Raw genomic sequence first — 57671 nt, 5'->3', positions numbered from 1 at the left:
CACCAGCATATTTTGCCCTAAAGCAAGTTCGCCTAAATCGGTAGAAGGGCCATCCGCTAATACGTCGCCTTTTGCAATCACGTCCCCAGGTTTGACTAAGGGGCGTTGATTAATGCAGGTGTTTTGGTTGGAACGGACGTATTTCGTTAAGTTGTAAATATCGACCCCAGCTTCACCGGGTTCTGTTTCGTTATCATTCACTCGAACAACAACCCGTGCCGCGTCAACAGAGTCGACAATTCCGCCACGTTCTGCGGCAACGGCAACGCCTGAGTCGATGGCTACTGTGCGTTCAATCCCTGTACCGACTAAGGGTTTTTCTGCCCGTAAGGTTGGCACGGCTTGACGTTGCATGTTAGAACCCATGAGCGCACGGTTTGCGTCATCGTGTTCTAAGAAGGGAATTAACGCGGCTGCAACAGAGACGATTTGCATGGGGGACACGTCCATGTATTGCACGCTGTCTTTTAGAACAAGTGTGAATTCATTTTTATGACGGGCGGTTACATGCTCTTCTGTAAAGCGTCCTTCTGCGTCTAAGGTTGCATTTGCCTGTGCAATGACGAAGTTGCCTTCTTCAATGGCGGATAAATAATCAACTTTATTCGTGACTTTGCCATCTTCAACGCGACGATAAGGGGTTTCTAAGAATCCATATTCATTGGTACGTGCAAAAACAGACAGGGAGTTAATCAAACCAATGTTCGGTCCTTCAGGGGTTTCAATCGGACATACGCGCCCATAGTGGGTTGGATGTACGTCACGGACTTCAAAGCCTGCCCGTTCACGGGTTAAGCCCCCCGGCCCTAAGGCGGAAACACGGCGTTTATGCGTGACTTCGGATAAGGGGTTGTTTTGATCCATGAATTGGGAGAGTTGGCTAGAGCCAAAGAATTCCCGAATAGCAGCAGACACAGGTTTGGCGTTAATTAACTCTTGCGGCATCATATTTTCTGATTCCGCTAAGGATAAGCGTTCTTTAACCGCACGTTCAACCCGTACTAAACCTATACGGAATTGATTTTCTGCCATTTCCCCAACACTACGAATCCGACGATTGCCTAAATGGTCAATGTCATCCACGGTGCCGTTACCGTTTCGAATATCAATCAGCGTGCGCAAAACTGCTAAGATATCATCGGTAGATAACACGCCAGGTCCAGTTAATTCGTCACGTCCAACCCGACGGTTAAACTTCATCCGCCCAACGGCAGATAAATCATAACGGTCTTCGGAGAAGAAGAGACTTTGAAATAAAGTTTCTGCCGATTCTGCCGTCGGCGGTTCACCTGGGCGCATCATTCGATAAATTTCGTAATGCGCTTCTAATGGGGTTGTCGTTGTGTCTAACCGTAAAGTATCAGAGAGGTAAGGCCCTCTATCTAAATCATTAATATAGAGCGTTTTAAATTGTTGAATGCGATTTTCACGCAATAAACGAATGACATCGGCAGTGATTTCTTCGTTTGCACGAATGACCAGTTTTCCTTCACTGTCATTAATATCGTGTGCAATGACTTTCCCGAATAAGTAATCATCAGGAACAGGCAAGGAGGTAATATTCGCTTTTTCGAATTGTTTTATATGTTTCGCGGTGATACGTCGCCCTGTTTCGACAATTAACTGTCCTTCCGCGTCGCGAATATCAAAGCTGGCTAATTCACCCCGTAAGCGGTCAGCAACAAGGGCAAAAGAAAATTGGTCTGTTTGTGCACTATAAGTAAAGGCATTAGTATCAAAGAACATTTCCAGCATTTGCTGGTTGTTATAACCCAATGCACGTAACAAGATACTGACAGGTAACTTACGTCGTCTGTCAATCCGTACGAAAATGCAATCTTTATGGTCAAATTCAAAATCTAACCATGAGCCACGGTAGGGAATCACACGGGCTGCATAGAGGAATTTACCCGAGGAATGGGTTTTCCCTTTATCATGGTCAAAAAAGACCCCTGGTGAACGGTGTAACTGTGACACAATCACGCGCTCAGTGCCATTAATGACGAACGTGCCATTATTGGTCATGAGGGGGAGTTCACCCATATAAACTTCTTGTTCTTTAATGTCTTTAATGCTGCGGGTTTTGGTATCTTTCGCTTCCTTATCGTATAACACTAAGCGCACTTTAACCCGTAAAGACGCAGCAAAGGTCATACCCCGTACTTGACATTCTTTAACGTCAAAAACAGGTTTACCTAAACGATAACTCACGTATTCTAATGCTGCATTGCCTGAGTAGCTGACAATCGGAAACACCGACTTAAACGCCGCGTGTAATCCGACATTGGTTCTTTGCTCGGTGGCAATGTCTTTTTGCAGGAAAGTGCGGTAGGATTCAAGCTGGATAGCGAGCAGATAAGGAATATCCAGTATCTTTGGCAGTTTACCGAAGCTCTTGCGGATGCGCTTTTTCTCAGTGAAAGAGTAAGTCATGGGGACTCCCGGTTGACCATAGCATGATGTGATGATGCAATCATGACATCAATAGGATAGGCTAGCACTAACAGAAAAAGGCCGGCAACATAAGTGTCACCAGCCGTTTATTTTACCACGGCGTAACAAGTTGTCTGTACGCCTTCACAAGCGAAAACTGCCAATCAATCTTACTTGATATCGACAGCTGCGCCAGCTTCTTCAAGTTCTTTCTTAATTTTGGCGGCTTCATCTTTAGAGACCGCTTCTTTAACAGTTGCAGGAACTGCTTCAACGAGGTCTTTTGCTTCTTTCAGACCTAAACCAGTAATACCACGGATGGTTTTAATCACGCCGACTTTATTGCTACCAAAGCTGGTCATGATAACGTTGAATTCGGTTTGTTCTTCAGCAACAGGGGCGGCAGCGGCAGCGGTAGGGGCAGCAACAGCAACTGCAGCAGCAGCGGAAACGCCGAATTTTTCTTCCATTGCTTTAATTAAATCAACAACTTCCATCACGGTCATGTTGGAAATAGTTTCTAAAATATCTTCTTTAGATACGGCCATTGTAAACTCCTAAAATCAAGCGATAAAGAGGCTTGATATTGAAAATAAAGTAAATTGATAAACTTAAGCGGCTTCTTTGCTGTCGCGAATTGCTGCCACTGTGCGAACCAGTTTGGCATGGGGTTCTGCCAAGGTACGGACAAATTTGGTAATCGGGGCTTGTATGACAGACATCAGGCTGGCAATCGCTTCTTCGCGTGTTGGGAGTTTAGCGACTTTGTCTAAGTCTTCTGCTCCAAACAATTGCCCACCAATGGCAACTCCTTTCACCACCATTTTTTGGTTGGTTTTCAGGAAGTCTCTAAATACTCTCGCAGGTGCACCAGGGTCTTCCCCAGAAAGGGCAAGAATAACAGGCCCTTTTAAGACTTCTTGAATACATTTCAAGGAAGTCCCTTCAACAGCGCGACGTGCTAACGTATTTTTGATAACTCGCACATAAACATTGGCTTGGCGAGCATCAACACGTAATTTAGTGAGTTCAGCGACAGTCATACCACGATATTCAGCGACAACGGCAGAATGTGCTTTAACAGCAACTTCAGACACTTCTGCAATAATGGCTTGCTTATCTTCAAGCTTAAGCGGCATTTGCTTAATCTCCTGGTTTGGTTTTATCGTCAGCTTTTACACTGAACATACCAGCAAAAACCTGTATGGATTTTGCCGTCTGCGTAGGGTTATTAAGTCATTTCTGACACCTACGGTCTTTGACGGCTACTGATTAAGAGTTATTCAGCAGCCGAAAGCCTGTTACTTATTGAACGGTGTTCACTAAGCTATTTTGATCCACAAGTAAACCTGGACCCATGGTGGTAGAAACAGTAATCCGTTTCATGTAAACACCTTTAGCCGTGCTGGGTTTAATCTTGTTTAAATCATTTAACAATGCTTGTAAGTTTTCTTTTAAGGCATTGGCATCAAAAGAGACTTTTCCAATGGTGCAGTGGATAATCCCTGCTTTATCAGTACGATAACGAACTTGACCTGCTTTTGCATTTTTCACTGCGCCTGCGACATCAGGAGTCACAGTGCCTACTTTAGGGTTAGGCATTAAACCACGAGGGCCTAAAATTTGACCTAATTGTCCTACGATACGCATAGCATCAGGTGAGGCAATGACGACATCAAAGTCCATAAAGCCTTCTTTAATCCGTGCCGCTAAATCATCAAAGCCGACAATGTCAGCCCCTGCCGCACGGGCAGCATCAGCGGCCGCACCTTGTGTAAATACAGCAACACGGACAGTGTTACCTGTTCCATGTGGTAATACGGTAGAGCTACGGACTACTTGATCTGACTTACGAGGATCAACCCCTAAATTCACACTAACATCGACAGATTCAACGAATTTAGCAGGGGGTAAAGATTTTAACAGTTCAAGTGCATCCAATATGGGATATTGCTTACCAACTTGCAATTTTTCTTGGATTGCTTTTTGTCGTTTAGATAACTTTGCCATCTTTATACCCCTTCCGTCTCGATGCCCATACTGCGAGCACTACCTGCAATTGTCCGTACTGCTGCATCTAAATCTGCCGCAGTTAAGTCGGGCATTTTTAGTTTGGCAATGTCTTCTAACTGTTGACGTGAAACTTTACCGACCTTATTGGTGTGAGGGGTTTTGCTACCACTCTTGATACCTGCAGCTTTTTTCAATAATACGGACGCAGGTGGCGTTTTTAAAATGAATGTAAAAGAACGGTCACTATAAGCCGTAATCACAACAGGGGTTGGCATACCAGGCTCTAAATGCTGGGTTTGTGCATTGAACTCTTTACAGAACGCCATGATGTTTAAACCATGTTGACCTAACGCGGGGCCAACAGGGGGACTTGGATTAGCCTGACCTGCTTTTACTTGCAGTTTAATATAGGCTTGAACTTTCTTTGCCATTACGAAACTCCTTGGGTGATAACGCTATAGGAATAGCTCCCCAATTTTTTAGCGATTGATATAAAATATAAACTTAAAGCAACTCTATAAATTTGCTTTAAATACTAAATTTCTTTTTCGACTTGATTAAATTCTAATTCTACAGGGGTAGAACGACCGAAAATGAGTACAGCAACTCGTAACCGATTTTTTTCGTAGTTGACTTCTTCAACGACACCATTGAAATCATTGAAAGGACCATCGATCACTCGAACTACTTCGCCCGTTTCAAAAAGGACTTTCGGACGGGGCTTTTCAGCACCCTCTAAAACTCTCTGTAGGATAACGGCAACTTCTTTTTCTTTTAAAGGGGCAGGATGTTCTTGCGTTCCGCCAATAAAACCCACAACACGCGCTGTATCTTTAACGATATGCCATAATTCATTGCGCAATTCTTTGCGTTGAATAACATCTTCAACATCATCCCGTTCCATATCCATTTGCACTAATACATAGCCAGGATATAGTTTGCGCTCTACAGTACGTTTTTGTCCTTCACGGATTTCAGTAACCGACTCGCTAGGAACTAGAATATTGAGTTTATTGTTTTCATCACGCCCAAAACACTTTTTGAGTTCAGGGTGCGCACGCTCTACCCGTTCTTCTAAAGAACGTTTTGCCGCTTTCTCAAAGTTAGAATGCGCATGCACTACATACCAACGCATCGCCATGCGTTAGCCCCCCTGTCCTGTTAATAGACGAACAATCCAAAATAAAGTTGCATCTAGTATCCAGACAAATAGGGCAACAACAACAACCATGAGTAGCACAATGCCTGTCGTTTGTACCGTTTCTTGATTACTAGGCCAAACAACTTTACGGACTTCGATATGCGCTTCACGCAAAAAGCCCCAAACGAATCGACCTTTTTCCGTTTTAGAGGCTATAAATATCGCACCACCTACAGCTGCAAGGACTAAGGCAACGCGAACCGCAAATAATTTGCCTTCTAACAAGTGGAACACCACGACACTTGCAAATAATAAAGCGATAGCTATACCCCATTTAACAAGATCAGACTTGTCAGATGCGGGTGTATCCATATCTGTATTCATGTGCATCCTAAATACATTGATTGGGAATAATGGCAGGCCAGGAGGGTCTCGAACCCCCAACCTGCGGTTTTGGAGACCGCCGCTCTGCCAATTGAGCTACTGGCCTAAATTTGGCAAGCACAGCCATTAGATGGCTGTGCCAAAAGAGAAGTATTTACTCAATAACCTTAGTAACAACACCAGCACCAACGGTGCGACCACCTTCACGAATTGCAAAGCGTAAACCTTCGGTCATTGCAATCGGGTTAATCAATTTCACAGTTAACTTCACGTTATCACCAGGCATCACCATTTCTACGCCTGCGGGTAAGTCACATGCGCCTGTTACGTCGGTGGTACGGAAGTAGAATTGCGGACGGTAGCCGTTGAAAAACGGCGTATGACGACCACCTTCTTCTTTGCTTAATACGTAAACTTCTGTTTCAAAACGGGTATGTGGGGTGATTGTGCCAGGTTTCGCTAACACTTGACCGCGTTCTACGTCATCCCGTTTCGTTCCCCGTAATAACACGCCAACGTTGTCCCCTGCGACACCTTCGTCTAACAGTTTGCGGAACATTTCAACCCCTGTGCAGGTGGTTTTGGTGGTCGGACGAATACCAACAATTTCTACTTCTTCGCCAACTTTTACTTTGCCTTGTTCTACACGTCCCGTCACGACTGTTCCGCGACCAGAGATGGAGAATACGTCTTCAATCGGCATTAAGAAGGGTTTGTCGGTTTCACGAACAGGTTCAGGAATGTATCTGTCCATTTCTGCAACCAGTTTGTAAATGGCATTTACACCAATATCACTGCTATCACCTTCTAAGGCTTTTAAGGCAGAGCCGATAACAACGGGGGTGTCGTCACCAGGGAATTGATACTTGTCTAATAATTCACGGACTTCCATCTCGACGAGTTCTAATAACTCGGCGTCGTCAACCATGTCAGCTTTGTTCATGAACACAACAATGTAAGGCACGCCAACTTGACGGGCTAACAGGATGTGTTCGCGCGTTTGAGGCATAGGGCCATCAGCAGCGGAAACCACGAGAATCGCGCCGTCCATTTGGGCAGCCCCTGTAATCATGTTTTTGACGTAGTCAGCATGACCTGGGCAGTCAACGTGGGCGTAGTGACGGGTTTCTGATTGGTATTCAACGTGGGCAGTTGCGATGGTAATCCCACGAGCGCGTTCTTCAGGCGCTTTGTCAATTTGGTCGTAGGCTTTGAATTCGCCACCGAATTTTTCTGCCATACATTTGGTTAATGCCGCTGTCAGGGTCGTTTTGCCATGGTCAACGTGGCCGATTGTACCTACGTTTACGTGCGGCTTAGTGCGTTCAAATTTTGCCTTGGACATCGGTTCTATTCCTTCATTAACAAAGCTGATGTTGTAAGCGTATGAAATAATGGAGCCCATAACCGGACTTGAACCGGTGACCTCTTCCTTACCAAGGAAGTGCTCTACCGACTGAGCTATATGGGCTAATATCTTGTGTTTGGAGCGGGTGATGGGAATCGAACCCACGCTATCAGCTTGGAAGGCTGAAGTTCTACCATTGAACTACACCCGCTTTACTTAATACATGGGACTACGTGACTACCTAAAGACCTACACCGTATTAAATTCTGGATTGGTGGAGAGGGAAGGATTCGAACCTTCGAAGGCTGAGCCGGCAGATTTACAGTCTGCTCCCTTTGACCGCTCGGGAACCTCTCCACTGTTAAAGAACGCTCATTCTAAATGAGGTTTTTTTTAATTGCAAGTATTTTTTGTCACTTTGAAGTCTTAAATTTATGGGTGACGATATCCGCCGACATGCAGACGCGCATTTTATGCTAATAACCAGTCTTGAATCAACTGGATTTGTTCTGTATTCATCAAGGCCGGAGCATGACCTGCATCGGCGATTGTATAAACTTCTGTTTGTGGGTGAATCTCTTGCATTTTTTGTATGGTTTCAACAGATAATAAGTCTGATTGTTGACCATGAATAATGAGAACAGGACAAGTAATTTTTTGCCAATACTCCCATAATTCAACAGCTTCTATGGGTTTATCGGCTGGATGTAATGCTTGGATAATGTTTGCGTCATAGCAAAAACGATACCCTGTGGGGGTATCTGGGCAAGCACTGTTTTCCGTGAGTTTTCGCCATTGTTGTGCTGTTAATTGTCCAAAAGGGGCATGAACGGCACGAATATAAGTTTCAAATGCGTCAAGCGTATCAAAGTGAGTAGGACGAATTTGTAAGTATTGAACAATCCGTTCTAAGGCTTCTTTTGGGATAAACGCGCCAATGTCGTTGAGAATAAGACGTTGAATAGGGGTTTCTGGAATACCTGCTACAAACATGCCGATAAGTCCGCCCATCGATGTGCCTAACCAATCAACGCGAGGAATATTTAATGTTTTTAGCAAACATAACATGTCGGCGACATATTGCGGATAGTGATAATGTTCAGGGGGAAGCCATTCACTTTCCCCTCTTCCTGCAACATCAGGACATAACACACGATAGTGTTCTGCCAACTGGCTTGCTATATCGTCAAAATCGCGTCCATTCCGTGTCAAACCATGTACACATACTAATACATTCGGATTGTCAATATCTCCCCATTCATGATAAGCCAAACGGTGTGCCCCATCAGGATGAGGACAAGTCACAAATTTAGTTTGCATTCCATTACCTTCCTTTGTCGTTTAAAACTCATTTGAATCGTCTAAAAGACCCTGTAATTCATATAATACTTCTAAGGCTTGTTTTGGCGTTAAATTATCTGGATTAATCGTGCGCAATTTTGCAACAACAGGCGATGTCATTATGGCAGGTGTTGTGGCTATAGGTGCAAGATTTAGCTCAATTTGTTGTGCGCCTGCATGATATTGTTGTGATTCTAAATGTTTTAAACGGACACGTGCTTGTTTAACCACATTTTTCGGAACACCTGCTAATAAGGCGACTTGTAAGCCATAACTTTTATTTGCAGGTCCTTCTTTAACACGATGCATAAAAATCAATTTATCTTCTTGCTCTATCGCATCTAAATGTACATTAACAACGGCGCGACAAGTTTCGGGTAAGCGGGTTAATTCAAAATAATGCGTTGCAAATAAGGTATATGCGCCGACTTGTTTGGCTAAATATTCCGCACATGCCCATGCTAAAGATAATCCATCAAAAGTACTCGTTCCGCGTCCAATTTCATCCATTAAAACCAAACTATTACGGGTTGCATTATGCAAAATATTGGCGGTTTCTGTCATTTCTACCATGAAGGTAGAACGCCCTCCCGCTAAATCATCACTCGCCCCAATACGGGTAAAAATACCATCAATTGGCCCAATGATTGCCTCTTGTGCAGGTACAAAACTGCCGATATACGCGAGTAACACAATTAATGCTGTTTGTCGCATTAAGACAGATTTTCCTCCCATATTCGGGCCTGTAATGATTAACATACGGCGGTGACTGTCTAATATCACATCATTTGGCATAAATGGCGTTTCTAAAACCACTTCTACAACAGGATGTCGTCCTTCAACAATATGAATACCTTCTTGATTGCTAAACATTGGTGGATAATACTTTAACGTCTCCGCCCGTTCAGCAAAGTTATTTAAAACATCAATTTCTGCTAAAGCAGCAACACAAGATTGTAACGGTACTAAGGCTTGCAATAAGGTTTCTAACAACTCCTCATACAAATACTTTTCCCGATTTAATGCCCGCTCTCGTGCACTTAATACTTTATCCTCAAAATGTTTTAACTCCTCCGTGATATAACGCTCAACCCCTTTCAACGTTTGACGGCGGGTGTAATGTGTGGGCACTTTTTCCGAATGAGTACGACTTAACTCAATGTAATAACCATGAACACGGTTATAACCAACTTTTAAATTACTCAAACCCGTTTGTTGCCGTTCCCGCGCTTCTAAATCTAACAAAAACTGTTGACTGTTATCACTTAAATTGCGTAACTCATCTAATTCAGCATCAAACCCCTGTGCAATTACGCCCCCATCACGAATTAATAACGGTGGCGTTTCCACCAATGCCCGACACAATAAATCTTGCAATTCGGGAAATGTGCCTATCTGCTGTGCTAAAGATTGCAAATGGGGATGAATTAACTCACTCAATAACAACTGTAAATCTGGTAATAAGTTCAAAGCATTACGCAACTGCATTAAATCTCTTGGACGTGCAGACTTTAAGGCAACCCGCGCTAAAATCCGCTCCACATCCCCAATACCGCGTAAACACTGATATAACTTATCAATACCCTGCTGTTGCAACAATGTACCAATACTCTGATGACGACCTTGCAACACACTAATATCCCGTAAGGGACGATGTAACCAACGACGCAACAAACGGCTACCCATTGGCGTTGCACACTGGTCTAAAATCTGAACTAAGGTATAGTCCTGCTTACCCACAGCTAAACGGCTGTCTAGTTCTAAATTACGTCGTGTCGCCGCATCCAATAAAATACTATCTTCCCGTCGTTCCCACGTTAGCCCCTGAATATGTGGTAAAGTCGTTTTTTGCGTATCCCGCGCATACTGCAACAAACACCCCGCCGCCCCAAGTGCAATCGTTAATTGCTCACAGCCAAATCCTGCTAAATCCTTCGTGCCAAACTGTTGCAACAACAAACGACGCGCAACGGTTACATCAAAATACCATGCAGGTTGTTTACGGGTTGGCAACTTTGGAAACTGTAACAGACTCGTATCGCTCAACAATAATTCTGCGGGAGCTAAACGTTCCAGCTCACTAATTAACGCATCTCCATCGCTCACTTCTAAAACTGCTAAACGCCCGCTTGACAAATCCAGCGTTGCGATACCAACCCGTTGCTCTCCCTGATGCACCGCAACTAACAAATTATCTTGTCGCTCCTGCAATAACGCTTCATCCGTCAACGTGCCAGGGGTAATAATCCGCGTTACCTGCCGTTCTACAGGACCTTTACTCGTTGCAGGGTCGCCCACCTGCTCACAAATAACCGCAGACTCCCCTATGCGGACTAATTTCGCTAAATAATTTTCAATCGCATGATAAGGCACGCCCGCCATCGGAATATCCTGCCCTGCCGTCTTACCCCGTGCGGTTAAGGCGATATCTAATAATCGAGCTGCTTTTTTTGCATCCTCGAAAAACAACTCATAAAAATCACCCATGCGATAAAACAATAAAATATCAGGATATTCAGCCTTAATGCGCAAATACTGCTGCATCATTGGTGTATGGTCTGCAAACTCACTCATAATTTTTAATCTGTTGAAATAATTTTAAATAAATGCCCAACACACTTAAAAACATAAAATTGACTATCCAGCCAAAAAACGCGCGTGTCATGAATTTCGACAAATTGATGCTTTTTTCACTGCATTGTCATCTTTATTCCAAGCTATTTTCTAAAAATAACCGCTTATCCATTGCTTATTTCCCTTAATGAAATAATACATTTCCTATGCCCAAACCACGCTTAACATAAGGACAATTGCTTATAGTGTTTTACAAAAATTCAGCTATTAACTCTCTGTAAAACACCAATAATTAGCACTTAAATAAATCATTTTTACAAGTGCGTACGAAATTTGCATTTACTTGTAGAAACAACTTTTTTATTGTTAAATGTATGCATGTGTTGTATATAAGCTATTATGTGTCTTTAATGATACAAATAGTGGTTAAGTACTGGAGAAATAGAATGATGCCTGACGAATCCGACCCCGACCCAACAACTTTGTTGGACGCTGTCAACGCCATAGCCAAGATGGCAGGCGAACAAATTATGACAGTTTACGAAAAAACTGATTTTAATGTTGTACAAAAAGCTGACAAATCCCCCCTAACAGAAGCAGACATGGCGGCACACAATGCCATTCTTAAAGGATTGCAAGAGCTAACGCCTGATATTCCTGTTTTATCAGAAGAATCTGCTCGTATTCCTTTTCAAGAACGTGAAAAATGGCAAACTTACTGGCTTGTTGACCCATTAGACGGCACGCGCGAATTTATTAAACGCAATGGCGAATTTACCGTAAATATTGCCCTGATTCACAAACACCTCCCCATGCTTGGGGTTGTGTATGTGCCTGTTACAAAAGTGCTCTATTACGCTATTCATCAACTGGGTGCTTACAAACAACTCCCAGACCAAGCCCCAGAACGTATTTTTGCACGTCGTCGTGCAGGTCGTCTTACCGTTGCTGGTAGTCGCTCACACGGAGACGAAAACTTTCAACGTTTTGTCAAAACATTGGGTGAGGTAGATGTTTTAAGTATTGGTAGTTCTTTAAAATCTTGTTTAATTGCAGAAGGCAAAGTCGACGTTTATCCCCGCTTTGGACCAACATCAGAATGGGATACTGCCGCAGCACAATGTATTGTAGAACAAGCTGGTGGACATTTAACCGACGTGTATTTACAACCCCTGCGCTACAACACAAAAGAATCTTTGCTTAATCCGAATTTTCTTGTATTTGGTGATGCCAATCATTCATGGTCACACTATCTTGCACAAGCCGTATAATAGAATAGCCATTATCGCCACAGTGTGATGAAAGCTGCTAATTGATACTTTTAAAATTTAACTACAACAAACTATTAGCTTCAATTATCACCTTTCAACAAGTGTGAACTTTCTTAAAAACCTTCAAGCGATTAAACCACCTTGAAGGTTTTTTTATGTCTGCAATGAGACCTTTAAACAATGTCAACAACTGATAAAACAGCGATTGATACCATCATCGACTATCATAACCGCACAAAACACCAAACTGACCGCTATGCGGCAGGTCCTGACTTTATGGACTGGATACACCAGCCCAACCCCTTCCGTACCTTTAGCAATGCCCCCCGCATAGAATTACCTCTCTGTGCCGACCAATTAACCACACTTTATACAGAACTTTATGACGCTGACCACATTACCGTTAAACCATTGAATAAGGAAAGTATTGCTACCTTGCTTGAGCTTTCACTGGGCTTATCCGCATGGAAACAATATGGTAATGACCAATGGTCACTCCGTTGTAACCCTTCTAGTGGTAATTTACACCCCACAGAAGGCTACTTATTATTGCCCACGCTCAAAGACCTATCCGCAGGTGTCTATCACTACCATAGTTATGACCACAGCCTAGAACAACGTGCGGAAGTTGTGCAAGCGCAACATGTGGAATTTCAGCAACTGTTGCCGACAAATAGTTTTCTACTGGGATTGAGTTCTATTACATGGCGTGAAGCATGGAAATATGGCGAGCGTGCTTTCCGTTATTGTCAACATGACATCGGGCACGCACTTGGTGCGATTACCTATGCTGCACAAAGTCTGGGCTGGTCAACCCATGTATTAACCCAATGGTCAGATGAAGAAATTGCGCAGTTATTTGGATTAAATCAAGAGAGTAGTTTTAATCAAGCAGAAAAAGAAGTTCCCGAAGTCGTGTTATGTATCACTGCCGCTAACAGCGTGTCAAATTTGCAACAAATTGATGCAAAACCACTACAGTTTTTATTAAAAAATCAAATATGGCTGGGTCAAGCTAATATTTTATCAAAGAAAAAACAATTTCAATGGGACATCATAGATGTTGCGGTAAAAGCAACAGAAAAGCCCTACACAACAGAAATAATCCCCCCTACCCCTTTAAATATCCCCAGACCGCCCCTAGAATGTTGCAGTGCAACAGCGAGTCAACTCATCCGTCAACGCCGCAGTGCACAACAATTTGATGCAACAGGGACGATGAGTAAAGATACATTTTTCCGCATACTAGACAGTGTATTACCCAGAAATAACCAGTTTCCTTTTAACGTTTTACCACAAACACCAGCCATTAATCTGGCACTGTTCGTGCATAAAGTAGAAGAACTGAATAGTGGGTTATATATCCTTATAAGACAAAAGGATAAGTTAGAAACCTTACGTACTTGCTTACGTGCAGAGTTTCAATGGGAAAAGCCTGAAAACTGTCCCGCCGACTTACCGTTATACCGATTAGTCAGTGCAAACGCCCGCAAATTTGCCCGCTCACTCTCTTGTCATCAAGATATCGCTGCCGATAGCACTTTTAGTCTTGGTATGATTGCTGAGTTTTCAAGCCGTTTAGCACAAGGTGCGTGGCAATACCGTCGCTTATTTTGGGAAGCGGGATTGATTGGACAAGTTTTATATTTAGAGGCAGAAGCAACAGGTTATCGGGGGACAGGCATCGGCTGTTATTTTGATGATGCCATGCACAACATGCTGGGATTAAATGACTTGAATTATCAAAGTCTTTACCATTTTACAATTGGTAAACCTTTAGAAGACACTCGTTTAAATACCTTACAACCCTATGCCCACTTAAAAAATCGCGTTGCACCAAGCGCGTAATGTGTTGAGTTCAAGGAATAAGTACGTAGATACATGCTCACACAAGGAATAAATACCCGAGGAGTTTGGAAAAGGATTTTTTATATTTTAATGTTTTTTTAGGGTTATTTATGATGAACATTCGTTATTCTACTATCGTGAACAGTCAACCATTATCTCGACTACGTAACTTGACCGAGAAAATCTGTCATAGCTACTCCTTACCTGAGCGCGGAAAACAAACCTTTTGGGTTATCCACCGTAGCAGCCTGCAAGAAGCCTTATTAATTCGCTATAAAGGGCAAGTTTACGCCTATCTAAATCGTTGTTTATACGAAGGCGAACCTTTAGACAGTGAAGATGGTGAAGTCTTTGACGCTTCAGGGAACTTTTTATGCTCCAGCCATAATGGAATTTGCTACGACCCGCGCACAGGTGAATGCTTTAGCCCGATTGCTTTAGGGGAAAAGTTAATAGCACTCAGCGTTTATGAATTTAACGGCATGGTCTTTTTGAAAGACAAGCAAGCGACCTTAGCCAATAAAAACCTACTGCAATTCCCAATTGGTAAAAATACAGATACACAATTATTCATCCAAAATGAATATTCCTGTATTTACCATCCAGAAAACTAAATTAGCTTAGTTTTTTGAGTAAAATCTTGTAAATACAAGCGGTTGTTAATGCAATAACCTCTTTAATATTGCATATTAGTCATATCACTGTAAAAAACCGCTTGTTTATACAACAAATCTTATAAAAAAACGTTTTAATCTTGTTTTATAAGGTTTTACGTAGATTTAAACCCTGACTGATTCTGTGTTACCATTTTGAACTAAATTCATTTCAAATTGTTTCACAACATCCCCCTTTATTCCCATGAATGCTGTCAATCCTGCGCTGCGTCGTCACTACTTAACCGCCATGGGCATACAGCAATGGGTAAGGCGTAGTTTACCTGTCGAAGAAACCAGCGACGTATTACCCCAAACACCCCATATACAAGAAAATCCTACGCTATCAAATAATAAACAACCTAACATCCATTCTCCGTTACAAACCCTACGCCAAGGTTTACAACCGCAACAACACACGACTGTTACAACTGCACCGCGCCATACTGAACAAGCAGAAAATGGTGATAGTCTGAATTTTATCGACCAAGCGGCGCGACTGATTACCCAACTTGATTGGACAACATTAGAAACACGTGTTAGTACCTGTACTGCCTGTCGTTTACATCAAGGCAGAACCCAAACTGTTTTCGGCGCGGGCAATCTCCAAGCCGATTGGTTACTAATCGGTGAAGCACCAGGAGCAGATGAAGATATACAAGGTCAACCTTTTGTCGGTAAAGCAGGACAATTACTCACACAAATATTAAATGCCTTACAACTACCCCGTTCAACGGTTTACATTGCCAACGTATTAAAATGTCGTCCGCCTGACAATCGCAACCCTGCACCTGATGAACTCGCCTGTTGTACTCCCTTCTTAGACCGTCAAATTGCACTGTTACAGCCCAAAATTATCATTGCTTTAGGCGCGTTTGCTGCGCAACATTTATTAAATACACGAAAATCAATTGGTGAATTGCGTGGCAAACAACACCATTATGCAAATACCAATATTCCCCTCATCGCAACCTATCATCCTGCATACTTACTGCGTAGCCCCTCACAAAAAGCGAAAGTGTGGCAAGATTTTCAACTGGCTTGCCAACTATTTACCCATCCAACATAAACTTAAATACTTATGAGTGCTGTTTTAAAACCTTTAGCCTTTACTATCCGTCCCATGCAACAAACCGACATCACCAATATCATGATGATAGAAATAGTTGCGTTTAGTCATCCATGGACAGAAGGCATTTTCCGCGACTGCTTGCGGGTTGGTTATCCTGCATGGGTTTTAGAACAAAACGGCATATTATTAGGCTACCTCCTCATTTCCATCGTCCTAGACGAGGCGCATATCCTCAATATCTGCGTGCATCCCGACCATCAACGCTGTGGATATGGGCAACGACTATTAGAATATCTTTTTGAAACTTCAGTAAAAAGAAATATAAAAAACATCTTTTTAGAAGTACGAGCATCTAACACTGCCGCGCATCGGCTTTATACCTTAATGGGATTTACGCAAATCGGTATCCGCAAAGATTATTACCCAACCCATCAAGCGAATATAAAAGAACATGCTTTAGTATTAACTAAGGTATTATGAGGCTGAATTTATGAAATTTCCCTATGGTATCAGTGATTTTAAACTGCTTATCAGTGAAGGTTATTATTATTGTGACCGTACTGATCGCATTCCCTTAATAGAAGAAGCAGGCAAACAATTAATTTTTCTGCGCCCGCGCCGTTTTGGTAAAAGTTTACTGCTCAATATGTTAGCGAACTATTATGATATCGCTAAAACAGAACAATTTACGCAATTATTTGGACATTTGAAAATTGGAGAAAATCCAACAGTAAAACATAATCAATATGTTGTAATGACGTGGGATTTTTCCGCCGTTCTACCAATGGGAAATACAATAGAACTTAAGCAAGCACTTTATAATTATTTAAATGTGCAAATGCTCGCCACGTACCACACTTATCAAGCCTATTTCTCTGAACCCTTATTAGTGCAAGAAGACGCATTAATGACGTGGCATCACCTGTTAAGCCTTATTCGCCAAACCCCCTACAAACTCTATTTATTCATTGATGAATATGACAATTTTGCCAATGAAGTCATGGCAACGAAAATAAATGAGAATCAACGTTATGCAGAACTAGTTTATGGTGAAGGCTTATTAAAAAGCGTTTTTAAAAATATCAAAATCGCGGCAACAGGTAACGGTTTAGAACGGGTTTTCATCACAGGCGTTTCCCCTATCGTTTTGGCAGATATGAGCAGTGGTTACAACGTAGTTACCAGCATTTATCGGCTACCTGAATTCAATGATTTATGTGGATTTCATGCAGAAGAGATTCAAACTGTTTTAAGCAAAATTGCAGAAAAATGTGCCTTTTCTGCGAAACAACAGCAAACAGCTTTTGAAGTAATGAAGCAGTTTTATAATGGCTATAGTTTTTCATTAAAAACAGATTCTTTAGTTTACAACCCTACGTTAGCATTATATTTTTTACGTCATTTAGCGCAATACTGCGAATATCCTGATGAGTTGCTCGACCACAATTTAGCAATGGATAGAAACCGCTTAAACTATATTGCCCAATTACCGCATGGAAGCGCGGTGATTGAGAATGCTTTAGATGAGGCAAATACGTTTTCTGTGCCGAAAATTCATGACCGTTTTGGCTTAGAAGATATGCTGAATCATGTGCAAGGAGAAAATGAACTTGCTTCATTATTGTATTATTTAGGTGTTTTAACCTTAGATGGTACAACACCATTCAGGGATACAAAATTGCGTATTCCTAACCTAGTGATTAAAAGCCTGTATGTTGAAAAATTAAGACAATTACTTTTGCCAACCGTGCAAGACCAAGATTATCGAAAAATTCTACAACCTTTTATTGCAACAGGAAATTTACAAGAGTTATGTGATTTTATTGCCAGCCGTTTCCAAGTATTCAGTAACCGTGATTATCGTTGGTCGGGCGAAATGGCGTTAAAAACCGCATTTTTAATGTTTTTATTCGACGACCGTCTTTATATCATGGATTCCGAACCCGAATTAAATCGCGGTTACGCTGATTTAGTGATGATAGTCCGCCCTGATGCGCGACAATATCAAATCCTCGACCACTTGCTCGAATTCAAATTTCTGTCTTTAAAAACGTTGGGATTAGACGCAACGCAAATTAACGCATTATCAGAAACTGAATTACATGCCCTGCCTGCAGTACAAACCGCCTTTACACAAGCGACACAACAGTTAAATAGTTATCGTCCGCCCTTACTTGCCCATTATGGCGATGCACTACGCTTAAAAATGACGGCTGTCGTAGCTTTAGGATTTGAACGCATTGTTTGGCAAGGGATTGAAGTGAATGAAACACTTATCAGTTAATCATTTTAAGGTCATGGGCTTTACCCTCTTAGAATTATTACTGGTTCTATTATTAATTGGCTTATTAGCGGGGATGACCTTACCGCGCTTAAGCAATTTATACGATACTTTTCGCGCAGCTTCCGAACGAGAAGATATTTTAATTCAACTGGGGGGGTTAGGTTATAAAGCCTATCAACAAGGTAAAGTGTTTACCTTGACAACATTCCCCGCAACAGCAGAAGAAAAACCCGTTGAATTACCGCTGAATTTGCCGACAGGTTGGCGTGTTGTTGCTGAAAGTCCCATTATTTTTCGAGAAAATGGGGCTTGTAACGGTGGAAAATTAACCTTGTTTTATCAAGAAAATCTTTCTTATAAACTTGAATTACGCCCGCCTTTTTGCCAAGCGCATTTATGATAAAGCAACGCGGATTTACCCTATTAGAAGCCATTGTTGCCCTCGTCTTAATTGCAACGACGGGTTTAGCCTTGTTTAGCTGGATTAACACCAATTTATTCAGTTTATACCGTGTGCAACAAGTCCAACAGCAACATGAAGCCGTGCGTAATGCTTTAGCATTGATTAGCACAATTAATCCGTTAGTCCGTCCAGAAGGGCGCGAACCGTTAGGACAATACCAAGTCGCATGGACATCTAACGCGATAGAGCCGCCCCGCGATGGGATTAATCGCGTTGGTAGCATAGGCTTATATCAAGTAGCTTTGTTTGAGATGACCGTACAAATTTATCAAGCGGAAGAACTACTCACGACCTTTAATTGTCGACAAATCGGTGCAATACAAGTGCGCGACCCTGCGACAGACTTATAGTAAAATCCGCATAGATTGTCTTAAGTTTTTCTCCCTATTCCTGTTTAAATTGCCGATTTTAAAGAGCTGATTGCTATGTCATTGCGTAAAGGACAACCCGTTACCGCCGAAATTTTACAATATGCGCTTGTTGTACAAGAGAAATTAGGAGAAGGCGGACAAGGCGAAGTTTACCGCGTTACTCATCAAGACCAACAAGCCTATGCCTTAAAATGGTATAACGTCGAGCAATCTACGCCTGAGCAACAAAAATCGATTCGTGATTTAGTCACCCATGGTGTGCCACGCGGTGCGGCGGGTAAACGCTTTATTTGGCCTTTAGACATCGTAACCACGGCAAATAGTGCACAATTTGGCTACTTAATGCCCTTAATCGATACGCAACGCTTTGGCGAATTAGGCGAAATCCAAGCCCATCGCAAACCCGCACCCAGTTTTGCAACCCTCTGTGAAATCTCTTACCAAATTGCCAATAGTTACCGTACTTTACATTTAGAAGGTTATTGTTATCGTGATATTTCAGCGGGCAACATCATGTTTGACACACAAACAGGAGAAACCCTCATTTGTGATAACGACAACGTCGGCATTAATAACAGTAAGGAAGGAGCGCAGATTTGGGGCACAATGGAATATATGGCTCCCGAAGTGATACGCGGGCAGGCAAAACCCTCGATTGAAACCGACCAATATTCGCTAGCCATCTTACTTTTTAATTTATGGGTTTGGCATCATCCCATGCATGGCGAAATGGAATATCAAATTTATGTCTGGGATTTACCTGCAAAAAAACGCATTTATGGCGAAAATCCTGTTTTTATTTTTGACCCACACAATCGCAGTAACCAACTCCCAGCCGATGCGGAATACAACACCGCCCGCAAACGTTGGCAATATTGCCCGCCAAGTTTACAAGCCCTATTTATCCGCGCATTTACAGAAGGGCTACATTATCCTGCTAAACGAGTTACCGAAGGCGAATGGCAAGATTTATTTTTAGAATTAAAAGACAACGTTCTTGCTTGTCCAAAATGTCACGCAGAAAATTTATGGTCAGCACAACAAAATCAAGTCCGTTGTTGGCACTGTCAAACCATTATCGCCATTCCGCCCAAGCTCCAAATTACCCATACCAAAGGCAAACATATCTTATTACTGCACAAAGGCACGCAATTATTACAGCGTCACATTCAACCCAGCAGTGATAAAACCTCGCAAGTGATTGGCGAAGTCGTACAAAATCCAAATAATCCAACAGTGTGGGGAATTCGTAATTTAACAGGCTATAACTGGACAGCGACGTTACCTAATGGGCAGATTAAAACCGTAGAACCCCAACGCGCCGCACCTTTAAGTTTAGGCTTACGTTTAGACCTATTTGCAGGCAACGCATGGGCGGAAATTATTAATTAATCTATCTTTAATGGTTATGAAATGATGCTGACGAGAGGTTGTCATCATGCGCGTTTTTCTCACAGGGGCAAGTGGTTTTATAGGACAACAGTTAGTCATTGCATTATTAAACGCACGCCATCAAGTCATTGCCTGCACCCGACACCCCGCTCGTTGGCAAGCCCAATACCCACAAGTACAGTGGATTGCTTGTGATTACACGCAAGACCATCAGCCCGATATCTGGCTTTCCCGTTTAACCAATGTCGATATTGTTATTAATGCTGTCGGTATTATTCAAGAAACTGCACAACAATCGTTTGAGGCATTACATACTCGCGCCCCTATTGCGTTGTTTCAAGCAGCAGAACAGTTAGGCATTCGGCGAGTCTTACAAATTTCAGCGTTAGGCGCGGAGGCTGAGACTTATACGGCGTATCAACGCAGTAAACAGTTAGCAGATAATGCGTTATGGCAATTAGACCTAGACCCGATTATTGTTTACCCTTCCATTGTCGTTGGACGTGGTGGCGGAAGTACAAGTTTATTCAGTGCATTAGCTGCATTGCCGATAATTCCGTTAATTGGCGATGGACAGCAACGGTTGCAACCGATTCATATTACTGATTTTACTGTGTGCATCTTGCGTTTAATCGATAACTGGTCAGGTCGACAACGGTTGGCTTTTGTGGGTTGTGAAGAAGTCCGTTTTAGTGACTTGTTACAGTTGTTACGGCAATGGTTACAACTTCCCCCCGCGCTAAGTCTTGCTTTACCGCTTGCGTTAATCACACCACTGGCAAAACTAAATAATCACTTAAAAATTGGCGCATTAAACAGGGATACATTAGCCATGTTGCAACGTGGTAATTATGCGGATGTACAGCCCTTAATCAACGCAACCGCTTATACCCCTTGCCCCTTAATGCAGGCTTTAGCCACACAACCCGCTGTGACTGGCGACCGTTGGCAAGCGCGATTGTGGTTTTTGCGTCCTTTATTGCGGTTGAGTATTGCTTTTTTATGGATATGGACGGGCATTGTCTCTGCCTTTTTATATCCAACGTTAGAGAGTTATGCCTTATTAGCGGCAACGGGGGTGACGGGCGCGTTGCTCGCACCGTTGGCGTTATATGGTTCGGCATTATTAGATTTTGTGCTTGGTTTAGCGACATTATTTGCGTATCGCTTGCGTTGGGTGGTTTTTGTGCAATGTGGCTTAATGTTGGGCTATACGATTTTAATCAGTTATGGTTTAAGTGAATTATGGTTGCATCCTTTTGGCGCGATTAGTAAAAACTTACCGTTATTGGTCGCAACCTTGATACTGTTAGTTTTAGAGGAACGCTAAAACCGTGAACACGTATTTATTATTAAAAACCCTGCATATTCTCAGTGCGACTTTATTATTTGGTACAGGGTTGGGGAGTGCTTATTATTTATGGCGGGCGCATTTAAGCCGTCATGTCGCAACCATTGCTTTAACGGCTCGTCATGTCGTTTTTGCGGATTGGGTATTTACAACAACGACGATTATTGCACAACCGTTAACGGGTTTTTTAATGGTGTGGTATGCGGGCTATTCTTTAACTTATTTGTGGATTTGGTTGACGTTGGTGTTATATGCGGTTGCGGGGGTTTGTTGGTTGCCTGTGGTGTGGATACAAATTCGTGTGCAACGTTTGGTAACAATTGCGTGGCAGAATGAAACAGAATTACCGCGAGAATATTATCGTTTAATGATGTGGTGGTTCTGTTTAGGTATTCCCGCCTTTTTCAGTATGGTTATTGTTTTTTTTCTGATGGTGTTTAAGCCAACTTGATTATGTGCGATATGCCGTTTTCTATGCTTATCTGGACGATAAAAATGTGTAGCGATAATGCATTATGTATCAGTTGATTTTTAAACGGTATTCGTTAAAAACTTTAATCATGTTACCAACGACCGCGCTTGTATTGATTGCGGTAGGACTTGCGGGTTATCTCTCTTTTCAAAGTGGACAAGTGGCGATTAGTAGCGTTGTAGCGCAATTGCGTGATGAACTAAACGCCCGTATTCAGCAACATTTAGATAGTTATCTCGCAATGCCTCCGCATTTAAATCATCAAACAGCGCAGGCTTTTAAAATGGGTTTACTCAGTACAGATAAACCATTTGCACTCACCCAGCATTTTGCAACACAAATACAGGAAAAACAGGGAATTCCCTATATTTATTTTGGAAAAAATAACGGACAGTTTTTTGGGATTAATACAGATACAACCCCATTAAGCTATGAATTAGCTTCTGATAGTTATCCCTTTACCGTTGAAAGCTACAATAGCGACGACGCATTAAACCCGATTTTATCCCCTAAAAAACAGATATTAGTCGATTTTGATAGTCGTCAACGTCCTTGGTATCAAGCTGCTGTACGAGCAAATAAACCCGTTTGGAGTGAGATTTACTCATTTTTACCTAAACAAGAATTAGGCATTACACACAGTCAATCAATTTTCTCTAATACAGGCGAGTTTTTAGGCGTTGCGGGGGTTGATTTAACCCTATCGCAAATTAGCCAATTTTTACGCACCTTGGATTTATATACGCATGGGGAAATGTTTATTATTGAACCCAATGGCGCAATCATCGCTAGCACGACGCAGGCATTAACGAATGCTAAAACAGGGGAAGAACGGTTATTTCTCGGACAAAGCGATAACGCTTTATTACGCCATATTGCCGAGCAATTAGCGCAAGACAATATCCTGTTATCCGCGCTTAAAACGAGTACACAATTAGATATTAACTTAGGGCAAGAAAAATACTTTTTGCAATTATCCCCGCTAGAAAATCCGAATTTACCCCGTTGGATTATTGGTGTTGTGTTGCCCGAAGATATATTTATGGCGACGATACATCGCAATACTTATTTAACTTTGTGGATATGGGGTTTTGCCTTGATTTTAAGTCTAATTTTAACGGGTGTGTTTTCTCGTCGAATTATCAAACCAATAGACTATTTAAAATCCGCTGTGCAAGCCTTAGCCAATGGCAACTGGTCGCAACCACTGCCTGCTTTACGACGACAGGATGAAATTGGCGATTTAGCCCGCTCTTTTCACTCTATGGCGGAGCAATTGAAAAATGTGTTTGATACCTTAGAAACACGGGTTGCTGAACGAACACTAGAACTTGCACAAGCAAATCAAGAAATTAACTTATTAAATCAGCAGTTAAAAGCAGAAAACATGCGTATGAGTACAGAACTCGCCATTACGCGCGAAATTCAGCATATGGTGTTACCGCGTTTAGAAGAATTAGAGCAGGTTGCAGAATTAGAAATTGCGGTATTTATGGAAGCTGCGACAGAAGTCGGTGGTGATTATTACGATGTATTGCAACATCAGAATTATGTAAAAATCGGGATTGGCGATGTCACTGGGCACGGTTTAGAAAGCGGAGTATTGATGCTCATGGTACAAACTGCCATTCGTACCTTGCAAATGAGTAATATTAATGACCCTAAATTGTTTTTAAGCATTTTAAATCAAGTGATTTACCGTAACGTGCAACGGATGAATTCTGATAAAAATTTGACCTTATCTGTATTGGATTATGCTGATGGTAAAGTCTTACTTAGTGGGCAACACGAAATTGTGTTATGGGTTAAGGATAACGGCGAAATCGAGCGTATCGATACCTTTGAATTAGGATTTATCTTAGGCATAGAGCCTGATATTGGGGCGTGGGTAAATCAGCGAGAAATCGATTTAAAAGCGGGGGAAGGGTTAGTTTTATATACCGATGGCATCACAGAAGCCCGCAATTTAGAAAAACAACTTTATGGTATCGAACGTTTATGTCGTTTGATTACGCAATATTGGACAACGAGCAGGCATGTTGAGCAGATTAAACAGGCTATTATTGATGATTTATATCAATATTTAGAGGGACAACCTTTAAAAGATGATGTGACATTAATCATTTTGAAACGCTGCGCAATGTCTGATTAAAAATGAGGCTGCCCTGAATAAAAAATCCTGCTAGGTTTTTAAAATCTAACCTGAGTTCGGCGATTTTCTTTTAAAAAGACAACAGCTAGTCTGAATCAGGATTCACAGAATTCACAGAATTTTCAGAATTAAAAAGCGTTATTCACCTTAACTTTTTGGTTTAAGGGGTTAAATCCTGTCAATCCTGAAAATCCTGATTCAGACAATTCATTATTTTAAAATCAATTTATTATCGTGCTTAGGTAACTTACTGCACCAGTGTCCGCCCGCCATCCACGGCGATAATTTGCCCCGTGATATAACCCGCATCGCGAATTAAAAATAAAATCGTTTTTGCAATGTCTAAAGGTTCGCCATGTCGTTTTAGGGCTAAGGCTGACACAAGCCGTTGCTTGGTGACTTCATCCATGTCTTTTTCAGGCCATAAAATTGCCCCTGGTGCGACACCGTTGACGCGAATCGACGCGCCTAATTCTTTGGCAAGGGATTTGGTCAGCATGATTAAACCTGCTTTAGCTGTGCTATAAACAGGATGATTTTTTAACGGGCGTTCTGCGTGGATATCGACCATATTTACAATGCAACCGTTGACAGCGGATAAATAGGGCGTGGCAGCTTGTGCTAGAAAAAACGGGGCTTTTAAATTGCTGTTAAATAAATCATCCCACTGGGCTTCTGTGGTTTGTCCAATGGGGGTGGGGTAAAAGCTGGAGGCATTGTTAATTAATACGTCTAAACGTCCGAAATACTCGGCGGCTTGTTGCACCATACGGGTTAATTTGGCAACATGCGCTAAATCGGCTTGTAGTAATAGCACTGAATCCGCCCGAATGGCGTTTAATTCTGCCTGTAACGCATGGGCATCTGCTTCAGACTCACGATAATGTAATGCCAATTTCATCCCCTGCGCATGTAACTGACGCGCGGTTACTGCGCCTATCCGCCGTGCAGCTCCTGTAATCAATGCTACCTTATCGGTCAATTGCATATCCTGCATAAACCTCTCCTTTTCTTCTAATTAGCTTGTGAGAAAACCATGTCATTATCGTTACCTGATGACCCTTTAGCGATTGAGCATCATCACCGTTTAAAAGCCTATATCAACGCCCAAATTCAACAAGCAGGCGGTGCTATTTCTTTTCAGGCTTTTATGGAAAGCGCGTTATATGCGCCCCAGCTGGGCTATTACAGTGCAGGAATGCGAAAGTTTGGCGCGGGGGGCGATTTTGTCACCGCGCCTGAATTATCCGCCTTGTTTTCCCAGTGTCTTGCAAAGCAATGTCAAGCGGTTTTAAACAGCGTAGAAAATGGCGTGATTATCGAATTTGGGGCAGGCACGGGGATAATGGCAACGGATATATTACGTAGTTTAGCGCAATGGGACTGCTTGCCGAGTCGGTATTACATCGTAGAATTAAGCCCCAGTTTGCAACAAGTTCAGCAAGAAACATTAAAAAGCCAAGTCCCTGAGTTATTTTCCCGCGTCGAATGGTTGCAACAATTACCGAGTGAGCCTGTACAAGGCGTTATTTTAGCGAATGAAGTATTAGACGCGATGCCCGTGCAACGTTTTCAACTGACTGATGATGATGTCTTAGCGTTTTATGTCACCGCAGAAATGGATATATTTCAATGGCAAACCCGTTCAACTAACGACAATGTTTTACGCCAACAAGTAGAAGCGTTGCGTCCGTTGTTACCTGTGGGCTATACCTCAGAAATCAATCCGACATTGTCAGCATGGGTGCAAAGTTTGGCGGATATTTTAGAAAAAGGATTAGCAATTCTCATTGATTATGGTTTTCCTCGCGCTGAATATTATCATCCTCAACGCCATCAAGGGACATTGATGTGTCATTATCGCCACCAAGCGCACGGCGACCCATTAATTTTAGTCGGCTTGCAAGATATTACTGCACATGTGGATTTTACTGCCGTTGCTGAGGCAACTATCGGTACTGATTGGAACGTTGCAGGCTATACCAATCAAGCAAACTTCTTATTGAGTTTAGGATTAATGGAAGCATTAGCCCAGTATCAAGCGGATGAAGTGCGTTATTACAATATGAGTCAAGCGGTCAAACGCTTGTTATTACCCAGCGAAATGGGCGAATTATTCAAAGTCATTGGCTTAAGTAAACACTTGGATATTTCTTTGGCTGGGTTTACCTTAGACCAACGTGGTCGGCTGTAATACCCCCTACTTGGAATAGTGCGAAAACCCTTTGTTAGCATGGCTATAATAACCTCAGTTCTACGAGTTTCTTTTAAAAAGACAACAGGTTGTCTGAATCAGAATTTTCAGAATTAACAGAATTTAAACCTCTTAAACCAAGAAATGAATGCGAATCACGCTTTTTAATTCTGCTATAGCAAACGTGCCATAAAGTGATTTAAATTTAGGACTGGCAGTCCTGTAAGGACTGCCAGTCCTTCGCATCGTTTTATAGTGCGTTTACTATATCAATGTGTCTTTAGCAAGTCTCAGATATTATTATCCATCGTCAATCCTAACGATTGCACAAGCTGTGTTAAAGGTTGTTGTAGTGCTTTATTCAGGGTTAAGGCTTGTGTTGGTTTGAGTAATAGGCGTAGATGTGTTGGATTTTTGATAAATCGCTGTAAACTTTGCAGTAAGCTGTTATCAAATGGGAGTTTGGTTTGTGCGAGTCCTATTTGTAGCGTTTGAATCAGTTTGTCTTGTAGGACATCTATCGTTGTATCGTTGCGTTGCGCCCAGAATTTCCATAGCCGTTGTAATAATCCTTGTTCAGAATAGCTTAAGGTTAATTCTGTTAACGCGATTTGTTGCGCCATTTTGGCGAATTGGGCGGGCGGTGGGACATTCATTAGGCTTGTTTGTAGTTGTAGTTTTCCCCAAGAACCTGCGTCGATAACGGCTTGTAGTTGTAGCGATTGTTCATCTTGTTGTATCGCTTGAATGTCTATTTCTGCGTTAAATGATAAATAGCCTAATTGTCTTAATTCTTTCGGGGTGACGTAGTAGGGGGCGTAACCGAATAAATTAAGCCAGATGGGCATGGGGGGGGCGGTGTCGCTGAGGGGAATTTGTAGCCCTGAAAGGTGAATTTGTGCGGAACTGGGCAATTGTTGGGGGTTATACCATTGGTAAACTCGGTAAATTGTTAGGTGTTCAATCGTAATCCCTTGTAAATCAGGGGTGTCTATACTGACTTTTTTTAGTTGTATTGCACCTGTGGGGCTGAGGCTGGCTTGTTGGTAGCGAAGATTTGTAGTGGGGAACGTGGTTTGTAAGGTACGTGCTAGATTAACGTTTAACCAGTGGTCTAAATAGGCTTTACTACCGCCTAAAAGGGCAATAAAGAGGAGTAGGAGGGGAAAGCGTATTTTTTGCCACATGGATAGGTACGCGAAGGCAAGCAGGACAGTGGGCAGAGAGCTACCCACTGTAAAGGGGGTTGCTTATTTATTGACGCGGGATAAGTATTCGCTGGTACGGGTATCAACGCGAATTAAGTCGCCAACGTTTAAGAATAGGGGCACACGCACGGTTGCGCCTGTTTCTAAGGTTGCGGTTTTGCTACCACCGCCAGAGGTGTCGCCACGAATACCGGGTTCAGTGTCGGTAATGGCTAAAATAACGAAGTTAGGGGGGCTAACACCAATTGGCGCGCCATTCCATAGCATGACGGTGCATTCTTCTTCGCCTTTGAGCCATTTAATGGCTTCGCTGACAATCGCGGGGTCAGCGGCAAATTGTTCGAAGGTATCGGGTACCATGAAGTGGTAAAATTCGCCGTCGTTGTACAGGTATTGCATTTGTGTTTCAACGACATCCGCGCCTTCTAAGGTGTCACCTGATTTAAAAGTGCGTTCTAAAATCCGTCCTGTTTTTAAATTGCGTAATTTAACGCGGTTAAAGGCTTGTCCTTTTCCGGGTTTTACGAATTCGTTTTCGACAATGGCACAAGGGTCATTTTCAAACATGACTTTAAGTCCAGACTTAAATTCGCTCGTACTGAAAACAGCCATACAAACTCCCTTAATTGTAAATACGGAATAATTTTAAAATCCAATAAAAATGCGCTATAGAAAAACTGATTTCTATAGCGCACTCGGTAAAGTCTGGCTGGGGAACTAGGATTCGAACCTAGGTTGATGGAGTCAGAGTCCATAGTCCTGCCACTAGACGATTCCCCAATACAGTCAACTATTAAGTGTAGTAGATAGCCCGTTGTAATCGGTTGGATAATAGTTGACTGGCGAGAAATATTAACGTTTTGAGTATTGTGGACGCTTACGGGCTTTCCGTAAACCGACCTTTTTACGTTCTACTTCACGAGAATCACGGGTCACAAAGCCCGCTTTGCGTAAGGGAGAGCGTAAGTTTTCATCGTACTCAATTAATGCGCGTGTCAAACCGTGACGAATCGCGCCTGCTTGTCCTGTATTGCCACCGCCTTCGACAGAGACAAGAATGTCGAATTTATCATGCAGTTCAGCAACATCTAAAGGTTGACGGACAACCATCCGTGCAGTTTCACGACCGAAATATTCATCTAAGGGACGGTCATTAACTGTAATTTTGCCTTCGCCAGCTCTTAAGTAAACACGTGCAGTGGAGCTTTTACGCCGACCTGTACCGTAGTATTGAGTAATTGCCATACATTAACCTTTCAAATTTAATGCGATAGGTTGTTGCGCGGTATGAATATGCTCTGTCCCCGCAAACACTTTTAATTTACGAAACATGTCACGACCTAAAGGGCCTTTAGGTAACATGCCTTTCACGGCAATCTCAATTAAACGTTCTGGGGCTTTTTCTTTGAGCTTGTCAAAACGAATACCTTTAATACCGCCTGTATAACCACTGTGGTGGTAATACATTTTAGACGTTGCTTTGTTGCCTGTAACTTGGATTTTCTCGGCATTGATGATGATGATGTAATCACCGGTATCAACGTGCGGCGTGTATTCTGGTTTATGTTTACCGCGCAAACGTCTGGCGACTTCGGTAGCTAATCTACCTAAAACCATGTTATCTGCATCGATGACATACCAGTCCCGCTTGACGGTCTCAGGTCTGGCACTGAATGTTCTCACTGGTAATCCCTCCAACGGGAAAAGATGAAATCTGTTGCTTTTAAAAAAAACCTGAATTTTAGTATTTATCTATCTGACTGTCAAGCGTAAATGGGCTATCTTCTTGAGTAGATGTTAAAACAAGAAGTATCGTTGCGCGAGCGGTAAAATAGTAGCAGGTTCACAAGTTAATAGTTCTCCGTCGGCACGGACTTGATAAGTTTGAGAATTAACTTCTATATGCGGTTTATAGTGGTTGTGTATCATGTTTGCTTTGCTAATGGTGCGACAGTTTTCTACCGCAACTAGGCGTTTATTTAAGCCGATGTGGCGACCAATGTCTTGTTGTAGGGCAGCTTGTGAGACAAAGGTAACGGCGGTGGCTAAACGTGCTCCCGCTAACGCGCCAAACATGTAGCGGTAGTGGACGGGTTGGGGGGTAGGAATGGAGGCGTTAGGGTCGCCCATGGGGGCGGCAACGATTGCCCCACCTTTGATAATCATCGCAGGTTTGACACCAAAAAAGGCAGGTTTCCACAGGACTAAATCGGCTAATTTGCCGACTTCAATCGACCCAACTTCGTGGGCGATACCATGGGCAATGGCAGGGTTAATGGTGTATTTGGCAATGTAGCGTTTAATGCGGAAGTTATCATGATGGTTGGCATCGTCTGCTAGGCTACCGCGTTGTACTTTCATTTTATGCGCCGTTTGCCATGTGCGCGTAATGACTTCGCCAATTCGTCCCATCGCTTGAGAGTCGGAAGAAATCATTGAAAACGCGCCCATATCGTGCAGTATATCTTCTGCGGCAATGGTTTCGCGCCGAATTCGTGATTCAGCAAAGGCGACATCTTCGGGAATCGCAGGGTCTAAATGGTGGCAAACCATGAGCATGTCTAAATGCTCATCGACGGTGTTAATTGTATAAGGGCGAGTGGGATTGGTAGAGGAGGGTAATACGTTGCGTTCACCGCATAATTTAATGATGTCGGGCGCGTGTCCTCCGCCTGCACCCTCAGTGTGGTAAGTATGGATAACGCGGTGTTTAAACGCGGCAATCGTGTCCTCGACAAAACCTGATTCGTTGAGTGTATCGGTATGAATGGCAACTTGTACGTCATACTCTTCGGCAACATCTAGGCAGTTATCAATCGCGGCAGGCGTTGTACCCCAATCTTCATGCAGTTTTAAACCAATAGCACCTGCTTCGAGCTGTTCTCGTAAGGGGTCGGGTAGGCTTGCATTGCCTTTGCCTAAAAAGCCGATGTTCATCGGTAAGGCTTCAGCCGCTTGTAGCATTCGATGAATATGCCATACGCCCGATGTACAGGTGGTGGCATTCGTGCCTGCGGCTGGTCCTGTTCCCCCGCCTATTAGGGTGGTAATCCCTGACATTAAGGCATCTTCGACTTGTTGGGGACAAATAAAATGAATGTGTGAGTCAATTCCGCCAGCGGTCACTATCAAGCCCTCGCCTGCAATAACTTCTGTTCCCGCACCTAGAATAATGTCGACGGCGGGTTGGATATCAGGATTACCCGCTTTTCCAATGGCATAAATTCGTCCGTTTTTTAGCCCAATATCAGCTTTTATAATTCCCCAATAATCAATAATCAGGGCGTTTGTAATAACGGTGTCGACAATATCGGCACTGGTTGCTTGACCTTGTCCCATGCCGTCGCGGATAACTTTACCGCCACCAAATTTAACTTCTTCGCCGTACATGGTGCGGTCTGCTTCGACTTGAATCCATAATTCAGTATCGGCTAAACGAATTCTATCGCCAACAGTCGCGCCATACATATCCGCATAAGCTCGCCGTGAAATAATCGCCATTATAACGCCCCCATGATTTTTGCATTAAAGCCATAGACTTGTCGTCTGCCTGCATAAGAGACTAAAACAACGTCGCGCGTTTGCCCTGGTTCGAAGCGGATGGCTGTTCCTGCGGGTATATCGAGCCGAAAACCGCGCGTTATTTCGCGGTCAAACTGTAGCGCGTTGTTAGTTTCATAAAAATGATAATGAGAGCCTACTTGAATGGGACGGTCGCCTGTATTCGCAACAGAAATACGTAGAGTTTCCCGTTTTGCGTTTAATTCAATTTCACCACTTTGTACGATTATTTCGCCTGGAATCATTGTTATATTCTCCTTGGTTTATTTTGTTGTGAGTTATCCAGTTAGGCGGTTTTTATGGGTATATCTAGGGCTTAGGCTTTAAAAGCATAGTTTAATTGTGGTCTAAAAACCAAATCTAAATAACTTGAGTTCGGCGAGTTTCTTTTAAAAAGATAAAAGCTTGTCTGAATCAGAATTCACAGAATTTTCAGGATTAGCAGGATTGAAAAGCGTGATTTGCGTTAATTTTTTGGTTTTAGGGTTTAAATCCTGCTAATTCTGTTAATAATTCTGAAAATCCTGATTCATGTGTTCCGATAGACCTGCTAGGTTTTGAAAACCTAGCAGGTCTCTGGTTTATTTTATAAATCTCGCAAAACTGGGGGGGGTTAAATAAAAAGACCTTCTCAACGTATCATTAGAGAAGGTCTTTTTTTTAGCGCGTAATATTTAGGCTGGTTTAAGTGGCTATTTATTGGGCACTTAACCAGTTAGTCACTTTTTCCCAGCCCGTACTGAGTGGACGGAATAGGTCGTAATCACCCGCTGGGTCGCCGTTGGTGTAACGTTTTTCACCTGTGATACCTTGATAGCCTTCTGCTTTTAACGCCGTTGCGCCTGTGATGATATTGCTACGGTTGAGGGATTTAGCGGGTATTTTATGAATAATTGTACTTAATTCGCCGACGGCATCATAAGTGTAGTCGCTAAGGCTAGTATTTTGTTCATGGGCTGTTTGTGGTAGTAACAGGGCTACATCACTGGATTGGAACGTTTGCGCATTGTAGTTTGTGCTGTCGCTGAGTAGCCATCTGCCTTCTGGATGTTGGGCGTATAAAGCGGGGAATTGTCCACCTAAATAGATAACCGCATCGGCTTGAATGACATCTAAGACAGTGTCGATAAGTTGTGCATTTTCGCTAGTACCGTCAAAGGTTAAAGTCGTGACCAGTTGCGCGAGGGGGGCAATGTTGTCATTAACAATACCATCGGTTTGTTCTAACTGCGATTCAGTATTAAAGGCATTCCTGAGAAGGTTTAAGTACAGGTCAAAACTATAAATCGTGGAAGTCGGCAGGTTATCGTCAATAATGGTGACATAACGGAATAATCCTTGTTTTTGTTGTGCAACCTCATCAACTAATTGGTAAATTTTCTTAGCTTGTGTCGTATTTGTGGGGGATAATAATAATACGTTGTCATAGGAAGTGAGTAAGGAGGCTGTGCCACGAATAGAGACTAATAAGGCGGGATTTTCTGTAGCAATATTGCTTACTGTTAAGGTTGGTGCTGTTGCAGTGGTTAGGAAAGCAAGGATATCTTCATCATCTAAATAGCCCCGTCTTGTTTCTGCTCCTTCTGCTTTGGGTTGTCCTTGTAATAAAGTCCCTAGTTGTTGTAAATCAGATTGCCAATAAACAGTTTCTAAACCCAGTCCTTGCAGTTTGTTGGAGAAGTCTGTGAAAGCCCGATTAACGCCATTGGTTAAGCTTTCGTGAGAGGCATTTGTCGCGGGTGGAAAGATTGCGACGATGCGTTTATTCAAGCGGAAATATTCAATATTAGAAATTTCGCTACTGGTTTCTGTATTGTAGGCTTTAACACCGATGAATAAGGTAGTGTTGTTGGGTAAGTCGGCACTGATTTGGGTTTGAGTGCCTACATCTAGGGTTTGCGCGCCTGTTCTAAAATCAGGGCTATTGGCGTAAATGAGTTGATAACCCGTTGCATTTTCGACGGCTGTCCAACTGAGATGAATGCCTAAACCTTGTTTTTCTGCGGTGATTTGTGGAGCGGTTAATGTGGGGGTTATTGCAGGTTGATGGACATGGAGAATGTCGGAAAAGTCACTTCCGCCATCGTGATTATAAGCTTGAACAGCTAGCCACAGGGCTGTATTGGGGGGTAATTGAATGTCTGCGGTACTCACAGCCGTTACATCCCCTAAATCAATAGAACTTAAGTTGCTAAAGTCAGGATAATTTGCATAAAACAGGGTATATCCATCCGCAAAATCATCTTTTTCCCAACTGAATGAGAGAAAATCTGCTTGTTGGGTCAATTTGACATGCGGGGCTTTAGGTGGAAGTGCGTAGAGGGAAGATGCCCATGTGAGGGTGAATAAGCCAATGATTAATTTTTTTAACATAGTCTTGTCTCTTTAAAATGCTTTAGTAGTCAGAAACGGTAATGATTTCTTGATAAATATTGTCTTGAGTATCATAGCTTTCGACAATAAAACGCCCATGTTTATCTGCGCTACCAAAGTATTTATCGCCTGTTTTGCTGTAGTTGCTATTGAGTATGGTTTCTTTGGCTGTTGCTAAAAATGCTTGTCGTTGTGGACTTGTCGTTGCGTAGGTTGTACTCAGTTGTTTTAAGAAACTACCCGCATCGTAACCGTAATAATATTGGGGGTAAGCACTTTCACCATCTTCAACTTCAGGTGTATAAAGAGAGAAGATATTTAGACCAGAAAAGCCCATCATCAGGGTTAACGGATAAACAGCGTCACTGGCGTACCATGTCGGTGTGACATCGGGATTACCGCCAACATTGGCATCGGTTAAAGCTTGTAAACCTTGTTCATAACCAAGGTAAATCACTGCATCAGGTTTGATTAGGGAAAGGACTTGCGAAACTTGTGTTGCTTTCATGCCTTTTTGGCTATCAGCAAGGCTTAAAAAGTCGGTTAAAGGAAATGCGCCTATGAATTGTGGGTGTGGATAATCCATTACAATATCAATAAATAAGCTACTAATAATGCTGATATATAAGTTCAATGCGTATGCGGTTGGTTCATAGACAATGGCAAACTTTTGTATGTCTTCATTTTCTAAGGATTGATACAGTGCTGCTCCTTGTAAGTTATTAGAAGGGGCTAGGCGTAGAATGTTTTCCCCTTGCGCTAAATCACTGTTGGTTGCAACCGTGGTTATAACTAAAATGTCTTTAGAGGCTTTTGCATCCAGTGCGGGTAAGCATTCTTTAGATGTTTGACAAATAATTGCGAAGACTTCAGGGTCTTGAGAGAGAGAAATTAACGGATTTTCATGTTGATCCGTATAAAAACTAACCAATTCGACGGTATATGCACCTAGCGTGTATTGCGTCACATCCGTTGCGTAGTCTAAGCCCATCCCTTTTAACACGCCCTCTTGCATGGCTTGTGCTGCTTGTGGAGAGGTAACACCATCTGTTGCAGTGCTTTGGCTACCCGCAAGGACGATAATTTTATGGGCAGCTTGCGCAAATGAGCCAGTAAAACTGAGTAGTAAAGCAAGTGTAAAACAAGTTCTTTTTATTGGTTGAGACCACATAATCATTCCTGTTAAGCGAAAAGTGTTGTAAATACTTTGTTAGTTTTTTGAAAACAGCTTTTTATAAATAATAAGTTATGTCACTCCTCCTTCTTTACTCTGTATAAATGGCTTGATAAATCGCTTTTTTCATATCACGACTGCTTTCGCGAGTCAGTTGTTGTTGTAACACGTTTAAAACTCGTGGATTATCTGCTTTATGCCGACCTAAGAAACGTAACATTTCTGCCCGAACATCAATTTCAGGTTCTTTTGCCAATAAGTCACATATTGGGTTGACTGCCTGCGTACTGTCTTGACGTTCTGTTAAGGTCAACACGGCTTGACGACGCGCTTCAACATCTGTTTCTTGGGATAACGCATTAATCAGTGCTTTTAGGGATTCCGCATCTTGTGCATGGCGCAAACTGCGATAAGCCAATAATCTAGCTTCTGCATCGGCTGATGTGATGTAGGGCACGATAATGGAGAATACATCTGGATGACCTGAATTCCCTAAGGCTCGTAAGAGGCTTAATGTTGTAGGTGGGGTTGTTTCTGAAGGGGTTATCGTTGCCGTTTGCGTGTTGTTTAAATGCAAGGTTAATTGCTTGGTGATTTGTTCAGCCGCTTGGATATTGCCAACTTCTAATAAATGTTTCGCTGTTCCCCCTAATACTTCTAAGGCAACCCCCGCGATTGCATCTTGTTGCTCTGCCCGTTGCCATAAAGCATTGACTAATGTTTCTGATGGATTAGCGACTTGTGCGGTGGTTGCCATGGCTTGCAAGATATATGGCGAATGATTGTCTTGAATTTGCGTCATGATATTTGCGAGAACGGTTTGTCCCTCAGATGTACCCGCCATATTCAGCGCACCAATGAGTAAGGCACTCGCTTCCAATGGGATTGCTTCTTGTCCTTGTAATGCCGTCAGTACATCCCCTGATTTTTCGGGATAAGCTCTTAAATAATCTGATAAATCGTAGAAGTGTTGCATGGTGACGGTGGTTGCTTGCTGATTAAGCACCGCTAACACTAAATCGGTTGTTAAATCATTGAAGCTAACCCCCGCAAAACGGTTACGTAGCTGTTGCAGTTCTAAGTCGACAAGCACATCTTGTACATCACCTGACTGCTGATTAAATGCTTGAATAACTTGGTTGATATCGTTATTAGCTTGCCAAATGGCTAATTGCAAATCGGGTTTTTCATCGGTTAACGTGAGTTGTAAAACATGACTGCTTACATTCATTGTTTCTTTAGGTGAAGAGCTTGCGTAAAAACGCAACCGTTCTTCTGCGTGAAACGTTGCTAGCCAACTTTGTTGTTTTGCTGGGGTAAAGCGAATATTGCTTTGTTCAATTTCAATATTCATTTCAATTTCTGGTGAAGAGAAATTGCTAAATTGCGACAATGCTTTTAATTCGGTGTAAGCTGTTTTATGTTTTTCTATCTCATTGACACGACGCTGATACTTAGCGGAATAAGTGCCTGTATTATGTTGTTCTAGTGACTGCCATTGTGTAGCAATTCCTGTTGGGATTATTGCTTGTACTGACTGAATCAATTCTGTTACTAAGGGTTGATTATTCTCTGCAATAGTCTGTGGGAAGTGAAAGCGTATTGGTTTGCCCTCTAAGGAGAAAACCACGATAAAAAATTGTCCTAAGAGTTTTTCAAACGATGCGATAGATTTCTCAGCAATGCGAAAATGTAAGGGGGAAAGCTGAAATCCAACACTGATTTCTTGGTCAGTCCGTTGAAAAACACGCATGTTTAACAACCCCTCTAAAACGACAGTTGTCACCGTTTCTGTGGTTTTTCCTGCCATATCAGACTGATTTTTAACTTGAAAAGTAGAGTTGTAGCGATAAATTTGCTGGTCGCCTTCATGCCAACGCCATTGCAATAAGGCAATGTTAATGTCTGGTGTTTGTGCGGTGTTTGTTGTTTGCGTTGATGAATGGATTGTTGAAGGGCTTGCTGTCACCGTGTCAGGTTTAAATGATGAAACTGTGGTAATTGCGGGTTCATTGTGGTTAGGGAAAAAGAGCCAAAACGCCCCCAGCAAAAGACCCGCAATAAATAGATAGAGAAATAAATGAGATAAACGCATAAGAGGGAGTAATACGATTTTAAAAGATGAGAAAAACAACTGAATTGCCAGACAAGTTTTAACCTGTCTGGCAGTAAACGATGGCTGTTAGTTACTTCGTGATAGTGACACCCACGATACGGTCATTAAACTCTTCGCCAATAAAAATATTGTCCCAAGTATCCCCATTTAGGTGATAATTTAATGTTTTACCGTCGTTAGTGCGCAATTTCACCTCTTTTAAAGGACCAACAAGCAGGATATTTGTCATGATTTCCAGCCCGCCTGTTTGCTCCCCTGTTTTGTTCGCATCAGCAATAAAGACTTTTCCATGAGAACTAGCAAGGTTAATGCGTGCTTTATCAACTGCGAAATGCTCTGATAATGCCACATCAGCAGACCAGTAAATTTCTAGCCCGTCGGCTTTATCCGCAATCGTGTTGCCTTCTGGGAAGGTGTGCAGATTGGGAACTAATGAACCCGCAGGCACGCCAAAGAAGCAACTGCGAGTTTCAACCGCGCCTGTGTCAATCAAACACAAGACAACCCCTTTCCCAAAGACTTTGACTGAACTGGCTTTGTCTTTCCAATCTTCATCATGAATGGCTATCTTGCTGACATTAGAACCATCAGGGGTGTAGCATTTTTCCCCACCTTGATAGTCGGCATCGCGGTAAATACAGGCTTTTTTCTCCGTATTACTGGCGCGACTGGCATGATCACTTAAGTTCATTACAATGAATGAAGACATCGAATCATTGAAGTTATAGCTGGTGAGATTATCAATACCGTGTAGCGTATTGCTGTACCAATAATGTGAGCTACCTTTCAAATTGTTATGCTCATAAATACCAATCGCCGTTTTAGGACCAATGCGGATAGAGCTAACAACGTCATTAAATGTCTTATCTAACAAGCTAATATCATTAACAACTAAGTTTTTATCCTCGCCTGTGGGGGCTTTTAGACAGGCTTCATTCCCTTGATAATTCGCATCAGAATATAAGCAAATCCAGCCTTCTTCTGTATCAGTCGGACGAGACGATAATTTTTCTAATAACACCCCTTCAGAGGCCGATACATTATTGCCATTTAAGTTATTTGTTGCTGTATTATCAGACGGTTTAGAGGCGGTATCCCATGAAGGCCACTGTGGTGTACAAAAGAAATCTTTACAGGTTTCTTTATAGCCACCCCATGTCGCTAAGGAGTCCTGACGTTGAAAAGTTGAGAATTTTACAATGGTCTCTCTTGCTTCTTTGCGCTTCCATGGTGGAATACCAAAGACAGGTTGAAGCCACGTTGCGTAAATCTCAACTTTCCCATTGGGTCCTTTCAGGTCATTACGAATAATGCCTGCAAACTTCATTTCGGTAGAAAGTAGAATCCGCATTAACAGAACTAAATTGTTTTCAATGAGTGTTAATGAACCTTCCACCCCAGCTTCTGCAACTAATATGGTGACTGCAAGCGATACTTTTCCCACTAACTTGACATAAGGCGTTGCTGAAATGGTTAATGCCCATTCCCCAATATTTTCAAATCTTCCCCCCCCTTGTATTCCCACTGCACCTGTAACGCTTCCCTTTATTTTTAATGGAATTACCCATAGTAAAAAAGTTTTTTCCTGTTTAACCATCACCGCAATGGGTAAATCAAATAAAGTGGGCGGGGTTAATTCTAATTTTGCTAATTTGTTAGGATTATCAGCTATTTTATCCGCAGCACTCACAAACTCAGGGACTGAGGAACAAGTTTTTTTCTGGTCATCAGTCAGTGAATTCAATGGCTTGAATGCAGATTGCCCTTGCGCATCTTCAACCCGACAAATTGTGCCAAAAGGGAAAGATTTCAGTTTTTCATAAGACTCATCACTTAAAACACCGAGTATTTTTAATGCATCTATCACCTTATCTTTTTCTGCTGCGCCGATGGCATCACCAATCGCGGTAAAATCTATCCCGAAGAGTTTTAACTCAACTCGCCCCGAAAGATTCTTTCCCGTATTTTTAAGAATTTTTAAACCACCCTCCAATAAAACGAAGGAATAGCCAAACAATTTTGCATTTAAGGTCAATTCAGGACCTGCTCGAACACCAAACTGGCTTTTTACAACCCCATCAGATATTGGAGCACCATCTTTTGATGTGTATTCAAGTCCTTGAAACACAAAAGGACGTAGTTCTAACCCCGTTTTAAACCCTACTGCAAAACGGTCTCCACCAAAATCAACCCCTCCAAAATCAAAGCGGGCTTGTCCTGCTGCTCTTGTCATATCTGTTGATTCGCCTGTAACAGCAACAATTGGCAAATGCGTGGTGTAAACGGCGATATTTTGCGTATTTTTGGAGTTTACAACGGTTGTTCGTACAGTGAATGTTTGCGGAGATTGTACTAAGTCTCGTAAAACACTGACTAATGTGGGGGGAATTAATAAATCAGTATAAATATTAGTTTGTATATCTGTTGGTAAATCAGTAATAGTTGTTGTATCACCATAACCTTTATTCGCATCACTCCAAACTAATAAATTATGGCAAATATCACCAATTTCTAAGCAGAAATTTAAGACTAAATCACGCGGAATAATGCTTGGTGCGATTTCAATAGCAAGACCTATCTTACCGTCTGCGGTTGGACTTAATTCAGGTTTTTGAACGGCTAATAAACGCGCTGCTTCAGTGCTTGCTGTTTCGGCTGCTTGCAAACTGTCGGCTTGCACAATCGCGGCTTCTTCAGTAGGTAAAAAGATAACTGGGCTATTCGGTTGTACTTTTTCAAGTCGCAATGGCAATTGTGCAGGGTCAACACTGCTTGCATCCATCACGGCATATTGATCAAGAATAAAGTATTCAACATCTGAAAAGACACTTTCACCCTCAGAATTATATGCTTGTACTGCAACATAATAAGCTGAATCTAATGGTAATGCTGTAGAAAACTCATTCGCATTACCCATGTCTATTAATTGCACAGGTTCTGCTTTTGGATAGGGCGCGTACGCTAAACGATATCCCGTTGCGTTTTCCGCATACCAACGAATAGTTACTATTTCGCCAATATTTTTAACAGATATAACGGGGTCTGTTGGTGGTGCTGCTGATGCCACTGACCAGTGACATAACATTATAAAAAATATATAGATATATGATTGCTTAAGGGACATTATGAGGGCGTTCCTTATTGTTGCCTTATTGTTGTTTGATGGTTGTTCGAAATAACATTACGTTAATGTAATTTTTCAAACAATTTGGAACAGTACCAGAAAAAAATCAATTTATCTATTTATTTTCTATAAATACTAGATTAGTACATTAAGTTGTAAAAAATAATTATTAATTAATAAGTTATTTGTAGTTGTTAATACTAATACCTAAAAAAAACAACTTATGATACAGCGATAACTGTGTTAGCTTTATATAAATAAACTTAGTTTATTGACAGTTAATAACTATTTTTATTATTTTGCGATGCAATAATATTTATTATATTATAACATTCCTGTAATTTATTAATTAATATATTGTATTTTAAAACAAAAAATTGACTGCTTGAGTTAATTAAAACCTTACAAAATACAAATTTTACATACCAAGTAGTAGGTTTTTTGCGGGTATAAAAACCATCAGAGAGAAAAAACTTGTGTTTATACACGAGATTTTTTACCCACTAATGCTTGATTTTATGGAGGGTTACTAAAATATGCAGTGGTAATGTTATTATTGGCATAACGGACAAAATTGCTACTTGCCGTTTTTTTATTTATTTCTTCATTTCATCCATGACAATAAAAAGATAATCGCATGAATCAGCTAGATCAATATTATATGGCGCGTGCTTTACACCTTGCAGAACGGGGTTTGTGGTCAACTGACCCTAATCCGCGAGTTGGGTGTGTTATTGTGCGTGACGGTGAGATTGTTGGGGAAGGCTGGCACGAAGTCGCAGGTGAACCCCATGCAGAAATTTACGCCTTGCAAATGGCAAAAGAGAAAGCTCAAGGGGCAACTTGTTATGTCACATTAGAACCTTGTTGTCATCATGGACGCACGCCACCCTGTACTGATGCCCTGATTAAAGCAGGAATTACTCGAGTTGTTGCTGCCTCAACTGACCCTAATCCCATTGTAGCGAGTAAGGGGATAGAGCAATTAAATAAAGCGGGAATTGTGGTTAATGTGGGCGTATTAGGTGCGCAAGCCGAGCAGTTAAATGCAGGATTTTTTATGCGGATGCGGCGTAATCGTCCTTATATTCGCTGTAAGTTAGCGATGAGTTTAGACGGTAGAACCGCAATGGCATCAGGCGAAAGTCAGTGGATTACCTCACAAGATGCACGTCGTGATGTGCAAGGCTTGCGAGCGCGTAGTTCTGCCGTGATGACAGGCGCGGGTACTATTTTGGCAGATAATCCGCGTTTAAGCGTGCGTGAATCAGAACTCCCCCAACATTTGTATAAGCCTAAAATTATTCGTCAGCCCATTCGTGCCATCGTTGATGCGCATTTGAGTTGTATGCCACCCGCTCATATTTTTGATAAATCATCACAAACTATTGTTTTTACAGCATCTCGAAATGAGACGATTAAGGCAATGTTGACAGAAGCAGGAGCGCATGTTTTATCCCTGCCTCGTGGCACAACAGGCGATATTGATTTACAAGAAATGTGTTACCGACTCGCAACTGATTATCATGTGAATGAGTTGCTGTTAGAAACAGGTGCGACCTTAAGTGGTTCTATGTTAAAAGCAGGGTTAATTGATGAAATAGTGATTTATATGGCTCCTGTTTTAATGGGCAATAAAGCACGGGGTTTATTTAATTTGCCTGAGATTGAATTAATGAAGCAACGTTTGAATTTACATATTACGGATATTCGCGCGGTGGGGTGTGATTGGCGGATTACGGCACAACCTGCGTTTTAAATTTGCTGCTTCTCTATAAACCTTCTGGGTTGTATGCAACACCTAGAAGGGATTACTTAAATTGCCTATGTCTCGTATTGCATCCCCTGCGCCTCCTCCTGCTGATGCTGAAGACAGTTATTTAGCCTCTCTCAGTGACTTAATGGTCGGCTTACTCTTTATTTTTATTATTATTTTAATGGCATTCGCGCTGAATTATCGACAAGCGGAAAGTGTTTCTACGGCGGAAACGGTTAAACAGCAAACGGAAAAACAGCGTTTAATGGTAGAAACCCAAGCCCAACAGCGCGAACGCCAACGTTTAGAGCAGGAAACGGATAAACTCCGTGAAGAACAACAGCGTTTAAGCCAAGAAACCGCACGTTTAGTCGTGGAAAAACAGCAGTTAGAAAGCATTGTTGAGCGTTTAACCGATAATGATGCAGTGCGTCGTACTTTATTACGCGATATAGAGCGTGATTTACAAAATCGGGGCGTGCGGGTATTTATCGATGAAAAAAATGGCATTTTACGCTTGCCAGAAGAATTATTATTTGCCTCTGCACAAGCGAATTTTCGCCCTGAAGGGGAACATGCGATTCAACAATTAGCGAATGTCTTGGCTGAAATATTGCCTTGCTATAGTCAAACTTCTCGCGTGATTCAGCCTCGTTGTAAACAGCAAAGCGAATCCCGTTTAGAAGCGGTCTTTATTGAAGGGCATACCGATAATAAGCCTATTAATACCCCACTGTTTAAAGACAATTGGGCGTTAGCCAATGCCCGCGCTATTAATACCTATCAAGCCTTAATTGCTAACGCACCTTTACTGGATACGCTACAAAATGGACAAACGCAGGCTTTACTCAGTGTCAGCGCGTATGAAGCCCGTCGCCCCGTCGCTGACCAAACGACAGAAGAAGGACGGCGACAAAATCGGCGGATTGATTTACGGTTCTTAATGGCATCGCCTCCCCCAGAATTAATTGAACGCGCTGCACAACGTTTAAACAACAAATAACCCTACAGACTTGAGAAATTCACACCAACACGCCATTGTATAAAAAGTATTCAACTTGTTACTGTCATATCTCCTATGGACATACTTTATTTACTCATTCCTTTATCACTCGTCTTAATTACACTGGTTATCGGTGCTTTTTTATGGGCGATTCACTCAGGTCAATTTGATGATTTAGAAGGGCCCGCGCATGAAATTCTGATGGATAAAGATGACATTGTTCCGCCTAAATCTATCCCCCCAGAACGACATCAATAAATTAGGTAGCGAGAAAAAATTAATCTGACCCTATAGCAATATCTGTGTCATTCATTTCTTGTATTTTGATACAACAGCGCGTAAAACATTCTATTGTTGCTCTGCAATATCAATTTTAGAATGACTCATCTGTTATCACCTACATGTACGTTTTTTTTAATTAAATGGAGTTATTTGCATGAATTCTGCAAACTTTCTAGCGGGTAAAAAAGGGCTTGTTGTAGGGATTGCGAACAATCAAAGTATTGCCTATGGTTGTGCAAACGCATTCCGTAATTGGGGCGCAGAGCTAGCCATTACCTACTTGAATGAAAAGGCAAAACCACACGTTGAGCCATTAGCAAAAGAATTAGAAGCCCCCTTACTTTTACCTTGCGATGTCAGCCATGAAGGCGAATTAGAAGCAGTTTTTGCGGCGATCGAACAAAAATGGGGCAAATTAGATTTCCTATTACACTCCATCGCCTTTGCCCCCCGTGATGACCTGCATGGTCGCGTAACGGACTGCTCCCGTGATGGCTTCCTGCTCGCAATGGATATTTCTTGCCACTCCTTCGTCCGCATGGCAAAACTTGCCGAGCCTTTAATGAAAGATGGCGGTTGTTTATTAACCATGAGCTACTTCGGTGCAGAACGTGTTGTTGAAAATTACAACCTCATGGGACCTGTCAAAGCAGCGTTAGAAAGCACCAGCCGTTATCTAGCCGCAGAATTAGGCGAAAAAGGCATTCGTGTACACGCCATTTCCCCCGGTCCCTTAAAAACCCGTGCTGCCTCTGGGATTTCCCATTTTGACGAACTCATTGAGAAAGCCACCGAACGCGCCCCCCAACACCAATTAGTCACCATTGAAGATGTTGGAAGTATTTGCGCCTATCTTGTGAGCGACATGGCAAAATCGATTACAGGTAATCGTATCTATGTCGATGCGGGCTATCACATCGTTGGTTAAGCCATCATAACGCTTATGCTGATAAGGCTTTGTTCTTCTTGCTTATCAGCATGATAGCAATACATAACGTGAACAACGTGAGAATCAACAACTATGCACAACTCAGCACCTCAACAGAGTATTAGCAATAAAACCTTTGCTGAAATTCAACTTGGTGAATCGGCTAGCGTTTCCCGCACGCTCACCTATGAAGACATTAATATTTTTGCCATGGCATCAGGGGATTTAAACCCCACCCATTTAGACTTTGATTACGTACACGAACAAGATAAAAAAAACAAAGTCACGGGACACAGCATGTGGAACGGCGCGCTCATTTCAGGGATTCTTGGAACACAACTCCCAGGACCTGGAACGATTTATAAAGGGCAAAACTTAAGTTTCCATAACTACTTAACGTTGGGTGATACCGTTACGCTCACCATTACCGTTAAGAGTAAAAATCCGCAAGACAACAGCATTATTTTTGACTGTTTAGGGACAAACCAACGGGGAGAAAAAGTTTGCTCGGGAACATCAGAAGTTATTGCGCCAACTGAAAAAATTGTTCGGGAAGCCATTGCCTTACCAGAATTACAAATCAACAACCCTGGTGCTCAACTACAACGCTTAGTTGCCATGACAGAAAAATACGACCCCATTCGTATGGCAGTCGTACACCCTGTTGACCGCAACTCCCTATTTGGCGCGATAGAAGCCGCAAAAGCAAATTTAATTATTCCTTACCTCGTAGGGCCTAAAGCCAAAATTATTGCTGTCGCCCAAGAAGACGGTGTCGATATTAGTGGCTACAACTTTGTTGACACCGAACACAGCCATGAAGCCGCCTCTGTTGCCGTTGCAATGGCACGTTCAGGCGAAGTCGATGCCATCATGAAAGGCAGTTTACATACCGACGAACTCATGGGCGCGGCAGTACAACGCGGCACAGGGATTGCCACCTCTCGCCGTATGAGTCACGTTTTCGTTATCGATGTTCCTACCTATCCACGTCCGCTCTTCGTTACCGATGCTGCCATTAACATCGACCCCACCTTAGAAGACAAACGCGACATCGTACAAAGTGCGATTGAACTTGCCCATGCCTTAGGGGTGCCACAACCCAAAATAGCCTTACTCTCAGCGGTAGAAACCATTAATCCTAAAATGCGTTCTACCCTCGAAGCCGCCGCCATCTGCAAAATGGCAGACCGTAAACAAATCGTTGGCGGTATCATCGATGGACCTTTAGCCTTTGACAATGCCGTTTCTATGGAAGCAGCCAGAATTAAAGGCATTGTTTCCCCTGTTGCAGGACAAGCCGACATCCTCGTCGCGCCTGACCTAGAAGCAGGCAATATGGTTGCTAAACAACTAGAATACATGGCAGAAGCCCAATCTTCAGGCATCGTCTTAGGGGCTAGAGTTCCCATTGCCCTCACCAGTCGCGCCGACTCTGTCCTAAGCCGTATGGCATCTTGCGCCCTAGCCCTACTCCTTGTTCGTAACAAAGCCAAAGGAATTCCATGAGTCAAAACGCTATCCTCGTGATTAATGCAGGTTCATCCAGCATTAAATTCTCATTGTTTGCTATCAATGACGGTGCAGAACAAACTTTAGAGTTAATCTATCGTGGCAATATCTCAGGCTTAGGCACACACGCCCACTTTACCGCCAAAAACGCGATAGGTTTAAAACTCACGGATGAAGATTTAGGGACAGCAACCCACGAAGCCGCTTTTGCCCGTTTACTTAAATGGATGGAAGAACGCGACGATGGTTTAAGCCTCTATGCCGTTGGACATCGCGTTGTCCACGGTGGCGTGACCTTTAACAAACCTGTCGCCATTACATCTGAAATTTATCAAGAGCTTGAGGCTCTTATCCCGCTAGCACCGTTACATCAACCCCACAACCTCGCGCCGATAAAAGTCTTAGACAAACTGAAAGAACATTTACCACAAGTCGCGTGTTTTGATACCGCGTTCCACACCACGCAAACGCTAACCGCGCAACGCTTCGGCATTCCCCGTGAATACACCGAACAAGGGATAAAACGCTATGGTTTCCACGGTTTATCCTACGAATACATTGCGCAAAAAATTCCTGCTGTTATGGGGAAATTACCTGAAAAAGTTGTTGTTGCCCATTTAGGCAATGGCTCTAGCATGTGCGCAATTCGTCACGGCAAAAGTGTTGCGTCAACTATGGGCTTCACCGCTTTAGACGGTTTACCCATGGGCACACGCACAGGCGCGATTGATGCGGGCGTTATCCTCCATTTCCTCAACCAAGGCATGGACGTTAAAGAACTGACCAAGCTACTTTATAACCGCTCAGGTTTATTAGGCGTGTCAGGCATTAGCAACGACATGGAAACCTTATTAGCCAGCGATTCCCCCCATGCAAAAGAAGCCATAGACTACTTCGTCTATCGAATCGGGTGCGAATTAGGGGCGATGACCTCCACCATTAACGGCATTGACGCGCTGGTCTTTACTGCGGGCATTGGCGAATATGCCAGCCCCATTCGAGCACAAGTGTGTGAAAAAGCGGAATGGTTAGGGATTAAATTAAATCCTGAAGCAAATGCCAAACATGCCTCTTGCATCAGCACGCCTGACAGCCGTACTTCTGTTTGGGTGATTCCGACCAATGAAGAAAAGATGATTGCACAGCATACGTTACGGGTGTTATCAGCTTAGTAACCCGAGTTCGGCGATATTTATAAAATAAAACAGATACCTGCTAGGTTTTCAAAACCTAGCAGGTCTTTTTTTGTCTGAATCAGAATTTTCAGAATTAGCAGAATTAAAAAGTGTGATTCGCGTTAATTTCTTGGTTTATAGTAAACGTACGATAAAGTGATTTAAATTTAGGACTGGCAGTCCTCATAGGACTGCCAGTCCTTCGTACCGTTTTATAGTGCGTTTACTATAAGAGGGTTTAAATTCTGTTAATTCTGTTAATTCTGATTCAGACAATCTCTTGTCTTTTTAAAAGAATATCGCCGTACTCAGGTTAGTAAGTAATTGGCTGGATTGAAATAAAAAAGCGCGGACAAATGATTGTTCGCGCTTTTTTTATAAAAACCGTTGGGAAAGTCTTTTGATAAATTTTTGGTAGTGCTAAAGAAGCAGTGATTTGTTGTAATCATTAATGAAAAAATAGTAGCACCGATGTGATTTTCTATCTTCTTGGAGAAAGATAAGGTTTTTCTCACTAAACGACTACCACGCTGTCTTAACGTATGGTTAAATCGCTCAAGCCCTGTCTCCTTCCCTACCGCTTTATGCCGTTTACTCGGAAGAACTTTCTGATAGGCTTCCCAGAAGTTGGTGTAACAGACTGCACATTGCCGATATACCGCTGGGAGTGAGTCCCACAGTGCTTGCGCCCCCTCTGCATCTCGCTTTCCAAAGACAACCCCGACAATCTCTCGCTCTCGTGAGTCTCTATCCAATGCTAACCATATCCAAACTTTCTGTTGACGCTGCCCAACCAATGACTACATCTCATCGCATTCTAAGCACAATTGCTTTTTTTTAACCGCTTGTTCTAGTCTTTGTTGTGCATACAAACCATTGACATCATGTTGTAGCCATGTGCCTGAGATTCCCGTGACACGCGCTATTCCTCTTAGTGAGAGTTTTTCTTTTAACAGTTTATCTACCCGTGCCCAAGTTTCTTGGCTTATGTATTTCTTGGTAGGCTGTTCTACAAATCTCCGTCCGCATTCGCGACATTTATAGTTTTGTGTCCCTGTACGGGTTTTTCCGTATTTCACAATGTATGTCGCTTTACAGCTAGGGCAAGTTAGCATTTTAGGAGCTCTTTATATTTCTTCGGTTTCACTATTTTAATATCACTGCTTCTTTAGCTCTACCTTTTAAACTTATTTCAACTGAGTAATGACCCCTGAGGGGCTAAAGGATAAGCGACTTTCAGGGAAATCCGCTTTCGTGAGGGATTGAATTAATTGGTAAGCCGTTGCTTGATTATCTAGCATCACAGAACTGCGTTTAGTTTGTTGGATAGAAACGACTTTTGCTTGAATAAACTGCCCTGTTTTATCAACACTGACTTTGATAAGTGGCGCGACCCCATTAACGCCTTTCACATTAAAAGGCCCATAAGTGCAGAAATTGCCCAAACTATACGCAATAAAGCGATTATTATAAACTTCTACTGCACGAGTCACATGAGGTCCATGACCAAAGACGACATCAGCACCTGCATCAATGACGGCGTGCGCAAATTCATACACGTTGCCACGATTTTCACTATAAAAGGTTTCAGACTGACGGGTAACATGTTGATGTTTGCTACCTTCTGCACCCCCATGAAAAGAGACGATGACAATATCATTATCGCGGGCTAATTGCGCAACCAATCGTTTCGCGCCTGCAATATCCCGTAAATCCATGACATTATTATTCGGCGCAAACGCAGCAAATCCATAACGAATACCGTCTTTACTAAAACTCACAGACGGCACGGACTCAAAGCCTGCGGCATATAAACCTTTTTCTTTCAGAACTTTAATCGTGTTTTGCATACCTACCGCGCCAAAATCACCGACATGATTATTCGCAATGCTCACGACATCAAAGCCTGCCGTCACTAAATTATCAATTAAATATTCAGGCATCCGAAAGGAAAAGCAGTTACTACAATTGACTTTACCCGTTGTACCGCCCTCATCAAGGATAACCCCCTCTAAATTACCAAATGTTACATCGGCATTGCGAAGAATGTCTTGCACATTTGCGAGTAGGTCACGTCCTTGATTTGGCGGGAGAAGCTCTGCGACTGGGTAATTTGTACCCAGCATCATATCCCCTACCCCAATAATATCGACGGTTTCTTTTGCATGAACAGCAGTGCTCATACTGATAGAAAGGCATAATAAAAGGGTTTGTAGGGATTTAATCTGCATTAGTTACGACCTCCACCAACAAAATAACGACTGTAGTATTTATCGTTTAGGCTGGTAATGGTGACGGGTTTATTGGTTGCTTCGGCATGAATGAACTTATCACCGCCGAGATAGATACCGACGTGGTCAATACGGCTACTGCTACGCACGCGGAAAAAGACTAAATCGCCTGGTTTTAAATTCCCTTTTCCAACAGGGCGACTGCTTTGATATTGCTCATGTGCCGTGCGTGGCACACGAATGCCGACTTTATGATAGTTGTAATACACAAAACCACTACAATCAAAGCCTGAGGGTGTTGTACCACCATAACGGTAAGGTGTTCCTAAGAGATTTTGTGCATTTTTCAATGCGGTTTTAATCCGCAAATCTCCGCCCACTTGTTGATAATCTTCAACATAATTTTCAGTAACAACGCGCTTCGGTGTAACTGTTGTAGGCTTTAATAAATAACTATTATTGGCTTTCACTTCAGCACGTTTTTTGGCTTGTTGCTGGCTCGTGTTTAAATTGAGTTTAGCCGTTAATAAGGAGGGTTGTTTAGGCACAACAGGGGCTGGTATTGGTTTAGGTGTAATCAAGGGTTCACTGGCTTTTAACCAGCTTAAAATGCCTGTTTCATTATCAGCGGTTAAGACCCACGCTGTATTGCTATTTTTCACCCGTTGCCATGTCAATGTCTTCTTACCAACATTGATTTGTTTCTCTGCTGTTTGTGAAGCCAGTTTAGAGGATTGTGTTTGACAAATATCACCGCCTAATTGTTTTAACAATCCACTGAGTTGTACCGCGCTCTCACTGGTAGGTTTGTAATAAACGGCTTCCCCAGTACGATTAAGTTGGCGCACAGCGTAGAAAGGTTTACCTTGTGTATTAAATTCAACGGCTAAAATATCCCCTTCGTCCACCGCATCCCCTGCAACATATTGGGTATAAAGAATTTTAAAGGTATCACCTTGCTTAATTTCTTTAAAATTAATTTGTTCAGGAAAGACTCGTTTTAACAATTGCAGTAATTGACGGTTAGATAACCCTGCTTGTCTGCCCGCATCAAATAACGTGTTATTGACGCAACCTTGTGTGAAAACGACTTGCGTATTGATATCACGTTTAATCACTGTTTTGGTAAAGCCTTCTTCACCGCGTGAAATATGCAATTCGCTACTAAAGTCTAAATCGACAATTAAATCCTCAACATTCCCGTTAGAATCCCGTCGAATTCGCAACTCTTGCCCTGGTTGAAGCGCATTTAATTTACTGGCTTGCTCGCCTAAATCAAGAATTTCGTGCAACTGACCACGATTGAGTTGATAACGCACAAACAGCGTAGAAAGGGTATCCCCTTCACTGACATTTAAATCAATCCATGGTGATTCTGGCGCGTCCGCGACTTCTAAATTCTGCGTTTCATCAATATCCTCTTCTGTTTCCGCTTCAACATTAAACGTTGCATTTTGATAATCCCAATCAGTGGGTAAAACCGCTAAGGCAGGAATAAACAAATCAGCCAATTCAGTCGGAATAGGCTCACTAAAGCTCATACTTTCTTCTGTGGATGATAGCGTTTTTTCTGACGACTCTGACGAAAATATGTCAGTTTGCAAGGATTTGGCGAATTGATGAAGACCGCCATTTGGTTCGTATAATGCGCCTGTACTGGTAATCCACCAGCCCATTGACACTAACATGCTGATGGTAAGAATAGCGGTTTTTGGTCGCTTAAACCGACGTTTATGAATCCCTTTTTCTAAACTAAACTCGTAGCCAGATAAAGCCATAGGCAATTCAGGCTGATCATGAAAATGATGTCGCCACCATCGAGCAAAACGCGCCGTTAAGGTTCTGCGAGATTTAAACAAGTCCTTTGAATTGACTTTTAAGCCTTTCACTGGCTTAACCTCTGATCCTAGTGATTGTTTATAACCCATTTTCTTATACACCATTTAGTTTTAAAACCGATAATGGAAAATAACGAAAACGCCCGTGTTAGTCAATACAAAAATACGGGAACATCCTCATTGACAAGTTTGTGGTCACAACCCAGCTTTGCACTTTTTATGCACAAACTTAATGAGTTGTTATTATCAATTGTATTTGTTATTAAATAATGACTCAGGCAAGATAATTTTATCTGTCATGACAAAACACTATTGTTCTATTTTTTAAAAACCTGCTGATTTATTTGATATGTTACAACAGAAAGCCTTTTAAAAGCATACCAGCATAATAAAATACCCTACAGCATGACAAGGATTTTTAAGAATCATAACTATCAAGTTGAGTTCATAACCGAGGAGAGGAAACATGTTAAAGGCATCTGACATTCAATTAGTCTGTCGTTCTTGGGAAAAACTATCGCCAAATATCCCAGAAGGAATCATTTTAGGACAAAAGTTTTATAAAAACCTTTTTACACTAGACCCTAGTTTAAAGACTCTGTTTAAAGGGGATTTGACTGAGCAAAGTATTCACTTTATGCACATCATGGATACTATCGTCAATGCTATCGATAAAGTAGATGATTTATCGGATGTTGTAGCACGTTTAGGCGTGCGTCACGTTGGCTATGGCGTACAAGAAGCGGATTATGCCGTATTTGGTAAAGCCTTACTAATGACCATTGAACAAACCTTAGCAGATGCGTTCACACCTGAGCTTAAACAAGCGTGGGAAAATACTTATAACACGTTAGCGGAGCTAATGAAAAAAGGCGCGGAAGCAGCATCTAGTGTTGCTTAATCTGGATTTTGTAATTAATCCTAATTTGCTAAGTAACCTGAGTTAGGTGAGTTTTATAAAATAAAACAGAGACCTGCTAGGTTTTGAAAACCTAATAGGTCTTTTTTTGTCTGAATCAGAATTAGCAGAATTAAAAACATAATTTTTATTCTTTTAATTTTCTTGTCTTTTTAATTCTGAAAATTCTGATTCAGACAAACTGTTGTCTTTTTAAAAGAAACTCGCCGAACTCAGGTTATGTTTTTAAGATATTTATTGAATTTGCGTTATGGAAACGAGACTTTTTTGTTAAAGAATCCCTGTTCTTACTGTATTCCCCCCATGACTAAAATCTCCCCCTTACCTATCGTTGCTAAATCGCCCGCAAACCGTTGAACAGGCGCGGAAAATAAAGCGCGAGGAATTCGACTATTGGGATATTGCAAGGATTTTTCTAAAAGGCGTAAAAATAATAATTCGTGTTGACCGCAGTCGTTAAAAGTCGCCAGTAAATGCGCGGGAGGACGCGATAAAATCACAGTGCCGCGTTGCATCCCATAGCCTAAGTAACTGCCGACTTGTCCAAAAATGGCAATCGTTCCCGCAACCATCCGCGAGGCGCAGTAGTCGCCCGCATCGCCTTCAATAATAATCATGCCACGCCGTAATTGGTCGCCGACGCGATGCCCTGCGTTGCCTGTAACGATAACGCGCCCGCCTCGCATTCCTTGACGTTCACCCGCCCGCGCCGAGCCGAGATAATCGCCTGCATTGCCATGAATGAAGATTTCTCCCCCTTTCATGCCTGCGGCGGTGTAGGCATCGGTGTTGCCGTGTATTTCTATTTTGCCTTTGCGCATATCGCGCCCTAAATATGCACCGATAGAGCCGTAAATCTCGATTGTCCCGCCTTGCATCACTGCGCCAATGTGGTCAAGTTTGCCACAGTCCGCTTTAAATATCAGATGTTGTGTATCTTCACCTGTCATATCGAAAACGTTGTCGACGTTTAGGTGACGATTACCATAAGAGAGGGGCAGGGCTTTGATGTCGTCTGGGGTTTTCCCTTGTAGTAGATTTGGAACGAGGGGGGATAAATCAAGCCGTTGTTGTAATTCGGTTTTTAGGGTAAAGACTAAGGGGTTCATTGCATAATCTCCTGCAAGTGGAAATGGTAAGGGCCGAGTTTTCCGCCGTAATTTCCTGCACTGATGCGCAAAATACCGTTGGCTTTGCCGAGTTGACAGACTGCTTGAATCCCTGCGCGGGTTGCTTCTCGAATCGCGGTATCTGTTAAACCGTCGATAACGATTTCTAAAACAGAACCGACATTGTTGTCGAGTTCACTATTCACTTGTCCTTTTAAGGTAGGGCAAAAAGCGTGATTACTGGAGGCAATTAAGCCTTTGTATTTAGAGCCGACTTTAGAGCCTGAGCGTACAACGCCACCAGGGAAAGGCATAATAACGCCTGCAACTTGACGCATGGCTTCGATGGCGTGTTCGCTGGCAATCAGTGCTTGTTCAGGCGTTTTAGCAAGAATGAGGAAGTTACCCCCACCAACAGCAGAAGTAATACCCGTAGTTTCTTCACATAAAAATTCGCCTTCCATGACGGGGATGCGCCAGTAGCGTTTGCCTGCGATAACTTTGGAGATTTGCCAGCCATCGCCGAAGTAGCGGAGGTTTTTTCCCAGTGGTGCAGGTTTATCGGTGTAGAGTCCTGCAAAACAGGCGGTGCTTGGGCAGGTTAAGACGCATTGCCCGACACGGTTTTGTATTTGTTTGATGAGTTTGTCGGAGGACATGGTAAAGAGAAGGATGGATACGCCGACGCGACCATCAGGCGTTTCTTCTGCGCTGAGTTCTCTTTCTATACCTGCTTCACATCCGCAGGCGATGACGGAGGTTGCAAAACCTGTCATGGCTTGGGCGGCGATGTTTGCCCATTTTTGATTGTGTGCCGTTACGATGATGCGGGTGGCTTTCATGGGAAATGCCTCCGCAAAAGTCGGGTCTATTTGTACGCCATTGATTTCCATTCGCGTTCCTTTGGTTTTATGTCATGAAATATTTTTTTATTGAGTATTTTCTATGGAAATAGAATCTACTTAATATTTTAATATTATTGGTAATTTCTAATAATTATTTCGTTAATTTTACCCCGTCCATCTTTTTTACTATTAATAAAACGGGGCATTTTGACCGTTTCAGTGTAGTAAATTTTATAGAGTTCTCGCATAAAAATGGTATCTGAATTTGAGTGCATTAATAAACAATGTTTATGGTCTAGGCGTTTAAAATTTTCAAATAATTGTTTTTGTTCTGCTTCTAAAAATAAGTGTTGATTGTACGCGGTAAAATTAGCAGTGGCAGTTAAGGGGTAGTAGGGCGGGTCTAAATAGATGAAGTCGTTTTTTTGTGCGAGTTGTAACACGTGACTGTAGTCAGTGTGTAATAGGGTGACATTTTGCAGGGCATGATGTGCGTTTAAAAGAAGGTCTGTATCACAGATAGCAGGCTTTACATAACTACCTATCGGCACATTAAAAAAACCTTGTTTGTTGACGCGATAGAGTCCGTTAAAGCAGGTTTTGTTGAGGTAGATAAAGCGGGCTGCTCGCATTTCTGGGCTTAATTGGGCGAAATTGGTTTGTCGGTCTAGGGCGCGGATGTAGGTGTAGAAGTGGGCGGAGTGTTGTTCTTGAAATTGTTGCAGTTGTAGAATTAAGGCGTAGGGATTGTGTTGTACAGTCTGATAGGCGTTGATAAGTTCGGCGTTTTTATCAAATAGGTAGATTTTTTTGCCTGTGAGCATGTTGCGTTTGCGTAGTTCAAAAAACAGCGCACCACCACCGACAAAGGGTTCAAAGTAGTGATTAAAGTCTGTTGGAAGTCTTTTTAACAATTCATCGAGTAAGGCGCGTTTACCACCAACCCATTTAATAAAGGGTTTAATCAGCATATGTGTTGATGAGGTCGGGGTTTTAGAAGTCATACGCGCAGTGATGAGGGCGATTGATACCTAGCCCTGTTGTAGCAAGGACAAAAGGGCTAGGCAAAAATTATTGCATCTAGTTGATTAGTTTTGTTTTGGCTTTAATGAGCGGAATTGACGGCGGGGTTGGATGCATCACTGATTTCTACGGATTGCAAACTAGCCCATTGTTGTGGGTGACGCAAGAGGGTTGCGCTAATTTCATGATGTTCTTCATTATTCATCATGCGCCATTGTCTTTGACGATTTTGCTGTGCTAAACGTTGGCTGTTGTGTTGGCAAGCGGGGGAATAACGTTTTTTCATAAACATAAAGACCTGTCATTGCTAAACATAAGTAGGGAATTACCCCTACTCTTGGAAAAGCGACCTATTATAAAACAGTTTTACCCATAACGATTAAATATAACTTGGTAAAATTAAGTAACCTAAGTTCGGCGAGTTTCTTTTAAAAAGATAAAAGATTGTCTGAATCAGAATTCACAGAATTTTCAGAATTAAAAAGCATGATTCGCATTCATTTCTTGGTTTAAGGGGTTTAAATTCTGTTAATTCTGAAAATCCTGATTCAGACAATGTTTTAATCTTGCTGGTTAAAGTAAAGTCAACCCTTTTCGTGCGTTCCAACAGACCTGCTCGGTTTTCAAAACCTAGCAGGTCTCTGTTTGTCTGAATCAGAATTCACAGAATTTTCAGAATTATAGCAACCGTATTTTAAAAAGATAATAAAAAATGACCTATTCAATAGATTTCCGTTGTAAAGTAACGCGAGTACGGCGAGATAATAGATATAAAACAGAGGATTAATGATAAAAGCGGAATGGAAGAAATAAAAAGTTGTACCTAAAGGAAAAGTAGGAATAATGGAACATCACTAAACGTCCACCCCCACTTTCCAAAGGTACAACCATGGATATGATAACAATCCTGTTCTGCTCAATCGACGACTTTTGTAAATGGTTCATGCCTTTATGGGAACAAATGTTGTTAGAAGAAGGAAATCCCAAGAAAAGTCAGCGAGATGGGACAATGTCCCCGTCGGAAGTGATGACCTTACTCGTGTTGTTTCATCAATCTAATCAACGTCATTTCAAAGGATTTTATACCCACTATGTTCCGCAGGTACTCGGGGGGGCGTTTCCGAAACGGGTCAGTTATCAACGGTTTGTTGAGTTATCCCAGTCAGTGATGATACCGCTCAGCGCCTACTTGCACAGTCGGCGGGTAAACTCTCGCGGGATTGCCTTCATTGACTCAACCCCGTTAAAGGTTTGTCACAATCGGCGAATTTCACACCATAAAACCTTTGCAAACCTCGCACAACGGGGGAAGAACTCTATTGGGTGGTATTTTGGCTTTAAATTGCATTTAGTCATTGATGATACAGGGGAATTAATCTCCTTTTTTCTCACCGCTGCGAATTTTGATGACCGCAAGGGCTTAAGGGCGATGACGCAATTTATTCAAGGTAAGTTATATGGTGACAAGGGCTATATTTCTAAGGCATTAAAGGCAACTTTGAAAACGCAAGGCATTGAATTAATCACGGGTGTCCGTAAAAACATGAAAAAAGAGTCGCTCAGTGAATTTGATACGATAATGCTAAAAAAACGTTCCTTAATAGAAACCGTCATCGGTCAACTTAAATCATTCACTCAGATTGAACATACGCGCCATTGCAGTGTCTTGGGGTTTATGGTCAATGTCGTTGCGGGGCTTATTGCTTACACTTGGAAGCTCCATAAGCCTTCTTTGATGTCTCGTATTAATCCTAAACTTGATGATGGCTTTAATTTGTTAAATCCTTCTCAACCTATTTTTATTTAAGTCATTTTTCGCCGTACTCGCGTTAAAGTATTAAAGGTGAAACAAGAAGAAAATCTTACCCTAGCAGCGGTAGCGAAACGCTTTCAAATAGCCATCGCAAGTGTAGTGAGATGGAGTAAAGTCTTAGAAGCCAAACGGACACGTAACAAACCAAGCAAAATAGATATGGAAGCTCTAAAACAAGATGTTGTGTTATATCCCGATGCTTACCATTACGAACGTGCAGCCCGTTTTGGAATAACTGAAGGGGGAATTCGTAGCGCATTAAAACGTCTAGGAATTAGCCGTAAAAAAAAACCTCAAACATTCCAAAGCCAACCCCGAAGCACGGCAAGTCTTCCAAGACAAAATGAATCGTTATAAACAATCTGATAGACAAATTGTTTTCATCGATGAAAGTGGTTTTGCTCATGATATGCCACGCCGTTTTGGTTATGCACCTATCGGCAAACGTTGCTCTGGTACGCAAGACTGGCACGCAAAGGGACGCACTAATGTCATCGGGGCTTTGCTCAATTTTTGTTTACTAACGGTCTCTTTAGTTTCTGGGGCGGTTAATTCTGATGTCTTTTTTGCTTGGATAACCCAAGAGTTACTCCCTAAACTCCCTCAAAACTCTGTCATTGTCATGGATAAGGCCACTTTTCATAAACGTAGTGATATTCAGCAGGCTATTTTAGATGCTGGGCATCTCTTGGAATATTTACCTCCTTATTCGCCTGATTTAAATCCTATCGAGCATAAATGGGCTCAGGCTAAGACTCTCCGCAAACAACAATATTGTTCTATTGATGAGCTCTTTTTATTGAATTCTATTTAATCTTTTTATAATTCGTTTGCTATAGCTAACACACCCTCACGCCTATATTCCGTTAATGTCATCAATAAAAATAGTTAATTTTATAATTTATAAAAAACCTATAAACTATA

50 protein-coding genes, 5 tRNA genes and 1 pseudogene (1 of these 56 running past the window's edge) are annotated in these 57671 nt (G+C 42.2%); 23 read left to right on the top strand and 33 right to left on the bottom strand.

Annotation, left to right across the window (positions count from 1 at the left end; translation table 11 throughout):
- The 14 genes from rpoB to mutS all read right to left on the bottom strand — a co-directional run.
- Positions 1-2433, bottom strand: the 5' portion of a protein-coding gene (gene rpoB / locus BEGALDRAFT_RS14310) for a DNA-directed RNA polymerase subunit beta (RefSeq protein WP_002691158.1). 1665 nt of this gene lie to the left of the window's left edge; only the first 2433 of its 4098 coding nucleotides appear in the window; its start codon is at positions 2431-2433; the stop codon falls past the left edge of the window.
- 170 nt (positions 2434-2603) lie between these two features.
- Entirely contained in the window at positions 2604-2981 is a 378-nt protein-coding gene (gene rplL / locus BEGALDRAFT_RS14305) for a 50S ribosomal protein L7/L12 (protein ID WP_002691156.1), read from the bottom strand.
- Positions 2982-3044: 63 nt separating this feature from the next.
- Positions 3045-3572, bottom strand: a complete 528-nt coding sequence (gene rplJ / locus BEGALDRAFT_RS14300; protein WP_002691154.1) for a 50S ribosomal protein L10 — start codon at positions 3570-3572, stop codon at positions 3045-3047.
- A gap of 166 nt (positions 3573-3738) precedes the next feature.
- Positions 3739-4443, bottom strand: a complete 705-nt coding sequence (gene rplA / locus BEGALDRAFT_RS14295; protein ID WP_002691151.1) for a 50S ribosomal protein L1 — start codon at positions 4441-4443, stop codon at positions 3739-3741.
- Positions 4444-4445: 2 nt separating this feature from the next.
- A complete protein-coding gene (rplK, locus tag BEGALDRAFT_RS14290) occupies positions 4446-4877 on the bottom strand; it encodes a 50S ribosomal protein L11 (RefSeq protein ID WP_002691149.1) in 432 nt (143 codons plus the stop codon).
- A gap of 104 nt (positions 4878-4981) precedes the next feature.
- Positions 4982-5587 (bottom strand): transcription termination/antitermination protein NusG, encoded by a 606-nt coding sequence (nusG, locus tag BEGALDRAFT_RS14285; RefSeq protein ID WP_002691147.1) that lies wholly within the window; start codon positions 5585-5587, stop codon positions 4982-4984.
- Positions 5588-5590: 3 nt separating this feature from the next.
- Positions 5591-5971: a preprotein translocase subunit SecE gene (gene secE / locus BEGALDRAFT_RS14280; RefSeq protein ID WP_002691145.1), complete on the bottom strand. Its 381-nt coding sequence runs from the start codon at positions 5969-5971 to the stop codon at positions 5591-5593.
- 30 nt (positions 5972-6001) lie between these two features.
- Positions 6002-6077: transfer RNA gene (locus BEGALDRAFT_RS14275), tRNA-Trp, on the bottom strand.
- A gap of 48 nt (positions 6078-6125) precedes the next feature.
- Positions 6126-7316 (bottom strand): elongation factor Tu, encoded by a 1191-nt coding sequence (tuf, locus tag BEGALDRAFT_RS14270; protein ID WP_002690678.1) that lies wholly within the window; start codon positions 7314-7316, stop codon positions 6126-6128.
- Positions 7317-7366: 50 nt separating this feature from the next.
- A tRNA-Thr gene (locus BEGALDRAFT_RS14265) sits at positions 7367-7442 on the bottom strand.
- A gap of 14 nt (positions 7443-7456) precedes the next feature.
- Positions 7457-7530: transfer RNA gene (locus BEGALDRAFT_RS14260), tRNA-Gly, on the bottom strand.
- Positions 7531-7591: 61 nt separating this feature from the next.
- A tRNA-Tyr gene (locus BEGALDRAFT_RS14255) sits at positions 7592-7676 on the bottom strand.
- A gap of 114 nt (positions 7677-7790) precedes the next feature.
- Positions 7791-8639, bottom strand: coding sequence for an alpha/beta fold hydrolase (locus BEGALDRAFT_RS14250; RefSeq protein WP_002691143.1), 849 nt, complete (start codon positions 8637-8639; stop codon positions 7791-7793).
- Positions 8640-8660: 21 nt separating this feature from the next.
- A complete protein-coding gene (mutS, locus tag BEGALDRAFT_RS14245; protein ID WP_002691127.1) occupies positions 8661-11234 on the bottom strand; it encodes a DNA mismatch repair protein MutS in 2574 nt (857 codons plus the stop codon).
- A gap of 446 nt (positions 11235-11680) precedes the next feature.
- Between mutS and cysQ the strand changes: the two genes are divergently transcribed.
- The 12 genes from cysQ to BEGALDRAFT_RS14185 all read left to right on the top strand — a co-directional run bounded on the left by cysQ (position 11681) and on the right by BEGALDRAFT_RS14185 (position 24563).
- Positions 11681-12505 (top strand): 3'(2'),5'-bisphosphate nucleotidase CysQ, encoded by an 825-nt coding sequence (gene cysQ / locus BEGALDRAFT_RS14240; protein WP_408610383.1) that lies wholly within the window; start codon positions 11681-11683, stop codon positions 12503-12505.
- 180 nt (positions 12506-12685) lie between these two features.
- Entirely contained in the window at positions 12686-14353 is a 1668-nt protein-coding gene (locus BEGALDRAFT_RS14235) for a SagB/ThcOx family dehydrogenase (protein ID WP_002691123.1), read from the top strand.
- Positions 14354-14463: 110 nt separating this feature from the next.
- Positions 14464-14967 (top strand): Rieske (2Fe-2S) protein, encoded by a 504-nt coding sequence (locus tag BEGALDRAFT_RS18435; RefSeq protein WP_002691121.1) that lies wholly within the window; start codon positions 14464-14466, stop codon positions 14965-14967.
- Between the two features lie 244 nt (positions 14968-15211).
- Positions 15212-16075 carry a uracil-DNA glycosylase gene (locus BEGALDRAFT_RS14225; protein WP_002691118.1) on the top strand — a complete coding sequence of 288 codons (864 nt, stop codon included), beginning with the start codon at positions 15212-15214 and terminating at the stop codon, positions 16073-16075.
- Positions 16076-16087: 12 nt separating this feature from the next.
- Positions 16088-16558 carry a ribosomal protein S18-alanine N-acetyltransferase gene (gene rimI / locus BEGALDRAFT_RS14220; protein ID WP_002691117.1) on the top strand — a complete coding sequence of 157 codons (471 nt, stop codon included), beginning with the start codon at positions 16088-16090 and terminating at the stop codon, positions 16556-16558.
- Positions 16559-16568: 10 nt separating this feature from the next.
- Positions 16569-18362 carry an AAA family ATPase gene (locus tag BEGALDRAFT_RS14215; RefSeq protein ID WP_002691115.1) on the top strand — a complete coding sequence of 598 codons (1794 nt, stop codon included), beginning with the start codon at positions 16569-16571 and terminating at the stop codon, positions 18360-18362.
- Positions 18343-18762, top strand: a complete 420-nt coding sequence (locus tag BEGALDRAFT_RS14210; RefSeq protein WP_002691114.1) for a prepilin-type N-terminal cleavage/methylation domain-containing protein — start codon at positions 18343-18345, stop codon at positions 18760-18762. Before BEGALDRAFT_RS14215 ends, BEGALDRAFT_RS14210 begins: the two co-directional genes overlap by 20 nt.
- The gene (locus BEGALDRAFT_RS14205; RefSeq protein WP_002691112.1) at positions 18759-19175 is read left to right on the top strand and encodes a PulJ/GspJ family protein; all 417 of its coding nucleotides are present in this window, start codon (positions 18759-18761) and stop codon (positions 19173-19175) included. Before BEGALDRAFT_RS14210 ends, BEGALDRAFT_RS14205 begins: the two co-directional genes overlap by 4 nt.
- 75 nt (positions 19176-19250) lie before the next feature.
- Positions 19251-20588, top strand: coding sequence for a protein kinase domain-containing protein (locus tag BEGALDRAFT_RS14200; protein ID WP_002691111.1), 1338 nt, complete (start codon positions 19251-19253; stop codon positions 20586-20588).
- 46 nt (positions 20589-20634) lie between these two features.
- The gene (locus BEGALDRAFT_RS14195; RefSeq protein ID WP_002691109.1) at positions 20635-21918 is read left to right on the top strand and encodes an SDR family oxidoreductase; all 1284 of its coding nucleotides are present in this window, start codon (positions 20635-20637) and stop codon (positions 21916-21918) included.
- Positions 21919-21922: 4 nt separating this feature from the next.
- Positions 21923-22390 carry a DUF2269 family protein gene (locus BEGALDRAFT_RS14190; protein WP_002691107.1) on the top strand — a complete coding sequence of 156 codons (468 nt, stop codon included), beginning with the start codon at positions 21923-21925 and terminating at the stop codon, positions 22388-22390.
- A 109-nt stretch (positions 22391-22499) separates the two neighbouring features.
- Positions 22500-24563, top strand: a complete 2064-nt coding sequence (locus BEGALDRAFT_RS14185; protein ID WP_002691105.1) for a SpoIIE family protein phosphatase — start codon at positions 22500-22502, stop codon at positions 24561-24563.
- 247 nt (positions 24564-24810) lie between these two features.
- Here the strand turns inward: BEGALDRAFT_RS14185 and BEGALDRAFT_RS14180 are convergent, their stop codons facing one another.
- Positions 24811-25560, bottom strand: a complete 750-nt coding sequence (locus BEGALDRAFT_RS14180; protein ID WP_002691103.1) for a pteridine reductase — start codon at positions 25558-25560, stop codon at positions 24811-24813.
- 39 nt (positions 25561-25599) lie between these two features.
- Between BEGALDRAFT_RS14180 and BEGALDRAFT_RS14175 the strand changes: the two genes are divergently transcribed.
- Positions 25600-26757 carry a class I SAM-dependent methyltransferase gene (locus BEGALDRAFT_RS14175; RefSeq protein ID WP_002691101.1) on the top strand — a complete coding sequence of 386 codons (1158 nt, stop codon included), beginning with the start codon at positions 25600-25602 and terminating at the stop codon, positions 26755-26757.
- A gap of 290 nt (positions 26758-27047) precedes the next feature.
- On the opposite strand, the gene BEGALDRAFT_RS14170 is transcribed toward BEGALDRAFT_RS14175, so the two are convergent.
- From BEGALDRAFT_RS14170 to BEGALDRAFT_RS14120, 11 genes are all read right to left on the bottom strand, one after another.
- Positions 27048-27944: a hypothetical protein gene (locus BEGALDRAFT_RS14170; protein ID WP_002691099.1), complete on the bottom strand. Its 897-nt coding sequence runs from the start codon at positions 27942-27944 to the stop codon at positions 27048-27050.
- A gap of 63 nt (positions 27945-28007) precedes the next feature.
- The gene (efp, locus tag BEGALDRAFT_RS14165; protein WP_002691097.1) at positions 28008-28577 is read right to left on the bottom strand and encodes an elongation factor P; all 570 of its coding nucleotides are present in this window, start codon (positions 28575-28577) and stop codon (positions 28008-28010) included.
- 94 nt (positions 28578-28671) lie between these two features.
- Positions 28672-28745 (bottom strand) — tRNA-Gln (locus tag BEGALDRAFT_RS14160).
- Between the two features lie 72 nt (positions 28746-28817).
- Entirely contained in the window at positions 28818-29210 is a 393-nt protein-coding gene (rpsI, locus tag BEGALDRAFT_RS14155; protein ID WP_002691095.1) for a 30S ribosomal protein S9, read from the bottom strand.
- Between the two features lie 3 nt (positions 29211-29213).
- A complete protein-coding gene (rplM, locus tag BEGALDRAFT_RS14150; protein ID WP_002691093.1) occupies positions 29214-29648 on the bottom strand; it encodes a 50S ribosomal protein L13 in 435 nt (144 codons plus the stop codon).
- 114 nt (positions 29649-29762) lie between these two features.
- The gene (gene ureC, locus BEGALDRAFT_RS14145; RefSeq protein WP_002691092.1) at positions 29763-31466 is read right to left on the bottom strand and encodes an urease subunit alpha; all 1704 of its coding nucleotides are present in this window, start codon (positions 31464-31466) and stop codon (positions 29763-29765) included.
- Positions 31466-31771: an urease subunit beta gene (locus BEGALDRAFT_RS14140; protein ID WP_002691090.1), complete on the bottom strand. Its 306-nt coding sequence runs from the start codon at positions 31769-31771 to the stop codon at positions 31466-31468. Before BEGALDRAFT_RS14140 ends, ureC begins: the two co-directional genes overlap by 1 nt.
- A gap of 451 nt (positions 31772-32222) precedes the next feature.
- Positions 32223-33899 carry a hypothetical protein gene (locus tag BEGALDRAFT_RS14135; protein ID WP_002691088.1) on the bottom strand — a complete coding sequence of 559 codons (1677 nt, stop codon included), beginning with the start codon at positions 33897-33899 and terminating at the stop codon, positions 32223-32225.
- 22 nt (positions 33900-33921) lie between these two features.
- On the bottom strand, positions 33922-35070 hold the full coding sequence (locus BEGALDRAFT_RS14130; RefSeq protein ID WP_002691086.1) for an ABC transporter substrate-binding protein: 1149 nt from the start codon (positions 35068-35070) through the stop codon (positions 33922-33924).
- A gap of 94 nt (positions 35071-35164) precedes the next feature.
- Positions 35165-37168, bottom strand: a complete 2004-nt coding sequence (locus BEGALDRAFT_RS14125; protein WP_002691085.1) for a HEAT repeat domain-containing protein — start codon at positions 37166-37168, stop codon at positions 35165-35167.
- Between the two features lie 91 nt (positions 37169-37259).
- Entirely contained in the window at positions 37260-40256 is a 2997-nt protein-coding gene (locus BEGALDRAFT_RS14120) for a peptidase inhibitor family I36 protein (protein WP_157237601.1), read from the bottom strand.
- Between the two features lie 694 nt (positions 40257-40950).
- On the opposite strand from BEGALDRAFT_RS14120, the gene ribD reads away from it, so the two are divergent.
- The 6 genes from ribD (at position 40951) to BEGALDRAFT_RS14090 (ending at position 46966) form a co-directional block, all read left to right on the top strand.
- Positions 40951-42072: a bifunctional diaminohydroxyphosphoribosylaminopyrimidine deaminase/5-amino-6-(5-phosphoribosylamino)uracil reductase RibD gene (gene ribD / locus BEGALDRAFT_RS14115; protein WP_002691081.1), complete on the top strand. Its 1122-nt coding sequence runs from the start codon at positions 40951-40953 to the stop codon at positions 42070-42072.
- A gap of 67 nt (positions 42073-42139) precedes the next feature.
- Positions 42140-43072 (top strand): OmpA/MotB family protein, encoded by a 933-nt coding sequence (locus BEGALDRAFT_RS14110; RefSeq protein ID WP_002691079.1) that lies wholly within the window; start codon positions 42140-42142, stop codon positions 43070-43072.
- A gap of 75 nt (positions 43073-43147) precedes the next feature.
- On the top strand, positions 43148-43330 hold the full coding sequence (gene ccoS, locus BEGALDRAFT_RS14105) for a cbb3-type cytochrome oxidase assembly protein CcoS (protein ID WP_002691077.1): 183 nt from the start codon (positions 43148-43150) through the stop codon (positions 43328-43330).
- Positions 43331-43508: 178 nt separating this feature from the next.
- A complete protein-coding gene (gene fabI, locus BEGALDRAFT_RS14100; protein WP_002691074.1) occupies positions 43509-44282 on the top strand; it encodes an enoyl-ACP reductase FabI in 774 nt (257 codons plus the stop codon).
- A 93-nt stretch (positions 44283-44375) separates the two neighbouring features.
- On the top strand, positions 44376-45791 hold the full coding sequence (locus BEGALDRAFT_RS14095; RefSeq protein WP_002691072.1) for a bifunctional enoyl-CoA hydratase/phosphate acetyltransferase: 1416 nt from the start codon (positions 44376-44378) through the stop codon (positions 45789-45791).
- A complete protein-coding gene (locus tag BEGALDRAFT_RS14090; RefSeq protein ID WP_002691069.1) occupies positions 45788-46966 on the top strand; it encodes an acetate/propionate family kinase in 1179 nt (392 codons plus the stop codon). Before BEGALDRAFT_RS14095 ends, BEGALDRAFT_RS14090 begins: the two co-directional genes overlap by 4 nt.
- Before the next feature lie 423 nt (positions 46967-47389).
- Here BEGALDRAFT_RS14090 and BEGALDRAFT_RS18985 read toward each other — a convergent pair.
- From BEGALDRAFT_RS18985 to BEGALDRAFT_RS18430, 3 genes and pseudogenes are all read right to left on the bottom strand, one after another.
- Positions 47390-48084, bottom strand: a pseudogene (locus tag BEGALDRAFT_RS18985) (IS1 family transposase).
- Positions 48085-48156: 72 nt separating this feature from the next.
- Entirely contained in the window at positions 48157-49200 is a 1044-nt protein-coding gene (locus tag BEGALDRAFT_RS14075) for a CapA family protein (protein ID WP_002691066.1), read from the bottom strand.
- Complete coding sequence (locus BEGALDRAFT_RS18430) at positions 49200-51089, bottom strand: NlpC/P60 family protein (RefSeq protein ID WP_198284646.1); 1890 nt, start codon at positions 51087-51089, stop codon at positions 49200-49202. The genes BEGALDRAFT_RS14075 and BEGALDRAFT_RS18430 overlap by 1 nt, the downstream gene beginning before the upstream one ends.
- 415 nt (positions 51090-51504) lie before the next feature.
- Between BEGALDRAFT_RS18430 and BEGALDRAFT_RS14065 the strand changes: the two genes are divergently transcribed.
- Positions 51505-51939, top strand: coding sequence for a globin domain-containing protein (locus tag BEGALDRAFT_RS14065; RefSeq protein WP_002691062.1), 435 nt, complete (start codon positions 51505-51507; stop codon positions 51937-51939).
- A gap of 305 nt (positions 51940-52244) precedes the next feature.
- Here the strand turns inward: BEGALDRAFT_RS14065 and BEGALDRAFT_RS14060 are convergent, their stop codons facing one another.
- The 4 genes from BEGALDRAFT_RS14060 to BEGALDRAFT_RS14045 all read right to left on the bottom strand — a co-directional run bounded on the left by BEGALDRAFT_RS14060 (position 52245) and on the right by BEGALDRAFT_RS14045 (position 55226).
- Entirely contained in the window at positions 52245-53066 is an 822-nt protein-coding gene (locus BEGALDRAFT_RS14060; protein WP_002691060.1) for a formylmethanofuran dehydrogenase subunit C, read from the bottom strand.
- A complete protein-coding gene (gene fhcD, locus BEGALDRAFT_RS14055; RefSeq protein WP_002691057.1) occupies positions 53063-53959 on the bottom strand; it encodes a formylmethanofuran--tetrahydromethanopterin N-formyltransferase in 897 nt (298 codons plus the stop codon). Before fhcD ends, BEGALDRAFT_RS14060 begins: the two co-directional genes overlap by 4 nt.
- 83 nt (positions 53960-54042) lie before the next feature.
- Positions 54043-54915, bottom strand: coding sequence for a DNA adenine methylase (locus BEGALDRAFT_RS14050; RefSeq protein WP_040294981.1), 873 nt, complete (start codon positions 54913-54915; stop codon positions 54043-54045).
- A 101-nt stretch (positions 54916-55016) separates the two neighbouring features.
- A complete protein-coding gene (locus BEGALDRAFT_RS14045) occupies positions 55017-55226 on the bottom strand; it encodes a hypothetical protein (protein WP_002691053.1) in 210 nt (69 codons plus the stop codon).
- Between the two features lie 597 nt (positions 55227-55823).
- Between BEGALDRAFT_RS14045 and BEGALDRAFT_RS14040 the strand changes: the two genes are divergently transcribed.
- The 3 genes from BEGALDRAFT_RS14040 to BEGALDRAFT_RS19560 are packed head-to-tail and all read left to right on the top strand — an operon-like array spanning position 55824 to position 57561.
- On the top strand, positions 55824-56741 hold the full coding sequence (locus BEGALDRAFT_RS14040; RefSeq protein WP_002691051.1) for an IS982 family transposase: 918 nt from the start codon (positions 55824-55826) through the stop codon (positions 56739-56741).
- Between the two features lie 36 nt (positions 56742-56777).
- The gene (locus BEGALDRAFT_RS19565; RefSeq protein WP_232281989.1) at positions 56778-57104 is read left to right on the top strand and encodes an IS630 transposase-related protein; all 327 of its coding nucleotides are present in this window, start codon (positions 56778-56780) and stop codon (positions 57102-57104) included.
- Complete coding sequence (locus BEGALDRAFT_RS19560; RefSeq protein WP_157237599.1) at positions 57091-57561, top strand: IS630 family transposase; 471 nt, start codon at positions 57091-57093, stop codon at positions 57559-57561. Before BEGALDRAFT_RS19565 ends, BEGALDRAFT_RS19560 begins: the two co-directional genes overlap by 14 nt.
- The last annotated feature ends 110 nt before the right edge of the window (positions 57562-57671 follow it).

Origin of the sequence: Beggiatoa alba B18LD (genome assembly GCF_000245015.1) — a bacterium.
Lineage (GTDB): Bacteria > Pseudomonadota > Gammaproteobacteria > Beggiatoales > Beggiatoaceae > Beggiatoa > Beggiatoa alba.
Note: the sequence above shows the minus strand (reverse complement) of the source record. Positions and strands in the feature narration are given on the sequence as shown.

What these genes read in the sequence shown, in the direction of transcription:
- BEGALDRAFT_RS14060 (WP_002691060.1), bottom strand. Translation starts at nt 53,066, where the DNA reads ATGAACCCCTTAGTCTTTACCCTAAAAACCGAATTACAACAACGGCTT.
- BEGALDRAFT_RS14050 (WP_040294981.1), bottom strand. Translation starts at nt 54,915, where the DNA reads ATGACTTCTAAAACCCCGACCTCATCAACACATATGCTGATTAAACCC.
- BEGALDRAFT_RS14095 (WP_002691072.1), top strand. Translation starts at nt 44,376, where the DNA reads ATGCACAACTCAGCACCTCAACAGAGTATTAGCAATAAAACCTTTGCT.
- rplL (WP_002691156.1), bottom strand. Translation starts at nt 2,981, where the DNA reads ATGGCCGTATCTAAAGAAGATATTTTAGAAACTATTTCCAACATGACC.
- BEGALDRAFT_RS14140 (WP_002691090.1), bottom strand. Translation starts at nt 31,771, where the DNA reads ATGATTCCAGGCGAAATAATCGTACAAAGTGGTGAAATTGAATTAAAC.
- ribD (WP_002691081.1), top strand. Translation starts at nt 40,951, where the DNA reads ATGAATCAGCTAGATCAATATTATATGGCGCGTGCTTTACACCTTGCA.
- BEGALDRAFT_RS14090 (WP_002691069.1), top strand. Translation starts at nt 45,788, where the DNA reads ATGAGTCAAAACGCTATCCTCGTGATTAATGCAGGTTCATCCAGCATT.
- BEGALDRAFT_RS14175 (WP_002691101.1), top strand. Translation starts at nt 25,600, where the DNA reads ATGTCATTATCGTTACCTGATGACCCTTTAGCGATTGAGCATCATCAC.
- BEGALDRAFT_RS14110 (WP_002691079.1), top strand. Translation starts at nt 42,140, where the DNA reads ATGTCTCGTATTGCATCCCCTGCGCCTCCTCCTGCTGATGCTGAAGAC.
- BEGALDRAFT_RS14205 (WP_002691112.1), top strand. Translation starts at nt 18,759, where the DNA reads ATGATAAAGCAACGCGGATTTACCCTATTAGAAGCCATTGTTGCCCTC.
- BEGALDRAFT_RS14200 (WP_002691111.1), top strand. Translation starts at nt 19,251, where the DNA reads ATGTCATTGCGTAAAGGACAACCCGTTACCGCCGAAATTTTACAATAT.
- rplK (WP_002691149.1), bottom strand. Translation starts at nt 4,877, where the DNA reads ATGGCAAAGAAAGTTCAAGCCTATATTAAACTGCAAGTAAAAGCAGGT.
- BEGALDRAFT_RS14125 (WP_002691085.1), bottom strand. Translation starts at nt 37,168, where the DNA reads ATGCGTTTATCTCATTTATTTCTCTATCTATTTATTGCGGGTCTTTTG.
- BEGALDRAFT_RS14135 (WP_002691088.1), bottom strand. Translation starts at nt 33,899, where the DNA reads ATGTTAAAAAAATTAATCATTGGCTTATTCACCCTCACATGGGCATCT.
- BEGALDRAFT_RS19560 (WP_157237599.1), top strand. Translation starts at nt 57,091, where the DNA reads ATGAATCGTTATAAACAATCTGATAGACAAATTGTTTTCATCGATGAA.
- BEGALDRAFT_RS14215 (WP_002691115.1), top strand. Translation starts at nt 16,569, where the DNA reads ATGAAATTTCCCTATGGTATCAGTGATTTTAAACTGCTTATCAGTGAA.
- mutS (WP_002691127.1), bottom strand. Translation starts at nt 11,234, where the DNA reads ATGAGTGAGTTTGCAGACCATACACCAATGATGCAGCAGTATTTGCGC.
- rpsI (WP_002691095.1), bottom strand. Translation starts at nt 29,210, where the DNA reads ATGGCAATTACTCAATACTACGGTACAGGTCGGCGTAAAAGCTCCACT.
- BEGALDRAFT_RS14195 (WP_002691109.1), top strand. Translation starts at nt 20,635, where the DNA reads ATGCGCGTTTTTCTCACAGGGGCAAGTGGTTTTATAGGACAACAGTTA.
- BEGALDRAFT_RS14045 (WP_002691053.1), bottom strand. Translation starts at nt 55,226, where the DNA reads ATGTTTATGAAAAAACGTTATTCCCCCGCTTGCCAACACAACAGCCAA.
- BEGALDRAFT_RS14170 (WP_002691099.1), bottom strand. Translation starts at nt 27,944, where the DNA reads ATGTGGCAAAAAATACGCTTTCCCCTCCTACTCCTCTTTATTGCCCTT.
- rimI (WP_002691117.1), top strand. Translation starts at nt 16,088, where the DNA reads ATGAGTGCTGTTTTAAAACCTTTAGCCTTTACTATCCGTCCCATGCAA.
- efp (WP_002691097.1), bottom strand. Translation starts at nt 28,577, where the DNA reads ATGGCTGTTTTCAGTACGAGCGAATTTAAGTCTGGACTTAAAGTCATG.
- rplJ (WP_002691154.1), bottom strand. Translation starts at nt 3,572, where the DNA reads ATGCCGCTTAAGCTTGAAGATAAGCAAGCCATTATTGCAGAAGTGTCT.
- BEGALDRAFT_RS14075 (WP_002691066.1), bottom strand. Translation starts at nt 49,200, where the DNA reads ATGCAGATTAAATCCCTACAAACCCTTTTATTATGCCTTTCTATCAGT.
- BEGALDRAFT_RS14225 (WP_002691118.1), top strand. Translation starts at nt 15,212, where the DNA reads ATGAATGCTGTCAATCCTGCGCTGCGTCGTCACTACTTAACCGCCATG.
- BEGALDRAFT_RS14130 (WP_002691086.1), bottom strand. Translation starts at nt 35,070, where the DNA reads ATGTGGTCTCAACCAATAAAAAGAACTTGTTTTACACTTGCTTTACTA.
- BEGALDRAFT_RS14185 (WP_002691105.1), top strand. Translation starts at nt 22,500, where the DNA reads ATGTTACCAACGACCGCGCTTGTATTGATTGCGGTAGGACTTGCGGGT.
- ccoS (WP_002691077.1), top strand. Translation starts at nt 43,148, where the DNA reads ATGGACATACTTTATTTACTCATTCCTTTATCACTCGTCTTAATTACA.
- BEGALDRAFT_RS14210 (WP_002691114.1), top strand. Translation starts at nt 18,343, where the DNA reads ATGAAACACTTATCAGTTAATCATTTTAAGGTCATGGGCTTTACCCTC.
- cysQ (WP_408610383.1), top strand. Translation starts at nt 11,681, where the DNA reads ATGATGCCTGACGAATCCGACCCCGACCCAACAACTTTGTTGGACGCT.
- fabI (WP_002691074.1), top strand. Translation starts at nt 43,509, where the DNA reads ATGAATTCTGCAAACTTTCTAGCGGGTAAAAAAGGGCTTGTTGTAGGG.
- BEGALDRAFT_RS14065 (WP_002691062.1), top strand. Translation starts at nt 51,505, where the DNA reads ATGTTAAAGGCATCTGACATTCAATTAGTCTGTCGTTCTTGGGAAAAA.
- BEGALDRAFT_RS14235 (WP_002691123.1), top strand. Translation starts at nt 12,686, where the DNA reads ATGTCAACAACTGATAAAACAGCGATTGATACCATCATCGACTATCAT.
- BEGALDRAFT_RS14250 (WP_002691143.1), bottom strand. Translation starts at nt 8,639, where the DNA reads ATGCAAACTAAATTTGTGACTTGTCCTCATCCTGATGGGGCACACCGT.
- tuf (WP_002690678.1), bottom strand. Translation starts at nt 7,316, where the DNA reads ATGTCCAAGGCAAAATTTGAACGCACTAAGCCGCACGTAAACGTAGGT.
- BEGALDRAFT_RS14040 (WP_002691051.1), top strand. Translation starts at nt 55,824, where the DNA reads ATGGATATGATAACAATCCTGTTCTGCTCAATCGACGACTTTTGTAAA.
- BEGALDRAFT_RS14180 (WP_002691103.1), bottom strand. Translation starts at nt 25,560, where the DNA reads ATGCAGGATATGCAATTGACCGATAAGGTAGCATTGATTACAGGAGCT.
- rplA (WP_002691151.1), bottom strand. Translation starts at nt 4,443, where the DNA reads ATGGCAAAGTTATCTAAACGACAAAAAGCAATCCAAGAAAAATTGCAA.
- nusG (WP_002691147.1), bottom strand. Translation starts at nt 5,587, where the DNA reads ATGGCGATGCGTTGGTATGTAGTGCATGCGCATTCTAACTTTGAGAAA.
- ureC (WP_002691092.1), bottom strand. Translation starts at nt 31,466, where the DNA reads ATGGCGATTATTTCACGGCGAGCTTATGCGGATATGTATGGCGCGACT.
- fhcD (WP_002691057.1), bottom strand. Translation starts at nt 53,959, where the DNA reads ATGGAAATCAATGGCGTACAAATAGACCCGACTTTTGCGGAGGCATTT.
- BEGALDRAFT_RS18435 (WP_002691121.1), top strand. Translation starts at nt 14,464, where the DNA reads ATGATGAACATTCGTTATTCTACTATCGTGAACAGTCAACCATTATCT.
- secE (WP_002691145.1), bottom strand. Translation starts at nt 5,971, where the DNA reads ATGAATACAGATATGGATACACCCGCATCTGACAAGTCTGATCTTGTT.